At 45.5% G+C, this 57671-nt stretch carries 53 protein-coding genes, 1 tRNA gene and 1 pseudogene (1 of these 55 running past the window's edge); 33 read left to right on the forward strand and 22 right to left on the reverse strand.

Going from position 1 to position 57671, the window contains the following annotated elements; genetic code table 11:
• Window positions 1-9 precede the first annotated feature (9 nt).
• Window positions 10-83, forward strand: a tRNA-Gly gene (locus HP570_RS26060).
• A 172-nt stretch (window positions 84-255) separates the two neighbouring features.
• Complete coding sequence (gene rocF / locus HP570_RS26065; RefSeq protein WP_064203430.1) at window positions 256-1152, forward strand: arginase; 897 nt, start codon at window positions 256-258, stop codon at window positions 1150-1152.
• Window positions 1153-1245: 93 nt separating this feature from the next.
• Here the strand turns inward: rocF and HP570_RS26070 are convergent, their stop codons facing one another.
• Window positions 1246-1404 (reverse strand): aspartyl-phosphate phosphatase Spo0E family protein, encoded by a 159-nt coding sequence (locus HP570_RS26070; protein ID WP_007725277.1) that lies wholly within the window; start codon window positions 1402-1404, stop codon window positions 1246-1248.
• Between the two features lie 170 nt (window positions 1405-1574).
• Between HP570_RS26070 and sigW the strand changes: the two genes are divergently transcribed.
• From sigW to HP570_RS26105, 7 genes are all read left to right on the forward strand, one after another.
• A complete protein-coding gene (gene sigW / locus HP570_RS26075; RefSeq protein ID WP_016742677.1) occupies window positions 1575-2138 on the forward strand; it encodes an RNA polymerase sigma factor SigW in 564 nt (187 codons plus the stop codon).
• Between the two features lie 17 nt (window positions 2139-2155).
• Window positions 2156-2779 carry a zf-HC2 domain-containing protein gene (locus tag HP570_RS26080; RefSeq protein ID WP_016742678.1) on the forward strand — a complete coding sequence of 208 codons (624 nt, stop codon included), beginning with the start codon at window positions 2156-2158 and terminating at the stop codon, window positions 2777-2779.
• Window positions 2780-2884: 105 nt separating this feature from the next.
• Window positions 2885-3709 (forward strand): diadenylate cyclase CdaA, encoded by an 825-nt coding sequence (gene cdaA / locus HP570_RS26085; RefSeq protein ID WP_016742679.1) that lies wholly within the window; start codon window positions 2885-2887, stop codon window positions 3707-3709.
• The gene (locus tag HP570_RS26090; RefSeq protein ID WP_087349885.1) at window positions 3702-4949 is read left to right on the forward strand and encodes a CdaR family protein; all 1248 of its coding nucleotides are present in this window, start codon (window positions 3702-3704) and stop codon (window positions 4947-4949) included. The genes cdaA and HP570_RS26090 overlap by 8 nt, the downstream gene beginning before the upstream one ends.
• A 43-nt stretch (window positions 4950-4992) precedes the next feature.
• Window positions 4993-6339, forward strand: a complete 1347-nt coding sequence (gene glmM, locus HP570_RS26095) for a phosphoglucosamine mutase (RefSeq protein WP_173627630.1) — start codon at window positions 4993-4995, stop codon at window positions 6337-6339.
• Between the two features lie 481 nt (window positions 6340-6820).
• A complete protein-coding gene (glmS, locus tag HP570_RS26100) occupies window positions 6821-8653 on the forward strand; it encodes a glutamine--fructose-6-phosphate transaminase (isomerizing) (RefSeq protein WP_173627631.1) in 1833 nt (610 codons plus the stop codon).
• 659 nt (window positions 8654-9312) lie between these two features.
• Window positions 9313-9501: a hypothetical protein gene (locus tag HP570_RS26105; protein WP_163852832.1), complete on the forward strand. Its 189-nt coding sequence runs from the start codon at window positions 9313-9315 to the stop codon at window positions 9499-9501.
• Window positions 9502-9545: 44 nt separating this feature from the next.
• Here the strand turns inward: HP570_RS26105 and HP570_RS26110 are convergent, their stop codons facing one another.
• Complete coding sequence (locus HP570_RS26110) at window positions 9546-9710, reverse strand: hypothetical protein (RefSeq protein WP_173627632.1); 165 nt, start codon at window positions 9708-9710, stop codon at window positions 9546-9548.
• Between the two features lie 185 nt (window positions 9711-9895).
• Between HP570_RS26110 and HP570_RS26115 the strand changes: the two genes are divergently transcribed.
• The 5 genes from HP570_RS26115 to HP570_RS26135 all read left to right on the forward strand — a co-directional run bounded on the left by HP570_RS26115 (window position 9896) and on the right by HP570_RS26135 (window position 15398).
• On the forward strand, window positions 9896-11338 hold the full coding sequence (locus HP570_RS26115) for an MDR family MFS transporter (protein ID WP_173627633.1): 1443 nt from the start codon (window positions 9896-9898) through the stop codon (window positions 11336-11338).
• Between the two features lie 116 nt (window positions 11339-11454).
• A complete protein-coding gene (locus tag HP570_RS26120; protein ID WP_173627634.1) occupies window positions 11455-12684 on the forward strand; it encodes an FAD-dependent oxidoreductase in 1230 nt (409 codons plus the stop codon).
• The gene (locus HP570_RS26125; protein WP_164824320.1) at window positions 12681-13373 is read left to right on the forward strand and encodes a TetR/AcrR family transcriptional regulator; all 693 of its coding nucleotides are present in this window, start codon (window positions 12681-12683) and stop codon (window positions 13371-13373) included. Before HP570_RS26120 ends, HP570_RS26125 begins: the two co-directional genes overlap by 4 nt.
• 767 nt (window positions 13374-14140) lie before the next feature.
• Window positions 14141-14722: a GNAT family N-acetyltransferase gene (locus HP570_RS26130; protein WP_173627635.1), complete on the forward strand. Its 582-nt coding sequence runs from the start codon at window positions 14141-14143 to the stop codon at window positions 14720-14722.
• A gap of 139 nt (window positions 14723-14861) precedes the next feature.
• Window positions 14862-15398: a DUF1572 family protein gene (locus tag HP570_RS26135; protein WP_173627636.1), complete on the forward strand. Its 537-nt coding sequence runs from the start codon at window positions 14862-14864 to the stop codon at window positions 15396-15398.
• Window positions 15399-15695: 297 nt separating this feature from the next.
• Here HP570_RS26135 and HP570_RS26140 read toward each other — a convergent pair.
• Both HP570_RS26140 and HP570_RS29845 read right to left on the reverse strand, forming a co-directional pair.
• A pseudogene (locus HP570_RS26140) lies at window positions 15696-15833 on the reverse strand (ATP-binding protein); the annotation flags it as partial.
• 339 nt (window positions 15834-16172) lie between these two features.
• The gene (locus HP570_RS29845) at window positions 16173-16298 is read right to left on the reverse strand and encodes a hypothetical protein (RefSeq protein WP_256436281.1); all 126 of its coding nucleotides are present in this window, start codon (window positions 16296-16298) and stop codon (window positions 16173-16175) included.
• Between the two features lie 570 nt (window positions 16299-16868).
• Here HP570_RS29845 and HP570_RS26145 point away from each other — a divergent pair.
• The 3 genes from HP570_RS26145 to HP570_RS26155 all read left to right on the forward strand — a co-directional run bounded on the left by HP570_RS26145 (window position 16869) and on the right by HP570_RS26155 (window position 20342).
• Complete coding sequence (locus HP570_RS26145; RefSeq protein WP_015891304.1) at window positions 16869-17546, forward strand: response regulator transcription factor; 678 nt, start codon at window positions 16869-16871, stop codon at window positions 17544-17546.
• 31 nt (window positions 17547-17577) lie between these two features.
• Window positions 17578-18837 (forward strand): sensor histidine kinase, encoded by a 1260-nt coding sequence (locus HP570_RS26150; protein WP_254495478.1) that lies wholly within the window; start codon window positions 17578-17580, stop codon window positions 18835-18837.
• 653 nt (window positions 18838-19490) lie between these two features.
• Window positions 19491-20342 carry a COG4705 family protein gene (locus tag HP570_RS26155; RefSeq protein WP_173627638.1) on the forward strand — a complete coding sequence of 284 codons (852 nt, stop codon included), beginning with the start codon at window positions 19491-19493 and terminating at the stop codon, window positions 20340-20342.
• A 773-nt stretch (window positions 20343-21115) separates the two neighbouring features.
• On the opposite strand, the gene HP570_RS26160 is transcribed toward HP570_RS26155, so the two are convergent.
• Complete coding sequence (locus HP570_RS26160; protein ID WP_173627639.1) at window positions 21116-22672, reverse strand: COG4705 family protein; 1557 nt, start codon at window positions 22670-22672, stop codon at window positions 21116-21118.
• An 852-nt stretch (window positions 22673-23524) separates the two neighbouring features.
• Entirely contained in the window at window positions 23525-24400 is an 876-nt protein-coding gene (locus HP570_RS26165) for an SDR family NAD(P)-dependent oxidoreductase (protein WP_173627640.1), read from the reverse strand.
• A gap of 148 nt (window positions 24401-24548) precedes the next feature.
• Here HP570_RS26165 and HP570_RS26170 point away from each other — a divergent pair, with 148 nt between their 5' ends.
• The 3 genes from HP570_RS26170 to HP570_RS26180 all read left to right on the forward strand — a co-directional run bounded on the left by HP570_RS26170 (window position 24549) and on the right by HP570_RS26180 (window position 26868).
• A complete protein-coding gene (locus HP570_RS26170) occupies window positions 24549-25019 on the forward strand; it encodes a MarR family winged helix-turn-helix transcriptional regulator (protein WP_173627641.1) in 471 nt (156 codons plus the stop codon).
• A gap of 401 nt (window positions 25020-25420) precedes the next feature.
• Window positions 25421-26239: an alpha/beta fold hydrolase gene (locus HP570_RS26175; protein ID WP_173627642.1), complete on the forward strand. Its 819-nt coding sequence runs from the start codon at window positions 25421-25423 to the stop codon at window positions 26237-26239.
• A gap of 62 nt (window positions 26240-26301) precedes the next feature.
• A complete protein-coding gene (locus tag HP570_RS26180; RefSeq protein WP_173627643.1) occupies window positions 26302-26868 on the forward strand; it encodes a TetR/AcrR family transcriptional regulator in 567 nt (188 codons plus the stop codon).
• A gap of 227 nt (window positions 26869-27095) precedes the next feature.
• Here the strand turns inward: HP570_RS26180 and glpQ are convergent, their stop codons facing one another.
• The 9 genes from glpQ to glpT form a co-directional block, all read right to left on the reverse strand.
• A complete protein-coding gene (gene glpQ / locus HP570_RS26185) occupies window positions 27096-28202 on the reverse strand; it encodes a glycerophosphodiester phosphodiesterase (RefSeq protein WP_173627644.1) in 1107 nt (368 codons plus the stop codon).
• A 246-nt stretch (window positions 28203-28448) separates the two neighbouring features.
• Window positions 28449-28745 carry a putative quinol monooxygenase gene (locus HP570_RS26190; protein WP_142498825.1) on the reverse strand — a complete coding sequence of 99 codons (297 nt, stop codon included), beginning with the start codon at window positions 28743-28745 and terminating at the stop codon, window positions 28449-28451.
• 31 nt (window positions 28746-28776) lie between these two features.
• Entirely contained in the window at window positions 28777-29418 is a 642-nt protein-coding gene (locus tag HP570_RS26195; protein ID WP_173627645.1) for a nitroreductase family protein, read from the reverse strand.
• Window positions 29419-29443: 25 nt separating this feature from the next.
• Complete coding sequence (locus HP570_RS26200) at window positions 29444-29863, reverse strand: MarR family winged helix-turn-helix transcriptional regulator (protein WP_007723602.1); 420 nt, start codon at window positions 29861-29863, stop codon at window positions 29444-29446.
• Between the two features lie 294 nt (window positions 29864-30157).
• A complete protein-coding gene (locus HP570_RS26205) occupies window positions 30158-31372 on the reverse strand; it encodes a Ger(x)C family spore germination protein (protein ID WP_173627646.1) in 1215 nt (404 codons plus the stop codon).
• Window positions 31350-32459, reverse strand: coding sequence for a spore germination protein (locus HP570_RS26210; protein ID WP_173627647.1), 1110 nt, complete (start codon window positions 32457-32459; stop codon window positions 31350-31352). The genes HP570_RS26205 and HP570_RS26210 overlap by 23 nt, the downstream gene beginning before the upstream one ends.
• Before the next feature lie 28 nt (window positions 32460-32487).
• Window positions 32488-33981, reverse strand: a complete 1494-nt coding sequence (locus tag HP570_RS26215; RefSeq protein WP_173627648.1) for a spore germination protein — start codon at window positions 33979-33981, stop codon at window positions 32488-32490.
• A gap of 5 nt (window positions 33982-33986) precedes the next feature.
• Window positions 33987-34112 carry a hypothetical protein gene (locus HP570_RS29850; RefSeq protein WP_012684041.1) on the reverse strand — a complete coding sequence of 42 codons (126 nt, stop codon included), beginning with the start codon at window positions 34110-34112 and terminating at the stop codon, window positions 33987-33989.
• 201 nt (window positions 34113-34313) lie between these two features.
• On the reverse strand, window positions 34314-35678 hold the full coding sequence (gene glpT / locus HP570_RS26220; protein ID WP_173627690.1) for a glycerol-3-phosphate transporter: 1365 nt from the start codon (window positions 35676-35678) through the stop codon (window positions 34314-34316).
• 365 nt (window positions 35679-36043) lie between these two features.
• Between glpT and HP570_RS26225 the strand changes: the two genes are divergently transcribed.
• Entirely contained in the window at window positions 36044-37567 is a 1524-nt protein-coding gene (locus HP570_RS26225) for a chitinase (protein WP_173627649.1), read from the forward strand.
• Window positions 37568-37645: 78 nt separating this feature from the next.
• Here the strand turns inward: HP570_RS26225 and HP570_RS26230 are convergent, their stop codons facing one another.
• Complete coding sequence (locus HP570_RS26230) at window positions 37646-38341, reverse strand: hypothetical protein (RefSeq protein ID WP_012684044.1); 696 nt, start codon at window positions 38339-38341, stop codon at window positions 37646-37648.
• 167 nt (window positions 38342-38508) lie between these two features.
• On the opposite strand from HP570_RS26230, the gene HP570_RS26235 reads away from it, so the two are divergent.
• Window positions 38509-38811 carry an ArsR/SmtB family transcription factor gene (locus HP570_RS26235; RefSeq protein ID WP_064203332.1) on the forward strand — a complete coding sequence of 101 codons (303 nt, stop codon included), beginning with the start codon at window positions 38509-38511 and terminating at the stop codon, window positions 38809-38811.
• Window positions 38812-38906: 95 nt separating this feature from the next.
• Window positions 38907-40112 (forward strand): MFS transporter, encoded by a 1206-nt coding sequence (locus tag HP570_RS26240; protein ID WP_173627650.1) that lies wholly within the window; start codon window positions 38907-38909, stop codon window positions 40110-40112.
• 225 nt (window positions 40113-40337) lie between these two features.
• Here HP570_RS26240 and HP570_RS26245 read toward each other — a convergent pair whose 3' ends face one another.
• Window positions 40338-41129 carry a hypothetical protein gene (locus HP570_RS26245; protein WP_173627651.1) on the reverse strand — a complete coding sequence of 264 codons (792 nt, stop codon included), beginning with the start codon at window positions 41127-41129 and terminating at the stop codon, window positions 40338-40340.
• Between the two features lie 304 nt (window positions 41130-41433).
• Here HP570_RS26245 and HP570_RS26250 point away from each other — a divergent pair, with 304 nt between their 5' ends.
• Window positions 41434-43410, forward strand: coding sequence for a methyl-accepting chemotaxis protein (locus tag HP570_RS26250; protein WP_173627652.1), 1977 nt, complete (start codon window positions 41434-41436; stop codon window positions 43408-43410).
• 72 nt (window positions 43411-43482) lie between these two features.
• Here the strand turns inward: HP570_RS26250 and HP570_RS26255 are convergent, their stop codons facing one another.
• Complete coding sequence (locus HP570_RS26255) at window positions 43483-44064, reverse strand: TetR/AcrR family transcriptional regulator (RefSeq protein ID WP_173627653.1); 582 nt, start codon at window positions 44062-44064, stop codon at window positions 43483-43485.
• Between the two features lie 251 nt (window positions 44065-44315).
• Here HP570_RS26255 and HP570_RS26260 point away from each other — a divergent pair, with 251 nt between their 5' ends.
• The 3 genes from HP570_RS26260 (at window position 44316) to HP570_RS26270 (ending at window position 47648) form a co-directional block, all read left to right on the forward strand.
• Window positions 44316-45524 carry an MFS transporter gene (locus HP570_RS26260; RefSeq protein WP_173627654.1) on the forward strand — a complete coding sequence of 403 codons (1209 nt, stop codon included), beginning with the start codon at window positions 44316-44318 and terminating at the stop codon, window positions 45522-45524.
• A 98-nt stretch (window positions 45525-45622) separates the two neighbouring features.
• Window positions 45623-46693, forward strand: coding sequence for an LLM class flavin-dependent oxidoreductase (locus HP570_RS26265; RefSeq protein ID WP_173627655.1), 1071 nt, complete (start codon window positions 45623-45625; stop codon window positions 46691-46693).
• Window positions 46694-46706: 13 nt separating this feature from the next.
• Window positions 46707-47648 carry an alpha/beta hydrolase gene (locus tag HP570_RS26270; protein WP_173627656.1) on the forward strand — a complete coding sequence of 314 codons (942 nt, stop codon included), beginning with the start codon at window positions 46707-46709 and terminating at the stop codon, window positions 47646-47648.
• Between the two features lie 95 nt (window positions 47649-47743).
• Here the strand turns inward: HP570_RS26270 and HP570_RS26275 are convergent, their stop codons facing one another.
• On the reverse strand, window positions 47744-48088 hold the full coding sequence (locus HP570_RS26275; protein WP_173627657.1) for a carboxymuconolactone decarboxylase family protein: 345 nt from the start codon (window positions 48086-48088) through the stop codon (window positions 47744-47746).
• A 382-nt stretch (window positions 48089-48470) separates the two neighbouring features.
• Here HP570_RS26275 and HP570_RS26280 point away from each other — a divergent pair, with 382 nt between their 5' ends.
• The gene (locus tag HP570_RS26280; RefSeq protein WP_173627658.1) at window positions 48471-49850 is read left to right on the forward strand and encodes an amino acid permease; all 1380 of its coding nucleotides are present in this window, start codon (window positions 48471-48473) and stop codon (window positions 49848-49850) included.
• Between the two features lie 189 nt (window positions 49851-50039).
• On the forward strand, window positions 50040-50564 hold the full coding sequence (locus tag HP570_RS26285; protein WP_016742711.1) for a DUF420 domain-containing protein: 525 nt from the start codon (window positions 50040-50042) through the stop codon (window positions 50562-50564).
• Between the two features lie 89 nt (window positions 50565-50653).
• Here the strand turns inward: HP570_RS26285 and HP570_RS26290 are convergent, their stop codons facing one another.
• The gene (locus HP570_RS26290; protein WP_173627659.1) at window positions 50654-50971 is read right to left on the reverse strand and encodes a hypothetical protein; all 318 of its coding nucleotides are present in this window, start codon (window positions 50969-50971) and stop codon (window positions 50654-50656) included.
• Between the two features lie 142 nt (window positions 50972-51113).
• On the reverse strand, window positions 51114-52040 hold the full coding sequence (mphJ, locus tag HP570_RS26295; protein ID WP_173627660.1) for a macrolide 2'-phosphotransferase MphJ: 927 nt from the start codon (window positions 52038-52040) through the stop codon (window positions 51114-51116).
• Between the two features lie 225 nt (window positions 52041-52265).
• Between mphJ and HP570_RS26300 the strand changes: the two genes are divergently transcribed.
• The 3 genes from HP570_RS26300 to HP570_RS29890 all read left to right on the forward strand — a co-directional run bounded on the left by HP570_RS26300 (window position 52266) and on the right by HP570_RS29890 (window position 56419).
• The gene (locus HP570_RS26300) at window positions 52266-53027 is read left to right on the forward strand and encodes an exodeoxyribonuclease III (RefSeq protein ID WP_173627691.1); all 762 of its coding nucleotides are present in this window, start codon (window positions 52266-52268) and stop codon (window positions 53025-53027) included.
• Window positions 53028-53195: 168 nt separating this feature from the next.
• Complete coding sequence (locus tag HP570_RS26305; RefSeq protein ID WP_173627661.1) at window positions 53196-54515, forward strand: hemolysin family protein; 1320 nt, start codon at window positions 53196-53198, stop codon at window positions 54513-54515.
• Window positions 54516-54763: 248 nt separating this feature from the next.
• Window positions 54764-56419: a hypothetical protein gene (locus HP570_RS29890; protein WP_217364834.1), complete on the forward strand. Its 1656-nt coding sequence runs from the start codon at window positions 54764-54766 to the stop codon at window positions 56417-56419.
• A gap of 99 nt (window positions 56420-56518) precedes the next feature.
• On the opposite strand, the gene HP570_RS26315 is transcribed toward HP570_RS29890, so the two are convergent.
• The gene (locus HP570_RS26315) at window positions 56519-57070 is read right to left on the reverse strand and encodes a dihydrofolate reductase family protein (protein WP_012684062.1); all 552 of its coding nucleotides are present in this window, start codon (window positions 57068-57070) and stop codon (window positions 56519-56521) included.
• A gap of 120 nt (window positions 57071-57190) precedes the next feature.
• On the opposite strand from HP570_RS26315, the gene HP570_RS26320 reads away from it, so the two are divergent.
• A protein-coding gene (locus HP570_RS26320) for a hypothetical protein (protein WP_173627662.1) crosses the window boundary here: on the forward strand, window positions 57191-57671 show its 5' end (the start). Its footprint extends 1121 nt past the window's final position; 481 of the gene's 1602 nt are visible here — the first part of the coding sequence; it begins with the start codon at window positions 57191-57193; its stop codon lies off the right edge, out of view.

Below are 57671 nucleotides of genomic sequence, written 5' to 3' on the forward strand. Positions count from 1 at the left end.
TTTTTATATGCGGGTGTAGTTCAATGGTAGAACTCCAGCCTTCCAAGCTGGTCGCGTGGGTTCGATTCCCATCACCCGCTCCATATGTTTACGAGAAACGAGAAACCGAAATGGTTACTCGTTTTTTTGTGTTTTTGACAAAGCTTGTCCGACAGGTTATTTATGCAAAATCATGTCGAGTTGAGTCATTTTGCTTTCCGGGGCTACAATATAGAGGTAGAGAATGAAATGAACGAAGGAAAGGGTGGCACTTTTATGAACAAAAACATGAGCATTGTTGGTGTACCGATGGATCTAGGTGCAGACCGCCGCGGAGTTGATATGGGGCCTAGCGCAATCCGTTATGCAGGTGTTGTAGCACGCCTGGAAAAGATGGGCTTCAATATTGAAGACCGCGGAGATATTTTTGTAACGCGCCCTCATCACTTCACCGAGACGGAAAACCATAAATACCTGGATGAAGTCGTGGAAGCCAATGAAAAGCTTGCCAATGTTGTAAGCGATATCATGACTGCTGGTCGATTCCCGCTCGTATTGGGTGGAGATCACAGTATTGCCCTTGGAACCATTGCGGGTGTGGCTAAGCACGTAAAAAACCTGGGTGTCATTTGGTTTGACGCTCATGGTGATTTGAATACAGGTGCCACTTCTCCATCGGGAAATATTCACGGTATGCCCTTGGCAGCGAGCTTGGGGTATGGGCACGAGCGTCTGACGAACATTGGGGGATATACACCAAAGGTAAAGGCAGAAAACGTGGTCATCATCGGTGCGCGTGATCTGGATCAAGGTGAGCGTGAATTGATCAAGCGTATCGGGATGAAGGTTTTCACCATGCATGAAATTGATAAGTTGGGTATGGCTCGAGTCATGGATGAAGCAATCGCGCATGTGTCTAAAAACACAGATGGCGTGCATTTGAGCCTCGACTTGGATGGACTTGATCCACATGATGCCCCGGGAGTAGGGACGCCAGTAATAGGTGGTATCTCCTATCGTGAAGGGCATGTCTCATTGGAAATGCTGGCAGATGCAGAAATTCTTTGCTCGGCAGAATTCGTAGAGGTCAACCCGATTCTTGACCGAGAAAACATGACGGCTCGCGTTGCAGTCGCTTTGATGAGTTCCGTTTTTGGTGATAAATTACTATAAAATAAATGAAGAAGATCATGAAAAAAGAGAGGCTTTTGGCCCTCTTTTTTTGTTTTACCGCATCTTTACTTTGATGAGGGAAAGCTGTACATTCTAAGGATGGAGACGCAGTTTATTTAATAGCTGATCCAGTTGTACACTTAGTGTAACTAATTCTGGAGTAATGCAGGCTTGTTTTTTGTATTGATCGTTGAGTTCTTTTCGCAGCATTTCAATCTCGAGGAGAACGTCTTTTTTTGACAATCGTTGCACTCTCCTTTCCACCCGTATGATAAATGAGCTATCATTACTTATATATAGAAGAAAGCAATACGCTTATTCCTCTATTTCCCAACAAAATATCCGCACAAACACAAGATTAAAAATGAAACCATATGCAGTATCATCCGTATATAGGATTACGGTATTGTGGGGAGGATCGCATGGATTTTGTAGAGAAACGGTTGACTCAGCGGGCAAAGCGCGGAGACCGTGAAGCTTTTGCGGAGTTAATCGAGATTTATAAAGACAAGATATTTCAGCTCGCATATCGTATGGTGGGAAACCGTCAGGATGCAGAGGACATCGCGCAAGAAACATTTTTGCGTGTCTATGCCAATTTGCATTCATACGATGACAGCTATAAGTTCTCCACGTGGATCTACAGGATCGCGACCAATCTATGTATCGACCGTGGCCGGAAAAAACGACCTGACTTTTCATTGGATGAAGAAACCGAACCAGGGCAAGGCCTGGACTGGTATTCACGCCTGTCTTCTAACGAGCGAACACCGGAGGACAAAGTCGTAACGCAGGAGCTGCAAGAGACTGTACAAGATGCTTTGTCTCACTTACAGCCCAAATATCGCTCGATTATGATCTTGCGTTATATCGAGGATTTGTCGTTGCAGGAGATCAGCGATATCGTAAAGCTTCCCATAACGACAATCAAGACGCGTATTCACCGAGGAAGGGAAGCATTACGCAGCAAGTTGCGATTGATGTGAGAAAGGAGAAAATCACGATGGAATGCCGGGATATGATTTGCCTCATCCACGAATATCTAGATGGGGACACTGATGAATTAGCCAATCTGCAATTGCAAGCACACATAAAGACTTGTGTGAGTTGTCGTCAGCATATGCATGAGTTGCAGAGAGCCATCGCTTTTGTTCAAAGCGCTTCACATATTCATGTCTCTTCTGATTTTACAGCTCGTGTACTTGCGCAATTGCCTGCGCCGACGAAAGCGAATCTGTTATCAGGATGGCTTCGTAATCATCCGTTTTTGACAGCTGCAGCGGTATTTCTCTTTTTGATGACCGGCAGCGTACTCAACAGTTGGTTTGATCAGGATGACACTCTACAGGTATCCTCTGCTAATTTGGATAAATTAAAAATAGATCGTGAACGCAATGTCGTAGTTGTACCAGCAGGAACCAATATTGATGGAGACTTGGTTGTCCGCAACGGAAACGTAGATGTTCAAGGCCATGTATCAGGAAATGTTGTGGCTATTGAAGGAAAAGTGTTCGTGGCATCTACCGCCCAAGTCGTGGGAAATACCGAATCGATCGAAGCGATCGTAGATTGGATCTGGTATGAGGTGAAAAATATTGGAAATGACTTGCTTCCGATCTTGCCATAAGAGAAAATAGAGAGTACAGCTATCAGAGCACGGCAGTGGAGCCGTGCTTTTTCCGCAGGAGATAGACTGACTTCATTAGATGGAGCGAGATATGGGGGCTTCGTTATGATATCGATATCCATGGATTATGGGGATTTGCTACGGTATGCAACGGATATTTTACTCGTTACATACGTGTTCTATAAAATCATTATGCTTATTCGCGGGACGCGCGCTGTACAATTGCTGAAGGGGATTATGGTCATCGTCATCACATGGTTCCTCAGCAAATACTTCCAGCTCACGGCACTACACGCGCTGATGAATCAAGCATTTACATTCGGGGTTTTGGCCGTTGTCATCATCTTCCAGCCGGAGTTACGTCGAGCACTGGAGCAGCTTGGGCGAGGCAAGCTTTTTTCCCGTTCAAGCAGTACGCAGGATGAAGAGGTAGTTAGCCGCTTGGTTCAAGAGGTGGGCAAATCGGTTACGTACATGGCCAAGCGTCGCATTGGTGCATTGATCGTCATTGAGAGAGAGACGGGTCTGAATGACTACGTGGAAACGGGTATTGGCATTAACGGGCGAGTCAGCTCGGAGCTGCTGATTAATATTTTCATTCCGAATACACCGCTGCATGACGGTGCAGTCATTATGCGAAAAGACATGATTATGGCTGCTGCCTGTTATCTTCCACTGTCTGAAAACAATTCCATCTCCAAAGAGTTGGGGACGCGCCATCGAGCGGCAATAGGGCTAAGTGAGGTTTCCGATGGCATTGCGATCATCGTATCTGAAGAGACTGGACAGGTGTCCTTTGCCGCGCATGGAGCAATGAATCGCAATCTGACGGAGGCGCAACTGGCAGAGATGCTGACAGAACAGCTTCAGCCTCTGTCCAAAGGCAAATCCATGGGAAGTCGTTGGCAATGGAGGCGAAAACATGGATAAATGGTTAAACAGTCACTGGTTTGCACGTGCTGTTGCGTTGCTTTTGGCTATCATGACGTGGATGATTGTCAATCTGGAAGCCGAACAAACGACGACTCCTGAGGCAAGTCAGCCAACTTTTATTGATAGTGTCAATTTGCATGTGAAATACGATACCGATCGTTACCAGGTGGTCAAGCAGCAACGAACGGTAAAGGTCGCCCTGGAAAGTAATAATCCTTTTTATCGACACAATTTCTTCCCAGAGGAATCGTGGGAAGTGTATGTCGATGCGACGAGCCTGGGCAAAGGAACACATCGTGTACCTGTCCAGTACAAGGGATTCCCGGATGAAGTCAAGGTAGGGATCATCCCGAATATCGTGGAAATTACCTTGGAAGAGAAGAAGACCGTTGAGCGTGAAGTTTCTGTGGAGAAATTGGGACAGGTCGCCCCTGGTTACACGGCTGGAGAACCTATTGTAAAGCCGTTTAGAGCACTTGTAAGGGTACCTGAAAGCCAAGTGAATAAGGTAGCAGCAGTTAAGGCATCGGTTGACCTGGAAGGGGCTACTTCCGCAATCAAAACAACGGTTCCGCTCAAAGTCGTGGACAAGTCTGGCAACGTGATTCAAGGTGCCGATGTAGTGCCACTTACGGTAGAAGTGAACATTCCCGTAACGAGTCCGTTTGCCAAAGTGCCAATCAAATTAAACTTGACGAATGAATTGCCGAATGGCTATAGTTTGGCTAGTATGGGTATGAATGTGGAAGAGGTCACAGTCTATGGACCGAAGGAAGTCATTGATGGCATCAAATCCAACACTTATCCAGGGCCGGAAATCGATCTCAGCAACATTACATCAGATCGCGATATAGAGCTAAAGATACCGTTAATGGATAATATTGTGAAGGTAGAGCCGGAGTATTTAACCGTATCGCTGAAAGTCGTTCCATCAACGACCAAGCGTTTGGATAAGATTCCGATTCGCATTAGCGGGCTATCAGAAAGCATGGAAGCAAAGGTACTATCCACCGATGGCCAGGAGATGTCTACAATCGACTTCGACGTAATCGGCGCTCCAGTAGTGCTGAATCAGTTGAGGCATGAAGACTTGCAGGTCGTAGCAGATGTCAGCAATATGCCGGCTGGTGTGTACGAAGTACCATTGAATTATATTTTCAATCAGTCGGAGTATATCAAGACTTCTGCGGGCGCACCGAAAAAGGTCACAATTCAAATCACGAACAAGCAAAGGTAGACATAAGCTGTTGTGTGCACAAGGAAGGAAATGAGGGACAATCATGGGGAAGTATTTCGGAACAGACGGTGTACGCGGTGTAGCAAATACACAACTGACACCCGAACTGGCATTTAAAATCGGACGCGTTGGCGGTTACGTTCTCACCAGACACAAGCAGGAAGGGAAACCAAAAGTGGTGATTGGGCGCGATACGCGCATTTCCGGTCAAATGCTGGAAAACGCGCTTTTGGCTGGACTGTTATCGGTTGGAGCAGAAGTGGTCAGATTGGGTGTTATCTCCACCTCGGGGGTAGCGTATCTCACACGTGCACTTGGTGCAGATGCTGGAGTTATGATCTCCGCCTCTCACAATCCGTTTCCGGATAACGGAATCAAGTTCTTCGGCAGCAACGGTTTTAAACTGTCCGACGAAGTGGAAGCTGAAGTAGAACAGTATTTGGACGCGGCAGAGGATACGATGCCTCGACCAACAGGCGAACAAATCGGGACGGTTCTGGAATTCCTGGAGGGTGGACAAAAGTACCTCTCTCACTTGAAGAGCACCGTATCCGAGCGATTTGACGGTCTGAAGGTAGTTCTGGACTGTGCAAATGGTGCTGTCTCATCATTGGCAGCTCGTCTGTTTGCGGATGTGGACGCTGAAGTCATCACGATTGGTGCGAATCCGAATGGAATCAACATCAATGACCAGTGCGGTTCAACGCATCCTGAACGCTTAGTAGAAGAAGTTTTGAAGCATAAAGCTGACTTGGGTCTATCCTTTGATGGGGACGCGGATCGCTGCATTGCAGTAGATGATAATGGTGAAATCATCGATGGCGACTATATTATGGCGATCTGTGCGCGAGCGCTCAAGGCTAAAGGAAAGCTCAACAACAATACAGTTGTCACGACCGTAATGGCCAACATGGGCTTCTTCAAAGGGATGGAAGAGTGCTCCATCAATACAACGAAGACTGCTGTTGGGGATCGCTATGTAGTAGAAGAGATGCTGCGCGGCGGCTATAATCTCGGTGGCGAACAGTCTGGTCATATCGTCTTCCTGGACTACAATACGACAGGAGACGGTCTGTTAACGGGTCTGCAGCTCTTGAACATCATCAAGGAGTCTGGCAAGCCGTTGTCCGAGCTCAAACAAGTGATGGTCAAGTATCCGCAGCTTTTGATCAATGTCCGTGTAGAGGACAAGTCAAAGCTGAATGGTAATGAAGCTATTGCGCAGGCGATTCGTGAAGTAGAAGAAGATTTGGCTGGCAATGGTCGCGTTCTGGTTCGTCCGTCTGGAACAGAGCCAATCGTACGTGTCATGGCAGAAGGTCCAGATGCTGCACAATTGGAAGGGCTCGTGAATCGGATCGTTGACGTGGTCAAACAACAATTAGTGTAAAAGTAGTGTAAAAAGTTTCAGGGAGCGGTTTCGATGCCGCTCCCTTTTGCATACAACTACAATACGACGACGAAATGTTGTCGCTCTTCACAATCTGTGGTACAGTGTTCATGTGCGCTAGCACCAAGAAAGAAAAACTTGGGAGGGGTTGTGCAAAAAAGAATAAGCACGTAAACCAAATGCATACCATTGGAAAGCGCCAGCACTGAGGCTGCCCGACATGGAGCCCAGTGGACGAGGTGGAGGTTTATCGAAGCATTCGGCGGATACCTCCCGGCAGCAGTATCACTGCCGCAGAGCGCAGGGACAAAACATCAGGGTGATCTGATGGACAAAACCTTGTGTGTGATACGTTTTTTGCCATTGCCGAAATAGATGAAACAGTATGATCATAGAAAAAACATGGAATGGCGGGGGACTCACCCCCGTACCATTGTTCGGGTGGAAGTCCCTCGCCAAATTGGAAGGGGACCATACACTTATGTGCGGAATCGTTGGATATATTGGAAATAAACAAGCGCAAGACATCGTTATCGGAGGACTTCGCAAGCTGGAGTATCGCGGCTATGATTCAGCAGGGGTTGCTGTCGTGAATGAAAACGGCTTGGATTACTCAAAAGCGCAAGGTCGTCTGGCTGTTCTGGAAAGTCGTTTGGAGTCGAAGCCATTGACTGGTTCTATGGGAATCGGGCATACACGTTGGGCGACACACGGAAAACCGTCTGACGAGAACTCCCACCCACATACAGACGAGAAAGCGGCTTTTGCAGTCGTTCACAACGGGATTATCGAAAACTTCCTGCCATTGAAAGAAGAGCTGCTGGCAAAAGGCTACAAGTTTACCTCTGAGACAGATACCGAGGTTATCGCTCACTTGCTCGCTGACATGTACGATGACGATATCGTTTCTACAGCGCGTCGTGCTGTACAACGTATGCGTGGTGCCTATGCATTGGGAATCATGACGGAGCACGAGCCAGATAAGCTGGTAGCGATTCGTTTGGCTAGCCCGTTGGTAGTTGGTGTGGGTCAAGGCGAGAGCTTTATCGGCTCGGATATCCCAGCTATTTTAGAGCATACACGTGACGTGTACATTTTAAACGAAGGCGAAATGGCTGTGTTGACACGCGATGGTGTGGAACTGATGAACGCAGAGACCGGCGAGAAAATCGAGCGGGAACTGTTCCATGTCGAGTGGGATCTGGTACAAGCGGAAAAAGGCGGATATGATTCCTTCATGCTCAAGGAAATGCACGAGCAGCCTCAAGCTGTTCGCGATACCATGGGTGCCCGCATTGACGAGGACAACAAACGAGTGATTTTGCCTGAGCTGAAAATGAGCGATGCGGAACTGGCGACATACGATCGTATCTACATCGTGGCATGCGGTACTTCCATGCACGCGGGTCTCGTCGGTAAGGATGTTATCGAAAAATGGACACGCGTACCTGTAGAGGTAGCAGTCGCTTCCGAGTTCCGTTACCGTGATCCGATCTACACAGACAAGACACTGATGATCGTCATCAGCCAATCCGGTGAGACAGCAGACACGCTGGCTGCTCTGCGTGAGGCGAAAAAAAGCAACGTGAAGGTGTTGGCTATCACCAACGTGGTAGGCAGCTCCGTAGCTCGTGAAGCTGACGAAGTGATCTTTACGTGGGCTGGTCCAGAAGTAGCGGTAGCATCTACGAAAGCATACACCTCCCAAGTCGTTGCCCTGTACTTGTTCAGCCTGTATTTGGCTCAAGTAAAAGGCACCATGGCGGCTGCTGAGGTTGCTGAAGTGGTTGAGCACCTGAGCGAGATCCCTGGCAAAATCGCTTCCATGCTGAATGACGATGATCAAATTCGTCGCTTTGCAGAGGGCACGAAAGAGGTAAGCAGCCTGTTCTTCATCGGCCGTAGCCTCGACTATGCGGTATCGCTGGAAGGCTCTCTGAAGCTGAAAGAAATCTCTTACATTCACTCCGAGGCGTATCCAGCTGGTGAGCTGAAGCACGGTACTCTTGCGCTGATTGAAGATAATGTTCCAGTTGTAGCTTTGGCTACGCAACCAGACATCTACGAAAAAACGGTAAGCAACATCGTGGAAGTAAAAGCTCGCGGCGCTCATGTACTGGGCTTTGCGACTGAAGGCAACCACGACCTGGCGAAGAGTGTGGATGAGGTCATTTACATGCCAGCCACTCTGCCAATGCTCACACCGATTCTGACCGTCATTCCATTGCAATTGCTTGCTTACTACGCTTCTGTCGCTCGCGGCCTCGATGTGGATAAACCACGTAACTTGGCGAAGAGTGTGACGGTTGAGTAAGGGTTGAAGGGTTAATAAGTCGAGTGATTCATTACAATAAAGTATTGTTCTTGAATTATAAATACAAAAAAGTATTGTTTTGTTATATGTTCAGTGACATTATAGTTAGTGTCTGGACATTAATGTAAGTGTTTTGACAATATAGTTGGTGCTTTGACAATAAAGTTAGTTTCTGCTTAAGTGGAAAGCATTTAGACAGTTAGTCACAATGACTAAAAAGCACAGGATACCTCCTGTGCTTTTTTATTTTGGTTTTGACTCTGTGTAGACTGTAAAATAAAGTTGTAGACCGAAAAATAAAGTACTAGACCGAGAAATCAAGCGTTAGACTGGCGGTCAGCTATTCTGGAGATTCGTTTAAGATCAAGTGTGGGGAACCGTATCACAAGTGATGGTAAACACCATCAGACAAGAAATAGTACTCGATAGTAGCTTTATTAGCAGATTAAGGTAATAGTGATAGCATAGGGAGTTTACTTTTTTGGGGAAGAGTCGCAAACTGTAACTCGTAACACACACTTTACAAACTTGACCACACTTAGAAGGCTTATTCCACTTGTTGAAAATGGAGTGAGCTTTTTTGTATGCAGAAAACTACCTAGGAGGATGAAGAACAATGTCAAAATGTGTATCGGCAGTAGAGGAAAAGGTGGGTTTACTTGCCCAGGCGCAAGTGGAATATATTTCTCCACCTCCTCGTCGTGCGCTCCGGCCTGCGTGAAGAACGTCATCAGGTAGTCGTTATCGTACAGTATGGCGACTTTGTACGATTGGAGCCCATCACCTACATCGAGTATTTCTACGTACTCGGGGTGACTTCCAAGCAGTCCTCCGTTTTCATGGTCTAACCCCACGTTGCCAAGATCTCGAATGTTGTCACCGGCTTCATGAACTACGATGTAGCCCTTCCGACCAAACGAAACTCGGTTGCCTCTTCTTCCTTCTGCTCATCTCTAAGTTGTAGTAAATACTCCTCAACCTGAAGGAGAAGTTCCACTGGAAGTGTCACAGCAAGTCGTAAGACTACAAGGTCTTGCTGTGTCTTGATGATTCTCATTCATCTGTCCCTCCTAAAAATGAAAATAACCTCTCGAAAAAGGGGTCATGGTTATGATATATGTATAACCATTACGAACACTGTTCTTGACGAACGGTGTTCGTAATGGTATAACTGAAATGTGCTTATTAGAGCTCAATAAGCATGCTCTGAAATTTATACAGAAAGAAGTGAGAATAATCGATATGGGGTCAGCAAATAAAACAGCAAGTATGCAGTCAGAATTTTCATTGAAAAAAATATTACCGGTGCTGCTTGCAGTGACTTCGGGAATGTTCCTCGTAATCTTGGACAGTACGATTATGAACGTGGCAGTACCGAAATTGGTAAGCGCCTTTGATACCAATCTCAGCACCATTCAATGGGTCATTACGGCCTATACTTTGTCATTATCAGCTATTATTCCGCTCGCAGGTTGGTTCTCGGACCGTTTCTCGTCAAAACGGATGTTTATGACGAGCATCGTGTTATTTGTGCTTGCTTCTGTCTTGTGTGCCCTGGCGCAAACGCCTGAGCAACTGATCATCTTCCGTATCCTTCAAGGACTCGGAGGGGGCATGGTTGCCCCGATTGGGATTGCAACGGTATTCTCCGTTTCGCCTCCCGACAAACGTGGTTCAGTCATGGGGATTCTCGGGATTCCGATGCTACTCGCACCGATTCTCGGTCCTGTTCTGTCTGGTTGGCTTATTGAGTTTATAAATTGGCACTGGATCTTTTTCATCAATGTGCCGGTTGGGTTTATCGCGTTACTAATGGCATGGAGATATCTCCCTACAGCGAAGCCGAAGCACAACAGCAAGCTCGATGTAGTCGGCGCAATCTTAGCTCCGATTTCCTTCGCCTCACTGGTCTTCGCGGTTCACCAAGCTGGTGAGAAGGGCTGGTCGAATGCATGGACGCTTGGTTCACTCATATTCGGTATCGTCATGCTTACAATTTTTATCTGGCATGAATTGCAGCAGAAATATCCTCTGCTGGAGCTTAGGGTGTTCCGCTCTCCGGCATTCGTACATGGAATTCTCGTCGCGTGGCTAAATCAGATTGCTTTGTTCGGCAGCATTCTGTTGTTCCCTCTTTATTTGCAGCAGGTTAAGGGCCTTTCGCCGCTTGAGGCTGGACTGTATGTCATTCCACAGGCAATCTTGTCAACGGTGGGAATCAACCTCGGTGGCAAATTGTTTGACCGTTACGGAGTTCGGCCGGTTGCCATTATGGGCATTCTGTCTCTATCTGGCTCATTGCTCGCATTGACACAAGTTACTGCTAATACCAGTCCGTTGTACATTATGTGTAGCTTTGCCTTTGCAGGACTAGGCCAAGGATTGACGATGATGCAGATCAATACTCATGTGCTCAAATCGGCTCCGAAGGAACTAGTCAGTCGCGTGACACCGATAACAACTTCAGCCCAGCAAATCATGTCATCCTTCGGAGTGACGATTACGATGGCTTTTCTAGCTGAAAAGATTAGAGAACTACCTTCCCAGCATACTCTCAATCAGTTGGGGTATGCTTTCGGTTCCACGTTCTGGATCACTCTGGGGTTTGCGATTGCGGCATTAGTACTCAGTTTATTTTTTGCAAAACGTATAGAAAATAAGACTGCCTCACCTCAATCGAAATAGCGTTAGCTTATCAGCAGAGAGAATTTGTATTCTGCGGCCTTGGACGAAAAGAACGGAGTTCGCAATAAAGATATTTCACTTTGATAAACGACAAATATGCTGAGGAGATGTTTACAATGACAACAACTACTAAAGATCAAAAACGTATCGCTATTATCGGAGGAGGCCCCGGCGGATTAACGCTTGCGCTCATTCTTCAACATCATGGCATTCCGTCCGTCATTTATGAGCGGGAGCTGGAAGACAAGAGTCATGAACGCGGAGGTTCCCTTGACATTCATGAGGAATCCGGTCAACAGGCGCTGAAGGAAGCCGGACTTTATGAGGCTTTTCAAAAAGTAGCTCGTTATGAAGGGGAGGACTTTCGCCTATTCGATAAGACTGGAAAATGTTTTATGGATGAAGTAGCTGATGAGAATGCTCCAGGAGGGCGGCCAGAGATCGACCGTGGCGTACTTTGCGATTTACTCTTAAGCAAGTTGGACCCAGCGATCATCCGCTATGGGTATAAGCTAGACAAGGCCGTTTCACTATCCAATGGCATGACAGAGCTTCATTTCGAGAACGGGTTCGTCGATACCGCGCATCTTGTAGTTGGAGCGGACGGTGCTTTCTCCCGTATTCGTCGGCTGCTTTCGGATACGGATGTCAGTTATTCGGGACTAACCATGTTAGAGCTTAATGTTGAGGACGCTGCTAAACGCTATCCTGATTTGGCTGCATTCAACCGTCGTGGCAAAGTGTTTGCATTGGACGATCACAAAGGTATTTTGGGGCAGTTGAATGGTGATGGGCGCATTAAGGTCTATGCGAGCCTGTGGGTGGATCGGGAGTGGCTCGAAACAAGCGGTATTAGGTCTGAAAATCCTCAGGAAGCGAAAGCAAAACTACTGGAGATCTTCCAAGATTGGGATGAGTCACTCAAAAATTATATCCGCTACGCGGCTGATGCTGTTCTTCCAAGACGGATTTACATGTTACCGGTTGGATTCAAGTGGAAAAGGAATTCCGGTGTTACGCTGATCGGTGACGCGGCCCACGTCATGTCTCCGTTCGCTGGTGAAGGCGTTAATATGGCGATGCAGGACGCAATGGAGCTTGCACTTGCGATCGTACGGAATGAAGATCAAGCAAAAGCGATCGAGGATTATGAGGAGAAGATGTACGCCTATTCTTCGGAGATGGCTCGTGAGTCAAACGATAATCTCGTCCTGTGCTTCTCGGATGATGCAGCCCGGAAGCTTAACGAGCTTATGAATTCGTACCATGAGCAGTATAACGAAGCGAAATCGAGCCTGAAAAGCGGATTTACTATTCGCTTCCGGCATGATATAAGAAAAGTATGATGAAACCTAAACGTAAAATTGTAAGTCGCCGGGCTCGTCCGGCCAAAGAACCGCTCAGTCATGAGTTGATTGTAAAGACCGCCTATGAGTTGTTGAAAGAAGAAGGCACCTCAGGCATGAGCATGCGGAAGGTGGCCAAAGCACTGGACACCGGACCTTCCTCGCTCTATGTTTACGTAAAGAACTTGCAGGAGTTGAGCTCCTATGTGCTGGATTATGGACTTGGGGAGCTCGTGCTGCCAGAGCTAACGGAAGGCAATTGGAAGGAACAGCTTTTCCGGGCTTTGGATGCGTATGTGATGTTGCTAATCGAGCAGCCTGGACTTGCGGAGCTATCACTTCAGGCAATTCCGGTAGGGACCCATGCATTCCGGTTGAATGAATACCTACTTACGGTCCTGCACAAGGGTGGTATTACGTCCACTTCCGCTGCTTGGGGAATGGATCTATTATTGCTGTATGTTTCCTCAGTCGCTTTCGAGAAGGCCGCTAGGTCCAGGCATGGAGAGGAACAGATGAATGCCATCCAACGTTCTTACCAAGCTTCAGATCCGGTTCGTTTCCCGCTCATTCACAGTCTGAAAGAGGAGTTGTTTTCCGGAGACACCGTTTCGAAGGAACGGTTCTATTGGGGGATTGAAGTGATCTTGAACGGTATTGTGCAAGCTAACGGTTTGCAGCGGAGCTAGATCAGTTGTTGGACGGTAACGGCTTACTGGTTTCCCTTCAAGAGCGAATTTTTGAACAAAGCGAGAACAAAGAAAGGGCCATCCCAACGAAGGATGGCCCTTAAAACTTGCCGTTACAGACAGCGCGGAGAACCGTATCACAAGTCAAAGCTGTTATTTAACTAACGGAAGATAGCTCAATAATACAGCGGCAGTCTAAGACTTTATTTTCGAGTCCTAGTCCGCCACTGCTTCTTTTACGGGGGGCAGTCTAAAACTTATTTTACAGGGACTGCCGATTTTGCTACTCAAAATTGAGTGCGACAATCTGTGATGCACCGTGGTTGCCGTAGTCAGACTAACGGGTGGGCTCTAGGCACCATGTGATTCATTACAATAAAGTATTGTTCTAAGCAATAAACTATTGCTCCAAGATAACTTCTAACAATAAAGTTATGTTTTAAACGAAATAAAGTTGGCAGTAAAAATATAAGTTTAGTTAATAATTAATGTTGTCACTTCTTATATCTAAGTTTATCACCTGATTATAAGTAAAAGTGACAAATGACATCTGAAACCTGTTATGACAAATGGTTGTCATAACAGGTTTTTTTTGAACTTTCTAATGTTCAAAGAAAATAATGTTTTAGACTGAGAAAATATAGTATTAGACTGACTATCGGACATTACGCTAACGGGCAGTTTAGCGGAGCGAATGTGAAGGCTTTTCAAAACAACCAAAGAATTATTAATTGAACATAAGTAGCCGCAAAGGAAGGGAAATAACCATGACATTTACTGAACTGAAAGGCAATAGAATATCGTTAGTTCCACTTGAACTACAACATGCAAACTCGTTGTTTCAATGCTCAAGGGACGACCGCGTTTGGGAGTATCTCCCCAAAAAGATTCATACAATAGCAGATATGCAACATTTCATCTCTACGGCAATTTTAGGCAGGCAACGTGGAGAAGAGTTCCCATTTGCTGTATTCGATAAACAACTTGGCAAAATAGTTGGAATGACGAGATATTTACGAATCTCATCAAATGACAAAAGTCTTAATATCGGGTGGACGTGGTATTCCCCCGAGGTTTGGAGAACGGCTGTAAACACGGAATGTAAATACCTATTATTAAAGTATGCATTTGAACAATGGAATGCTGTTCGCGTTGAAATAATAACGACCCCAAATAATAACCGCTCTCAAAAAGCTATTGAACGGTTGGGGGCAAAAAGGGAAGGGATTTTAAGAAAGAAATATAATGGATTAGATCATGTCGTTTTCAGTATTATTGATGAGGATTGGCATGAAGTTAAGAACCGCCTTGAGGCTTTTTTGTGCGTTGACTCTGAACGGCTGAACTAACGGGTACGAGAGCTCAACAATTAAACGAAAAGGCAGCCGATTGAAACCGGCTGCCTTTTCCACGCTAACGGGCAGGATAGTTTGGAAGCCTGAACCATGTTAGAATGTCGGTGACATTAAATTGCAGAGGAGTAAAGCTATGCTGGAGCTAGTAAAGAACGTGCTCGAAGACATGGATAAACAGCTTACCCGTATTATGAAGAGCTTGGATCACCTCGATAATGATTTGATTTGGAAAAAGCTGAAGGTTTCGACAAACAGTATCGGAAATCTTTGCTTACATTTAGCAGGAAATGAATATCAAAATTTTGTAAGTGCAATCGGTAACAAACCGTTTAGTAGTGAACGCTCTCGACATGAATTTGACCCCGAAGGGAGTATTACTAGAGATGAATTGAAGATTCTTCTATTAAAAACACGATCCGAATCAACAAGTACATTATCGATCCTATCTGAGAAGGATTTAAATAGAGAAGTCATAATTCGGTATACTCTAGAGGATTGGAACAAGATGCATCGAGTTAACGCGTCGGAAGGCGAAACTTATGATGTAAGAGTCATTAGAATTCTGCTTATTCAGGTTGCTACTCACTATGGTTATCATGCGGGACAAATTGTACTCCTCTCCAAATTACTGAAAGATATTAAAGAAAACATAACCGGTCAGTACCATTAGTCATTAAACTAACGGGATCGATAGCGTAATAAAACAGCGGCGAGTCTAAGACTTTTTTTCAGGTCTTAGGTCGCTGCTGTTTTATTATTCGGGTTCAGTCTAAAACTAATTTTTCTGAGTCTGGAGATTTTTTTATTCAAGAACTACATAGAGTCAACAACTCCAGTCTATTACATTATTTTCAACGAACATCTAAATAATTGTTAGTACTCAATGTTTTAGACTGATGTGTTTTGTAAGTAGAAAATGCTCAGTTTTGCAGCCAAAATTGCCTAAGCACTTGCCAGCTGTTTGAAACTAAACAGGAATCCTATCCATTGCTTGCTTGAAGCGGAAACTCTCACCCGTAAATGAGAGAATATGAGCGTGGTGCACCAGACGATCAACGAGCACCGAAGTGAGCTTCGTGTCTCCAAACACCGATGTCCATTGGCTTGTAGACGATCTTTTCGCTCTGTCAGATCCTTCACGGTCACATACGCCTGCAAGATCTCTGGCAACATACGGAGAAACTGCGAGTGAGTCACGCTGCGGGGTTTTCTCAGCCATCCAGCGCACACTTGCGACCACGGAATCTCAACAGTTCGTCCCGTATAAGGTCTTGCTACTTCCCGAATCTGCTGATGTTGGCTGTTTAGAATAACAAGCCGATCCCAAAATGTTTGGATCAGTACCTCGCTGCCGGGCGCTGCCATCCCCAGCAACAAGAACCATCATTTCACCCACTCGAATCTCTCCGTACTTGTTCACCGCTGCAGCACTCAAACGAAAAGCCTATTGATCAGCATATTTTTTGGCAGTCCGCCAGTGAACACTCACGCGTTCTGCAATCTCTTTTACCGAGCATCCTGCTACTTCGCGTAAAAACTTGATATAGTGTTGTTGAGGCATTTTCAGCATCCTTTCTATTCTCCCTTCGCTAAGTTGTCGCAAACCTAACGGGAGGAGGAAGTAGTGATGCTGACAAGTGCCTTTTTTGTGTCTGTCATGAGCATTTTTACGCTGCAATATTAGGCATTTCTATTGTGCAATAAACAGAAAGGATGCCTTGTACATGTTTCCTTACATCCAAGAATTTCATCACTTTCCTATCCCGCTTATCGGTAGGGAAGTTTTAGAAATATCATACGAAGACATTGAAAAGGGCATAGGAAGGATTTTATGAAACTAGTAGGATAACAAATATCTGGGGTAGCGCCAATGCCCATCAAATACACTTAACTGACTCCCTCAGTTAGAATCTCAATCATGCAGTTTATGAAGGGGGTACAACGGAATCGTGGACAAGCTCTTTTTTTAATTCACTTTTAATTTTTCACATGTATAGTTTTATTGTGGATCGATCCGCGATAAATCCTTTTGCATTCTCCTAGCATTTCGATAGGCTAAAAAAGGTGGAGAGTGCTCAAGATATGTATAGTGACCTTTTTCTACTAGGTCATTCCTTGCATGCGAAATGGAGGTTCAAATATGAGAGTTTTACTTGCGGAAGATCAGCTTCTTCTTGGCAAAATCATCGCCCATATGCTGAAGGAAAAGGGCGGACATGACGTCAAGTGGGTAACGAATGGCCAAGAAGCCTATAACCTGATCATCGACTCCTATTACGATGTGCTTGTCTTGGATTGGATGATGCCGCAAAAAGACGGAGTCACCTTATGTAAAGAATTGCGCGAACAAGGGTATTCAGGTGCGATTCTAATGCTAACCGCAAAGGATACGCTGGAGGAACGAATCGAAGGACTCGATGCGGGGGCCGACGATTATTTAGTCAAGCCGTTTGAGTCGGATGAGTTGCTTGCCCGTTTGCGTGCGCTGTCACGCCGGAATTTTGCCCCGATCCAGGAGGACATCATCGAGGTGAACGGAATCAGGATGAATCGGTCCAAGCAATCCATCACACGCGATGGCGAGGAAATCCAATTGACAGGAAAGGAATTTGCTTTACTCGATCTATTGGTGCGCAATCAGGGAACGGTGCTGACCCGTGACTTGATCCTCGATCGTATTTGGGGGGGCGAAATGGAAGTTGCAAGTAATTCGGTTGATGTCTACATTACGTTGCTGCGAAAAAAAATTGATGCACCCAGTCAAAAACCGCTGATCCGAAGTATCAGGGGGGTAGGGTACGTCATTGAAAAATCATAACAGAGAACTTTTTCGAGGCACAAGAAAACGGTTGACTATCATCAATAGCGGGATGCTGATGGTCTTCCTTTTGCTGTTTATAATCGGTACGTTTAGTTTGCTCTTTTCTATATTTTATAACGAACAAAAACTGGAACTAAAAGCGCTTACTCAGCAAGAAGTAGAGGAATCCCAAACGGTTGCACCGGGTGAGACGAAACCTGATAATGCTAATTCAGCCAATCAAGGAATGTATTTCAATTATTTCTTGAAAGAAAACGGAGTACTGCTGGTGGTGGACGAATTTGCGCCTGACATGCGGGAAGCGATCATCGGATATGCAAAAAGGTGGAAACCGAATATCGTTGAAATCAAATACAAGACAATCGTAAACCAGACAAAGTCCGAGTTGCACCTTTTGATAGCTGCTCAAAATGTTTATCACGATGGCCAATTGATAGGCACAGTTTACTATGGAAAAGACGTTTCGTATTTGTGGAGCATGTTCCAGGGGCTTTTGGTCGTGTTGCTCGGGATGTCCGTGCTCTTTTTAGGGGTGGCTATCGTCACTGGCCAGTTTTTGACGAGTCGTGCCATGAAGCCGATTTTGCGATCCTACGAATTGCAGCGAGATTTTTTGGCGGATGCGTCCCATGAGCTAAGAACGCCGATTAGCATTTTGAATTCTGGACTCGAGCTAATTGGGATGGAGGATGGCGACAAGCTTTCCGCATTCTCGCATGAGCTCTTGCGAGACTTGCAAAAAGAAGCGAAGAGCGCGGCAAAAATGGTGGGCGATCTGTTGCTGCTCGCACGTACCGATTCCGGGGTGCAGGAAATTTCGATGGAAACCTTTGATTTTTCTGTAATGGCAGGACAAGTAATCCGTTCGATTCAAGGGTTCGCCGAATCACAGCAAGTCCGACTGAATTTGCACGGGCAGGACTCGATCATGCTGCATGCAGATCAGGAAAGGATCAAGCAGCTGCTATATATTTTGCTGGACAATGCGGTGAAATACACTCCGGAACAAGGAGAAATCACGCTCACCGTCAAGACAACGATGGTCGACTACAAGCCCAAGTTATGCATCATGGTGAAAGATACAGGGATCGGGATTGAGTCCGCCGATCTTTCGCAAATTTTTCACCGGTTTTATCGTGCAGATAAAAATCGGTCCCGACAATCAGGGGGGACAGGGTTGGGCCTTGCGATCGCCAAATGGATTATCGATGCTCACCGGGGGACCATACACGTCGAAAGCGTGCCTGGCGTTGGTAGCACCTTCACAGTTATTCTACCGATAAAGTAAGAAACTGTGGGAGATGCTTCTACGTCTCTTTTACGGTATTTTTCATGTGGCTTTCAAAATCCGGTGGTTTCCTGGAAGAAAAAAGTCATCTGCTACGAAAGGAACTTAGCATGAAACGAACACGTCGCCTGCGGACATGTGCTGGTGGTGTTGACGTTTCTGTTGCGAAATTCCCGAAGAATACAAAAGTAAAGAAGACGCCCTCGCAGTGAGAATATGTGGGCGTCTTCTTTACTTTTGAAATCATCATCAGTGTATTTTCCCGTAATGCTTGAGAAGGTTCTTCACGATCTTTGAAGAGCATAACGATTGAAAGACCCTACAGCTAGATTTTTGTTTTTGCTAACGTAGGGGAACGCTTTAATTGGATGAGACGGTTGGCGAAACTATCGATCTCGTGCACGCAGATACCAAAAAGCTGCTCTCGCCATGTGTAATGATTTTTGAGTTGCATCTGCGGCGGGAGGCAATTACCGGATTTCCCGACTATAAGACTCTGTGAATGTAGAGATAAACAAGGGATGGGGATTTTCATTTGTTTTTAATTGAAAGATAGTAGTATGTCTACATGACCGTTTAAAGAGAGGTGATCACAAAGGAATTGAGATGGTAATCGTCATATTCACTTTTTCATAGATAGGAGATTAAATAGAATGACAACTGCTAAAAACGTGTTACATTCATCAATTAGTAAGATTCCTCAATTAACACTTCTGTTCTGGATTATGAAGATTGCTGCGACAACCTTGGGAGAAACGGGTAGTGATTTAGTTACGGTTCCTGGAGCAGAAGATAACTATTTGATTCCGTTTCTCTTTTTCATTGGTGTTTTTGTAGTCTTTTTAACCATACAATTGTTAGTCAAGAAATATGTTGCACCCGTTTATTGGACTGTAATAACATCCACAAGCTTAGCGGGCACGGCATTTTCCGATTATATGGATCGCTCATTAGGGTTAGGATATATGAAGGGTTCTTTACTACTAATCAGTTTGCTGATTATTATTTTTCTTTTTTGGTATTTCACAGAGCCAACACTAAATGTTAAGAGTATTGCAACCAAACGAGTTGAAGTGCTTTATTGGATTGCCATTTTAATTTCGAACACGTTAGGTACGGCAGCTGGAGATTTTTTATCGCACCAGGCTGAAGGAGTCGGTAAGTTGGCTGGCGGAGGAAGCTTCCTTGAGCAAGGGTTGGGGCTCACCATTGCTCAAGGTGCGATGATAACAGGAGGGCTAATTTTAGTCGTCGTACTCGCGTATTTTCTAACTAAAATTAGTCGAGTTCTTTTATTCTGGTTAGCATTTGTATTGACACGTCCTTTTGGAGCAACATTTGGAGATTACTTGATTAAACCCCATGAAAAAGGTGGGCTTGGATTAGAGAATGGGACAGAAATTGCATCTGCCATTTTATTGGCCATTCTTGTAATCTGCATTCTTGTTGAGTACGCAACACGTAAAAATATATCTTCGAATATTTCGCCATCTGTTGAACATTAAATGTCGGCGTTTTATTCAGTGAACGGCACATTGTTCCATCCTCTTCATCCCCAATAGTCGATAGTGAAACTCAATCGACCAAAAATTACATCGCTTCCTACACCGCCACGAACTATAACGAAACAAGGAAAGGCACCCCAACGGGTGCCTTTCCTGTAATCTAAGAAGATATTTTTGGTCGCCTAAAAATTCAAACAAATATTCTGTGGGTACAATAGCTTTTTCGTATTTTAAGTCAGCAAGTGATTTCAGAAGAGTGTGTGAAGGCTCAAGTCGTAGGAATAGATGTATCTAAAGGATCAAGCATCGTTCTGGCTTTTGTTAAGAAAGAATGAATCTATCGCACGGGAAGTTGAAGGGCATTTCGAACGAGGGGAACGGTTTCTACGACTGGGAGAATTACTTAAGAGTTGAAGGTCCTTTCGGGAACGGACTGATCGTCGTTCTGAAAGCAATCGGTCATTACCAACGAGTGGAGGCCTCAGAATAAATCATTTTTACGAAAAGAAAAGAGGGTAAGTCCTACAAGCAAAAATGATCGTTTGCCGTAACAACGTTCTTCGTCACATGTATGCTATCCTTAGACTACCGCTGGAGTTATTGAACGAACTGATTCTCTTGATATGCCTTCTTTACCCTTTCAATTTGAGCAAGGTGGTCGCGGACATGTTCGACGTCGCATTCTAGTGAACCGCCACTGATCGTGAGTCTGAGTAAATATCGAAGTAGACAATTAATAACGGTCGACTGAAAACAGTCGACCGTTTACATACTTATTTATTTTCGCCGTTTACGATGCTAAGAGAATCGGTAAGTGCTGACGCACACTTGCGGGCATCCGGATTTTCTGAACGTACGGCTGCCAATGCAGCATCAATGGTTTCATCGATTTTGGTCCACGCAGGGTTATCAATTTTTCTCAGCGTAGGCTCCGCTACATCCCATTGATGTTCTAGATCATCGGCTCCTTTTTTCGCTGAAGCAAAGTCGTTTGCGTTAACATAGGTAAGCATCCTGTTTTCTATTGTAACAAAATTGGTTAATTTTCCAGCTAATGCTGCTTGTTTCGTATCGGTTTGCGGTTTTCTAGCTGCTGTCGTTTGTGGAGAATCGGTTTGTGAGGATGATTGATTTGCTTCGTTTAAGACACGTACCGAATCAGAAAGCACAGATTGGCACTGGATGGCATCAGGGGTTCCTGAACGTACAGCTGCCAATGCAATGTCAATTGTTTCATCAATCTTGGTCCATGTCGTTCCATCGATTTTTCTCAACACAGGCTCCGCTACATCCCATTGGTGTTCCAGATCGTCGGCTCCTTTATTCGCTAAAGCAAAGTCATTCGCATTTACGTTGGCAAGCAAATCATTTTCAATTTTAATAAATTCGGTTAATTGTCCGGTTAGTGTCGCTGGTGCAGAAGCAGCTTGCGATGCGATATGATTGCTTAACTCGACATAACCGCCTATACCAACAGCTAAGAAAATACAGAGTGCGGCTATGGTTTGCATCAACGCATTTTTCTTAATTCCATTTGTTTGTTCCGTATCTACTGCTTCCGTTTTTGCTAAACGATCAAATTTTGTCACTGCAAGAAAAACGATGATCGCTAAAATCGCTATAAGGAAAATGACACTTGTGACGGTTGTCCCCAAACCTAACCCGCCATTATTTTTTGCTTGAGATAGATAATCTCCAATTGATGCTCCGAGTGGACGAGTAAGAATATAAACAATCCAAAACGCTAATACTCCATCAAGGCTCAAAAAGCTCCAAGCCAAAAGTACACAAACGATGATCAAAATGACGGTTATTCCAGTGTATAGATAACCGAGACCGAGTTGCTCGGAAAACAAATCGCCGATAGCTGTACCAAGCGCAAAGGTGAAAAGAATGGTAAGCCAATAGAAAACCTCTCGTTTCCTCGTGTAAATCGAGTGAATGGAGAGTGTTTTTTCACTCCGATACCAAAAAAGAAACGTTAACCCTAGCAGTACGGAGAATACTGCTGTACTGGTCTCAAGAGGTACTCCAACATTGTCTGTCAAATTATCAGTAACCAACGTCCCAAATACGCTGATCAGCACAACCGTTACCCAATAAATGCCTGGAATATATTTCGTTGCTCGGAATTGTAGAAATAAAACAATGAAAAACGTGATTCCCATAGTAGCGGTAGTAAACATTAAACCAAATCCGAGATTAAAATTGAGGAAATCGGCAAATGTTTCACCGACAGTCGTACATAGGACCTTAATAATCCAGAAGAAAATCGTGACCTCAGGTACCTTGCTCTGTAAAATTTTCAATTTGTTTTGGTTGAGTGCCATATAGATGTTCCTTTCCAGGCAGTGATTTTTCACTGCTTATTTTCATTCACTGCGTTGTGAGAGCAAATTAACTGTAATACAGGAGAATTAAAAGAAGATTAAAAAGCTATCACACCAACAAGCTCAATGAGTGTAGGCTGTTCCGATGCAATCAAGGTCAAGCTTCTGAATCACGGAACTTTAGTATTCGGATGCAGAGAGGAAGTAAGGGATATTATGTTAGACACTAATGAATGGGGAGTATTGTGTGTTCGTACTTCACTACAAAGCAGGAATATATGGGTGCGATTACTCGATTAAAGCAATCAAAAAGGGATATTAGCACATTCTCAAGTTGTTTGCTCGCATGTAACTCCAGCAGCTTTCGAATAGGCTATTCGCAGTTTAGAGCTCACAAGCGAGGAGATAAGCGTAAGTCCATCTATCCGATGGCCAATCTTTCTTATACCAAGTTGGTTAATAACGGTAGGCTATTCAGTTTACGATTATCTGCAGTAATCCAATCAGTAAATGTAATCGATAACCGGTTAAGGGCTGCTTTTGTATCAGAAAAAATTGATAGCAATAGAGTAAAAACAAACCTCAACCCTCACCATTATGTGAGCGGAGAGGTTTGTTTCAGTTTTTACGAAATTAGAGTATTCACTTGAAAGAGTAAGTGGACATCCTAATCAAGTGGGGTGTATGGAAAAAAGTGAAGAAAATGCCTTTTTTGATTAATGGTATGCTCTAAATGAACATGTTAAATAACCTTCCAAAGCAATGATGGGAAGGTCTCACTAATGTATCATATTGAGAATTGAGCGATATCTTAGCGCTGCATGAGATAAGCTGTCATGGGGAAATCGCTTTTTAGGAAACAAACCCCTTTTGCGCCAGCAAATCTTCTGTAGCCTGCCACAATTTGTGCTGCATTGCAGCATCTCCCCCGGGATGTACCGGTTCAATTGGTTTTCCGGTCCCAACATTAAAGTACCCGCCTGTCATTTTTTGATATTCCGGCTCTACAATCAATCGTGTAATAATATCGGCTCCTCTTCGCGGATCTCCAAGACGAAGGGCTTTCAACAATCGTTCTAATGCGGATGCAAACCAAAGCTCTCGTCCTAGTCCGGTAACATTAAATCCTGGATTTAGCGCATTTACGCTGATTCCCGTACCTGCCCACCTTCTTGCCAATTCAGCAGTGAACATAATATTGAACAATTTGGTTTTTCCATAAATGGCGGATGAACCGCGAGCGGTAAAGGGAGTTGTATCTGTTAAATCTTCGGGGAGCTTTAAAACGCCGTGACGGCGTGAAGCTTCAGAGGCAACATTGACAACTTTAGCCTTCCCTGCGTTTTGTAGAGACGGTTTTATCGTATGTGACAACAGCCACTGCGATAAATAATTGACAGCAATCATTTCAGGAAGCCCCTCGGGAGTAATACGGGGCTCGAAGGCATGAATTCCCGCATTGTTCAACAGCACATCAATTTTAGGGTAAGCGGCTGCTATTTCACTGCCAACCCGTTTAACATCCTTTAATAGCGATAAATCTCCATAAAAAAAGTCAACCTTCGCTGATGATGTAATTGCTTCAATCTGTTTTCTAGTAGCTTCAGAACGTTCTTTACTCCTTGCAGTCAAGACAAGGTCAAAACCGCGTCTTGCCAATTCAATCGAGACAAGCTGTCCAAGACCGCTGGTGGCACCTGTTATAACAACCGTTGCTTTTTTAGTCATCATCATGTCTCCTTCATGTGATACAATTTTTTTGAATAAAAATAGGCGAGTTAGGGTGTTTAATTGACATATGTCCACCATATTGAGTTGATTGATATATGTCAATTAAAATTGAATGATTATATGATCGAAAGAAAGGTGAGTGAGGATGAACAATACTCCATCCAAAGATGAATCGAGGGAGAAACTGGAGATTGAGTTGGGCGAGCAGCTGAACGCACTCATCAGCGCTTCACATGCCCTAAATGTCAGATCTGCAGCGAAATTCGATTCCTCCTTACAGCCTGCAGCTTTCCATATTGTTCGCTGGCTGTACTCCTATGGCCCAACTAATGCTGCCACTTTAGCGGAATCAACTGCGATGGACCGAAGCTCGGTCAGTCGCCTTGTCAAACAGCTCCAGGCTCTGGGGTATGTGAGCAGAGAAGCTTCCCCAAATGATGGTCGTGAAATTGTGCTATCTCTTACCGAGCATGGACAACAAAAAATAATAGAAGCGCTTAAGGAGAAAGAGTCTGTTTTTTTTGAACGAATCTCGGACTGGAAAGATGAGGAGCTTCATAATTTCACCCAAATGCTTAAGCGCTTTAATGGATATGATCGTCGGATGAGAACGTAATCTTAGCAGTAGCCCTTTTGGAAGAACCCTCAAACAGAGGTGCCAAATTCCAATATGCAAATCCTAGGGTTTCATGGGTATGAATAGACGCACAGTAACAACAGCGGTAGTCTAAGCCTTTATTTTCAGGTCTTAAGTCGCCGCTGTTTCATTCTCCAACAAACAATGACAGTGACTTTAAACGGCTTTCCTCCCGCTTGACTCCAAGGAGTAAGAGAGAGTATAATCATCGCTATAAAGGAACGATCGTTCCGAAAAGAGAGAAACAGGCTTGTTTCTGAAATAATTTAGGCAGCAACCATCGAGTTTCAGGGACTCGATTTTTAAAAACTCTTTTCGGAACGATCATTCCAGAATGCGTTAAAAGTCTTAAAATCGGATAATATAGGAGGATCATTATTATGACTCAAAGATTAACAACAGCTTCCGGACATTATGTACCTGTGGGAGGCAACGTAAACTTATATGTGGAGGATGTCGGCAAAGGGAAGCCGGTTGTGTTCATACATGGCCTTCCTGTCGGGCAAGCCATGTATGAATACCAAAGAAACGTTCTTCCGTTCAAAGGCATTCGTTACATCGGTATTGATTTGAGAGGTTTCGGGAAATCTGACCGTCCGTTCAACGGCTATTCGTACAATCAGTTTGCGGATGACATTCGCCAGGTGTTTGAGCAGCTGGAGATTGAAAATGCGACACTGGTCGGCTTTTCGATGGGTGGGGCAGTTGCGGTGAGATATATGGCAAGACATCACGGTTATGGCGTTTCCAAGCTGCTGTTAGCCTCCGCCGCTACGCCTCTCTTCACGCAAAGACCGGATTATCCTTATGGCTTGCCGGTTGAGGTTGTAGAGTCTCTTGTAGAAGCTGCACAGCAGGATCGTCCACAGCTAATTGAAGGGTTCAACAGCTCTTTGTTCCATCAAAAGCCGAGCCAGGCTTTTGTCGACTGGTACAATCGGATGTCGCTTGAAACTGACCCCATGGCTCTTGCAATGTCGCTCAAGTGCCTTGCTTATGAAGATTCGCGGGAAGAATTGGCCCAAATTCATGTGCCCGTTCGTATTTTCCAAGGCAAGCATGATACAATGTCTTTTGAGCCTCAGATTAACGGGCTTCCAGATGCGAAAATCATCGTGTTTGAAGAAAGCGGCCATGGACTCGTGTTTGAAGAGAAGGACAAGTTTAACGTCGAGATCCTGAAGTTTGTAGAAGCTTAAGTGAAACTGGACTTTCACGCACCTTCCTAGCCGCTTAAGGTTGTTTTGGGAAGAGGTGGGGTATGAGCAGAAATAAAAGTTTTGAAATTCCAAAAGTATTGGATCTGGCAATCGACGTGTTTTGGGATAAAGGGTACGAGGGTTGTTCTATGCAGGATTTGGTTGAGCAGCTTGGACTTAGCCGAAGCAGCATTTATGAGACGTTTGGAAGTAAAGAGGACTTGTACCTTCAGGCGCTGGAGCGTTACGACCGGCAATCCAAACAGCATCTGGCGGCTATCTTGTATGAAGAAAGGCCGGCGAAAGAACTTCTACTGCGCTATTTTCACGAGGTCATCGAATATACGCGCCGCAGAAGCTGCTTTATGGTGAATGCCTCGTTAGAGCTGGCAGCTTCCCACCCGGAGGTATTTAAGCGGGTCCAAGTCAATATGGCTGAGAACGAGGAAGCCTTTTATCAACTGTTGGAACGTGCGGTGCAGACCGGTGAGTTGAAGGGAACCTGGGATTTGAAAGCATTGGCCCAATACCTGGTTAATGTTATGCACGGGATTACGGTGACCACGGTAACCGCGGAACGTGAAATGCTGGACAACATTGTGCGGAGTTCGCTTTACTTTCTACCGTAAGGCGTAAACAGGATAAAGAGCTGTACGACTGGAGCTGGGCTTCGGCGTGCAGCTTTTTTGGTTTATATAGTTTAGCTCGACCTTCTCCCGAGTGGTCCATAGTATCTCTGCTATGTCCCAAAAAGAATCCCACAATTAGTAACGCCGGTAATCCTTAGCGTACAAGATACCGGCGTTTTAGTGTTACTGATGTGTTTTCATGTTTCCAAGTTACTTTGCTGTCTGTGTCAGCTACGCTGGTTTTTGGACATTTTGCTTTGGTACTCCGCTTTTCGTAAAAAATCAACGGCACGGTCAGGGAAGTCTGTAAACACCCCGTCAACTCCTGCTGTGAAGTAGAACTGATCGAGCAGCTCCTCGAAGCTTGCTGCATAGGCAGGGATTTGTCCTTTATCCGCTCGGAAGGTGTATGGATGCACTTCCAGGTCAGCTTCATGAGCCTCTTTGACAAGATTGGTAATGATCAGGTGGTCTCTCGTCGACTCTTCTTTGATGATCATCGGTTTCCATGGCCCTACGCCGTCTGCGTATTTCGCAATCTCTTTCATTGCCCCTTTTTCAAACATCCAATCGTAGTTGTAGGGAACGGCCTTACCGTTTTCATAGATCATGGTTTCGTTCCAGCCCGTTTCCGCCATGAGCTGTACAAGCTTCACGTTCATATTCAATTGTGGATAGAGTTCCGTGCGAATCCGTTTTGCTTCATTGGGGTCGAAAGTCTGTATGTACGCTTTGTCATTCTTGGACACATAGCCGTACTTTTTCAACACCTGCAGCACTGCTAGGCTGATGTCCTTTCCTTCGTGTCTGTGGAACCAAGGAGCCTTGATCTCCGTATAAATCCCTACGTTACGACCCGTGCTTTTGTTCATACCCTGGATCAGTTCAATCTCTTCTTCCAGAGTGTGAACACTGAAGTTGGATTTCCAGAGTGGGAAGCGGTCCGGATAATCTTGTACCTGTTTGCCGTTTTCCACTGTGAAGACCTCTGTTGTCTTCAGTTTCTTGATCTCGTCAAGAGTGAAATCAATAACGTAGTACCTGCCGTCTTTTCGTTTTCGATCAGGGTAGACCTCCGCTACATTGGTTACGCTGTCCAGATAATGGTCGTGCATGATGAGCAGTTTGTTGTCCTTTGTCATGACCACGTCTTGTTCGATGTAGTCGACTCCCATCGCGTAAGCCATCGCTTTTGCGGGCAGCGTATGTTCCGGCAAGTATGCGCTCGCTCCGCGGTGGGCGATGACAATCTTATCCGCTTCGGCAAAGGATACGCTTCCAAAGCTTGTTGTAATAGCGAGAGCGGCTGCCAGGGATGTAACTAGTTTCTTCATGTCGTTCCTCCTCCATTTGGATGAAAAAAAGATCCACAAATTCCATTGGTAGGTTAAACCATACCAAATGAAATATTGTGAATCTCCTGATCTCCATCACAAAATATTATATTGTTTACTAATGTAAGGGATAAAGAAAGCGCTGTCAATAAATTGTTGGCGGCAGAGTCTTTCCTCCCTACAAAAAAACAGCGAGGCTGATCGCAGGACCAACTTCACTGTTTTTTCGTACATTAGAATGACAACTTACAACTTCACAGGCTCTCCTGCGAATACTTCCAATTCCATAGCTGCTGCAAAAAAGGAGGGAGCCTCCTTCACAAAAGCCTGAAAATGAGCGCTTGCATTGTGGGCTGCTACTGCGGCAGCGTCCTTCCACTTTTCTACCACGGTGTAGTGATATTCTTGCTCTGTGCTTTTCATAAGGGTGTATCCTACATTTCCTTCTTCCGCTTGGCTTGCAGCAACCAGGGCTTTGGCGGCTTGAAGGAAGGCTTCTTCCTGTGCGGGTATCACTTGCAGATGGGCATGTATAATAAGCATGGTTTTCTCCCTTTCTTCCAACGAATTCGAATTATTTCCAGGTTGTCACTGTCTCAACAGGGAGACGGTAAGAGGGGTATCCTTCCTTGGCTGCTTTCCCGATACTGATCAGCATGATCGGTTGATAGCGATCCTTGTCCAAATCCAGCGCTTCTGCTATTTGATCCTTTTCATAGCCGCCGATCGGGTTCGTGTCATAGCCGAATGAACGGCCAACCAGCATCAATTGCATGGATACGAGCCCGGCATCGATAAAATTGACATCGCGCAGGTCAGAAGCTGGTAGATTGGCGTAGTAAGGCTTTACGGCTTTCAGCTGCATGTCCTTCACGTCCTGCGGCATGTATCCGAGCTCGACAGCTTTTCCAAATATCTCGTCCATATATTCCGCATTATTCATGTCGACGAATACGGCAATGACGGCGGAAGAGGTGAGTACCTGCGTTTTGTTGAAGCGTGCTAGCTCTGCAAGCTTTTCTTTCCCTTCTTGACTTTCGATCACCACAAAGCGCCAAGGTTGCATGTTGACTGAAGATGGAGCACGTGTGGCTCCCGCTAAAATTTCAATCATTTCCTCGCGACTGATTTTTATTTCAGGATCATAAAGTTTGACAGAACGACGACCAAACGTGATCTCACGAAAATCATTTGTTCTTTGTATGGTGTTTTTCATGTAAAAAGACTCCTTTCTGGAACAATCAAATGTTGTTTTGCATGCGTTTGAGAAAATCAGTTAAGACCTGCGTTTCATCCTCGCTGAAGCCTTCCAGAATCTGCTGGATAAAATTTCGTTTCTCGCTTTTGTACCCTTCAATCCGATGATGGCCTTCTTCGGATAGACGAACGAAGGTTTCGCGGTTATCATTTGGATTTTTGTGTCGAGTTACCATACCATCGGCTTCCAGTTGCTTCAGGTGGCGTGTAATGGCAGCACTGTCGATATTGATGTGCTTTTGTAGCTGGGACTGATTGATTTCGTTGCATTCGCAAAGGATTTGCAAGATCGCGAGACGAGTAGAGCTGATTCCGGTACAGCGTTCGAACTTGGGACTTATTTTATTGGTTAATCCGATGAGCAGATTCAGTATTTGCTCCTCTTCAAATTCCTTGCGTGTCATGAAAAATGCCTCCCGGGGGCAATATGAATAGAAACTCAGTCATATATCCACAAGCAAATGACAACATACGGTCAGTTGAGCATGATAGCTTGATGATATTTGACGCATCAATGATTGATACGTCAATTAATATAACATCTTATTTCAGCGTTTGCAACATATGGTCTGCAAAAGTCGCTGGACGGTATGGTCATAGCAGAAGTTAAGTGATTCATACGAAGAGGGAATGGAGTAAGGGGAGAGGGGGTATCTTACTCCAATCGCAATTAATGGATAACAGAACGAAAGGAAGCTTCACTTGCTAGGCCCTGATGCGCCGAAATCAGTAGTGGTAAGCTTTACGAAGTAAGTGATGGGTACGGTGCTGAATGTTTGGTCCCAATCTTTTTTTACTTTCTCCCACGTTTTTGGATACTCGATTCGCAAACGTTCTCCGAATCCGGCAACATCCGCATGGAAATGGTTTTGCATTTTTGCTGTGACACTCTTGACCAGTTTCCGTACTTCCAATTCAGCCGCTTTTTCCACCCTTTTCAGGAATTCATTTTCAAAAGGATTTGCGTTCAACACCCAATTTTCAGACAAGCGTCCCTTTGAATTGATATGCACATCAAAGGAAATCTTGCTTCCGTCAACATGGGGAGTGATTTTGCTCTCCATGGTTTCAATCTCATAGATGATGAGTTGACCTGTCTCCTTGTCAAGGCTTCTCACTAGCCCTCCTTTACCTTTTCCGGTTATCCACGTTATGCCCTCCAAATCCATTTCGTTTAAAAATCCCGCCCATTTTTTTGTCTTTCCATTGATCACGGCTGCCCCCTCAAACTTCACTTCCTTGTTAGAAGCGGCAACATTTTGCAAGAGAAAGCTTGATTCGGAATTCAACTTGGCCGTTAATTTGGCGAGTGGCACAGGAGGTAAAATTTTGGCTGTTCGGTTTCGGTTATCTACGATTCCAAGCAAATTCAGTGCTGGCAATTCTCCCGGTTTTTTGGTTTCCAAGACATCGCGGGCATTCCCGTTACTAACCAATACCAAGCAGCTTGGACGTATTTCATTATCTCGCAGAAATAGATCCAGTAAAGATTCCAAACGATGTGTGTGTAACAGAGCCTCGCTAATCACAATGACTTTTAAGTGTGGGCTGAACAAGGGGGTATCATGACTCAATGAAAATTCACGGATGATTGGAAGGATAGATTCACCAGTTTGGGACGCATTCAAATATGCTTTTTGTTGTGGTCCTGCCGAACTGCTTTCTTTGCTTGTTGCTTTTGGGTTAATAAATTGATAGGTCATGGTGATTGTGTCAACGTGAGGAGGGCTCTTTCCCTGCTTTTCCAGCTTTTTTTCAACATTTGATTTGTTGCTGGCATCCAATGCCAAACCGATGCCCATACCCATCTTGTCGATATCGTTGCTGCTCCAGCATCCGGTCAGTAAGAAGAGCAGGAAAACAGATAACGATGTCAAGAGGAGGAGCCACTCACGATGATGACTTTGCTTCATGCTTACCCACCTTCCAGCCAGAAATAATAAGAAGGAGAAGGGGCATTACACCAAATAAGCAAAAGGCTGCATCGCCCACAAAATCTCCAAGTGCAAATACACTATTGATTTCTTTTGGAGTCATCGTAATGATGTAGATAACAGGCAGCAATCCGAATAGAAACGGCTCCATATTTTTCTTGAAGAGCTGGGCAAGGCCTAGAGCGGCTGAGTAGTAAGCCAACGTGAAAGTAGAAAAGATTTGCATAATCCATAATACGAGCAGCAACGATTCAAACCGTTCAAAGAGTAAACCGGTAATTTCAAAGCTTCGTATGAGATCAATGGTCGGCCATGTCCTTGTGACGACTCCATCGATTGAAAACGCCCCAATGACCATCACGACTGTCATCAGGTAAAAGATCAACGAGGCGCTAATTCCCACCACAACGGCTTTCACGCCTTTGTTTGGCTGTCTCATGTATACCACCAGAATCATCATTATTTCAGAACCGGTATAGGCGAGCGCAGTTGGTTTAATCCCATCGAACACCGGTTTCCACCCCAGCCCCAATACGGGACGAAGATGATCGATTTCAAAAATTTTTATGCTCATCAAGGAAACCACCAAAAAAAAGAGGACAGTAATTGGCAAGATAATCTCAAGCATACGGGCGAGACAATTGATGCCGCCTATGACAAGATAAAGAGCAACCCACAAAAATACCATAACAATGGCCCACATTGGGGTTTTCTCCAGCAAGTAAAAGGTTGTTACTTCAGCCATAGATCGGACTTGAAGAGATGAGGTCAAACAAAAATAACAGATGATCAGAAGGCTGAGCATCCTTCCAACCCATTCCCCTGCAATTTCCTGGCTGTATTCAAAAAACGTTTTCTCAGGGAACCGCTGGCTTAATTTTACAATGATTATCCCAGCGAGCATCGCGAGTAAACCGCCAATGAGGACACTTATCCAAACATCCGGTGTCTTTGCTTTTTCCACTGAGATTCTAGGCAGGGTAAGGATTCCCGCTCCCAATATAAAGTTGATGATGATCACTGCTGTTTGCGAGGTGGTGATCTGATCATTTCGGGTGGGTAACATTTTGGGCTTCACCTACTATACTGAGTGGCTATCCTTTGCGAGTCGGCTCTTTCGTATGCAGCATTTTTGGACGGCGTTTCATCATCATGAGTGGCATGCGCACCATAAAATCTTTCCAATCCCTTAACCGATAGGGAACAGCAGGAGTAACATAAGGTACACCAAAACTTTTTAGTTTTACCAAATGACTCGTAAGCAAGAGAAAAAACAAAATCACCCCGTACAATCCAAACATGGCTGCGGAGAACATGACCAAAAACCGAATGAGACGTAAGGAAATACCTAGGTTGTATGACGGAATGGCAAAGGAGGAAATAGCAGTGACAGCTACGACGATTACCATAATTGGGCTGACAATACCTGCTTGCACTGCAGCTTGACCAATAATCAGTCCACCGACAATCCCGATGGCAGGGCCGATTGGTTTCGGCAATCGAAGACCGGCTTCTCTCATAATCTCGATAGAAACTTCCATGATCAGTGCCTCCAACAGAGCGGGAAATGGAACTCCTTGTCGAGTGCTGATGATGGAAATAGCCAATTCGGTAGGAATTAACCCTTGATGAAAAGAGATAAAGGAAATATAGAGGGCCGGTATAAGTAAGGAAGAAAAGGCAGTGAAAAAGCGCAACAAGCGAATGAATGTGCTTGGAATCCAGCGCTCATAATAGTCTTCAGGCGATTGCAGGAGCATGCTGAACGTCACTGGAACGATTAAGGCAAAAGGAGTACCATCCAGCAAGATGGCCACTCGTCCTTCCATTAATGCACTGATGACGCGGTCAGGCCGTTCTGTGCTCTGCGCCTGCGGGAATGGGCTGAGATAATCATCTTCAATAAGTTGCTCCACATAGCCGGATTCCGGCACATGGTCAATTTTAATTTTCGTAATTCGATTTTTTACTTCTTCAACCAACGCGGGATTCGCAATCTCTTTCATATAGGCGATAATCAGCTCTTTTTTTGCACGCTCTCCCACCTGAAATTTTAGGAAGAGAAGATCTCCATTTTCACCGTGTCTGCGCAAGAGGGCGGTATTTTCGCTTAACGTTTCCGTGAAGCCTACTCTAGGGCCTCTAACCAAAGATTCTGAGACAGGTTCATCTATATTTCTTGTTTTTACTTTTACGGTATTAAGAAGGAGAGCATTTGCGGTCCCTTCAATCAACAGTGCCGTAAAGCCAGTCAATACTTTTGTCCTCAGATCGTATACATCCCGGCATTCCAGTATTTCATGGATGGAAAGCACATGATTGATGAAAAAATCTTTGGATACAGAAACGTCCCCCGAAGAATTCTCCTGTACCATCACTGCCACAGAATCATTCATGAGCGTTTTCAGAATAGTATTATCGATGAGATCGCGATCGGATAACCCATCTACAAAAATAATGGCAGCACGACTGGCAGTCTGTCCGAAAGAAAATTCGCGGATATGCACATCTGCGTTTTGGGCGATTTCCTGACGGATAAGATTCAAATTCGATAGGTAATCGTCTGTAAATGAAGCGATACTTTCCATCTATATCACTCTTCCTCCGTTGTACGAATCCAATGAAATAATCTTGAAATCGCATAAGGAACAAGAAAAACGACTGCGGCTTGAATAAAAACTGGCCAGGCAGGAAGATTTGAAACAATTGTTTTCCACATGGTTTTCCTCCTTTGCAGCTTCATTACAGTCGTAAAAAGAACTTGTCCTATTTTGTTCTAGCATGACAATTCTTATTCCAATCAGCTGGAAAATGTGGTATTCAATGTTCAGGTTAGGCCATGTTAAAACCACGCAGGTTATTCATTCCATAAAAAAGAAGGATAAAAATCACAACGATTTTCATCCTTCTTTTTGCTATTTTAATGATTTTTAACGACTTCCTGCCCACGTACATTCCACGTAAAGGCAAAAACAAGAGCAGCCAATACGCACGAAGCTGTCAGCAACATAAATCCTGCATCCCAGCCGGAGGCATCAACGATAACCCCCATCAATGCGTTCGCTGTGACTGTACCGCCCAGGTAACCAAACAGACCAGTAAGTCCTGCAGCGGTTCCGGCAGCCTTTTTCGGAACAAAATCAAGGGCTTGCAAACCAATCAGCATGACTGGACCGTAAATCAGGAAACCGATAGCGATCAGGCAAATCATATCGACTACGGAATTTCCAGGTGGGTTGAACCAGTAGACCAGAACAGCGATCAATACGCCGAGCATAAAGACAAACCCTGCGGGTCCACGGCGGCCCTTGAACAATTTATCGGACAGCCAGCCGCACAGGAGCGTTCCCGGGATACCTGCCCATTCGTACAGGAAGTAAGCAACGCTTGACTTGTTCATATCAAAGCCTTTTTCCTCACTCAAATAGGTCGGCGCCCAGTCCAGAACGCCGTAACGGACGAAGTAGACGAAGATGTTAGCAATCGCGATTGCCCAAACCCATTTGTTGTTCAACACATATTTGAAAAGGATTTCTTTTGTGGAGAATTCTGTTTCAAACGTTTTCTTCTCTTTATTTGGATAGTCATTGCGATATTCTTCAATAGGCGGCAGACCGACTGACTGCGGAGTATCGCGAATTAAGAAATACGTAATGAATCCAAAGACAATGGCAACCAGAGCAGGCAGGATAAATACGCCTTCATACCCGGAAGCGGCACTACCCGAAAACGTGGTGAACATGGCTGCACCTGCAACTGCGATAGGGGCCATCAAGCCTCCGCCAACGTTATGGGCTACATTCCAAATGGCTGTTTTGTTTCCTCTTTCACTTACACTAAACCAGTGTACGAGCACACGCCCGGATGGAGGCCAGCCCATTCCCTGGAACCAACCGTTCAGGAACAACATCACAAACATGATCGTGACGGATGAGGTGAAGTAAGGAACAACACCCATCAGTAAACTAATAAGTGCAGAAAGAATCAAACCGGCAGGCAAGAACATTCGCGGGTTGCTTCGGTCTGAAAAAATAGCCATTACAAACTTGCTGATCCCGTAGGAAATCGAAATGGCGGATAACGCAAAACCGAGCTCTGATTTTGTAAATCCTTCTTCAATCAAATAAGGCATGGCGAGCGAAAAGTTTTTGCGGATGAGATAGTACGCCGCATAACCGATGAAGATTCCGAGAAACACTTGAAGTCTGAGCTTTTTATACTCAGAATCAATTTGTTCGTCAGGCAATCTGTCAATCGGCGGTGCAGGCTTAAACAGTTTGAGCATCATATTCCTCCCCCTTGATGATTTCTAACAAAGACGGAGATGCACGTAAAAAAACCCATACTTTAATGGCGCTTTCAAAAATGAAAGTGCCAAAAAGTATGAGTCTCCGAATCTCCATCATAGTTAACTTGTCGTAAGTGTATTCTATTATTCTGTGAAAACGTTGTCAACGATGTTATTCTGGAGCATTAGAAAATTTTCCGCAAAAACGTAGTCGCCCTCTGTGAAAAGCCTCGATAGAGATTTTCTTATGTATATGTTATTCAAAAAAATACATTTTTTCCAAATATAAGTATATCTTTATATTAGCTCATTTGTATGAGGCATCTTTTTTGCACAAGTAAAAATGAAGGAGGCTTTGTTTGATGTATTTTTTGATGAGAAAAGCAGGAGTTTTGGTAGTACTATCGCTTCTCTTAATTTTTTCGCTATTCCCGCAGTCTTCTCACGCCATGACACCGTGGACTCCCAACACCGTATACAAGGTAGGAGACATGGTTACGTATCAAGGGCAAGATTACAAATGTACATTTGCTCATACATCTCTTGTCGGGTGGGAACCGCCTAACGTACCGACACTGTGGCAGCTGCAAGGTCCCTCTGCTCCCGATACCATTCCACCTACGTCTCCCACAAATCTTAGTGAAGTAGGGAAAACGAGTAGTTCAGTTAGCTTGTCTTGGTCAGCTTCTACGGATGATAGAGCTGTTAAGGAGTATCTCGTCTACAACGGAGATACACTCGCTGGTATATCGAGTACACCATCCTATACCGTGACAGGGCTTCTAGCAAATACGACATATTCATTCACGATCCAGGCAAAAGATGCCGCAGGCAATGTATCCCCACCCAGCGCCTCGATAACGGTAACCACTTTATCTACATCCCCGAATGAACCGGTGTCCAAACGAGTTTTGATCGGCTACTGGCATAATTTTGACAATGGTTCAACAGTACTCAAGCTAAGAGATGTCTCAGATAAATACGATGTAATCAATGTTGCGTTCGCTGAACCAGTCGGTGGCGATCATGCGACAATGGGATTCGTGCCGTTCAATGCATCCGTTGAGGAATTTAAGTCGGATATCGCCTTGTTACAGTCAAAGGGGAAGAAGGTACTCATCTCGATTGGCGGAGCGAATGGTACAGTCGAGCTGACGACGGAAGCTGCCAAACAAAGTTTTATTACCTCGATGACCTCTATTATTCAAACGTACGGGTTTGATGGTATGGATATTGATCTGGAAGGAAGCTCCTTGTCGCTAAATGCGGGGGACACTGATTTTAGAAATCCGACAACGCCCAAAATTATAAACTTGATCGCAGCGACTCAGACGATCACGAATACATTTGGCCCATCTTTCATTTTGACAATGGCGCCAGAAACGGCTTATGTCCAAGGAGGTTACGCTGCCTATGGTGGGCCGTGGGGCGCTTACCTGCCTGTGATTCATGCCCTTCGCGACCGGATGAATTATATCCACGTTCAGCACTATAATTCTGGAGCGCTGGAAGCATTGGATGGTCGTACGTATCAACAAGGAACGGCTGATTTTCAAGTAGCGATGGCAGAAATGCTATTGAAAGGATTCCCTATCGGGCGGAATCCAAACAACATGTTTCCAGCCTTGAGGGAAAACCAAGTCGCGATCGGGCTGCCTTCTGCTCCAAGTGCTGCCGGGGGAGGCTATACGTCTCCTGCCGATATCCAGAAAGCCCTTCACTATTTGGTAAAGGGTACGTCTTTTGGGGGAACCTACAAACTCCAAAATCCAGCTGGTTATCCGCAGTTCCAAGGAGTTATGACCTGGTCTATCAACTGGGATGCTAGAAATAACTATTCGTTTGCCAATCATGTTCGCACTTCGCTTGATTCGTTGAGCCAGTAATGACGGAATCTTTGAAAAAACCCACCCGCTCTCACGGGTGGGTGTCATTGCTATTAGGCAAGTTTAATCTGAGCACGACTATCCTTTATAAGTAAGGATATAAAAGTCTGATGTAGCGGTTGTAATGACCCAACCTGGTGGTATTGGGGTAGTTTTTGCGGTCTGTACTGTCGTTCCATAGCTTGCCCCTCCTACGTACATCCATACAAAGAAATCGGAAGTGGCTTGGGTGATCACCCAATTTTCCGGAATTCGAGTGATCTTTGCGGTCTGTACTCTCTGCCCAAAACTTGCCCCTCCTACATACATCAGTTGATAGAAATCCGATGTTGCCAGAGTGATCACCCAGTTTTCTGGAACTTGGGTTATTTTTGCGGTCTGAACTTTATATCCGAAACTAGCACCTCCCACATACTTCCATACAAAGAAATCGCTTGTTGCAACAGTGATCACCCAGTCCTTTGGAATGGGGGTCGTTCTAACAGTTTGTACTGTTTGACCCAAACTTGCTCCACCTACATATTGGATGACGTAGTAGTCACTCATTACTGTTGTAATGACCCAATCTGGGGGAATCGGAGTCGATTTTGAAATCTGCTTTGTAGCTCCAAAACTAACACTAGTTATTCCTGATACTTTACGAGAGTCGGTAGATTTATTTCGAAGTAGCGTTTCCTGAGAAGGTGTTGTGAGTTCAGCAGCCTGGGTAGGAATGGATAGAGACATTGTTGCTACTAATAGACCCAAAGCAGAAACCATACTTTTTTTGAGCATGAACAAAACACTCCCTTGTGGAAAAAAATGTATGTATGAATTCGCTTTTGTCTCAATGAATTCCTTCAACCATCATGGCGGGATTTGGTGTCACAAGGTCGAACATCGCTTCTCTCATTCGAATCAGAGTTGTTGACACATCGACAATTCCCGATATAATAATGCGTATGGATCCAATTGAAATTTTTAAAGCGCTGTCCAACGAGTCTAGACTCCAAATTCTACATTGGTTAAAAGAGCCTGAAAAACATTTTATACCTCATGAAGGAGTGGATATGAGAAAGATCGGGGTATGCGTCAGTCAAATCACTGAGAAATTGAATATGACTCAGTCAACTGCGTCCCAATATTTGTCCATTCTCCAACGCGCTGGGCTAATCAAGACGGAGCGTATTGGGAAATATACGTACTATACCAGGGACGAGGAAAAAATACGTGAAATAGGTGCTTTTTTTAGCAGTCAAATATGATCGAATAAGACTGAATGCTTCATGGAGTATTCAGTTTTATTCCGAGTTTTATATCGACATATCTTAATATGTCTAAATTTCGAGGGGTGCTATTCATGTCGAATACGTGGAAGGTTTACTTTTTGTCATTGGTCAGTTTTTTAGTGGGTACTTCAGAGTATGTAATCTCCGGCATTCTGGATAAGATCTCGGATACGATGGGTATCTCCATTACAGCGGCAGGGCAGCTGGTTACTATATTTTCATTTGTTTATGCCATTTTAACTCCTGTGATGATGGCCATAACGGCGAAAATGGATAGGCGGAGGCTTCTTGTTAGTGCACTAGGAATTTTCGTAGTTGCCAATATACTGTCGTTCGCTCTTCAGGGGTTTGAATTCTTTATTATGGCCCGTGTGATCATGGCTATAGGTGCTGGAATGGTGGTTGTGACTGCATTAGATATCGCGGCCAAGATCTCTCCTGAAGGCAAGCAGGCAAGTTCGATCGCAACTGTCATTATGGGATTTACCGCATCTTTAATTATCGGTGTTCCCCTTGGACGAGTAGCGGCAGCCGCATTTGAATGGCAATCTGTATTCGGGTTTATTGCAATTGCAGGTCTTTTGGCGATGGTTGTCCTGTCCCGCACGATCCCACAAGTAAAAGGAGATGTACCCGTACCTCTTTCGAAGCAATTAGCACTGTTGAAAAACCCGAAAGTCGGGCTTGGTTTATCGGTTACGTTCTTTTGGCTGGGTGGGTATTCCATTGCCTATACTTATATATCTCCTTATCTTCTCGAAGCCGCTGATATAAGTGAAAATTTGTTGAGTAGCGCTTTATTGGCGTTCGGTTTAGCTAGTCTGATCGGTTCCAAATTCGGTGGTTACAGTACGGACAAATGGGGAGTATCTCCTACATTACTTGGTGGAATGCTTCTGCATGTTGCAGCTCTCATTTTGCTCTCCATTACCGTATCTATCTCACATGAACCGTTTACGGTGATCGCGATCTTGGTATTATGGTCCTTCGCCGCTTGGTCTTCGGGACCAACGCAACAGTTTAATTTAGTTCGGATTGCACCGAATAATTCAGGGGTAATGCTTGGTCTAAACCAATCTATGATGCAGCTCGCGATGGCGGCAGGGGCTGGAATTGGAGGCATCGCTGTTGATCAAGTATCCTTATCGTCAATTACGTGGCTAGGTATGAGTGGCGTGGCGATCGCTATTGTTGCTGCACTGATTTTACAAGTGATGTTAAAAGAAAAAGTTAGACATAGACCAGGTGCATACGAAACACGCTCCAGCAATCACTGATCGCCAGTCCCGAAAGACACAGGCTCGAAGGAACAATTCCGACGGTGACGCGATGTTAGCAGAAGGCCATCCTTTGAGGGTGGCCTTTGTGCCATTTTAAACAACTGTTTAACAGCCGGTTGGATAGCCATTCGCCCGGGTTTCCCGGTATTTTCCTCTGAAAACAAACTGAAAAAACCTCCAGAGCTATCAATGTGTAGCAGCAGGAGGTTTCTCGCTTACAAGTTATGCAATCCAATCGATGGTAGATCCAGACACTTGTTGGTTTTCCATTCGCTTTTGCAGATAAGGGTTTTTCTTTTGCTCATCTGCTTGCTTGTCGTTAGAAGAATGCTCTGCCTGATTTGCATCTTGAGATTTCTCAAGCCTTTTGTCGATCTCGTCAGCCATCTTCAGCAGTTTGCCGTCCAAGCCTTCTGCCTTCCGCTTCAGTTCTTCTGACTTCGTAAAATCTCCGTCCTTTGACGCGGGTTCCCACGCCTTCGCCTCTAATTCCAAGGTAATCTGAGCCCGTTTTACACTGTGCATATTCTTGAGATGGTGGGTTGCCGTTAAAACAGCATGGAGGGTAGAGGAGGATTGTAGGGATTCATCTTGTTTGGGGGCGATATCGGAAGCTTTCTGTTCCTTGCTCTGCTCTTCATCCGTGCCTCTCGCCTTGCGTTGTTCTTCCAACTGAATTAGTTTCATCTGCGTATCGATTTCCTCGATCTGTTTGTCCATCTCATCCAGTCGTTCTTTCATGACTTTTGGGTCTGTCAGTTTTTCAACCGCATCCGTATAGTAGTTGTTCCGTCTCTCTAGCATCGCTTGCTTTTGTTCCATGAGGTTTTGCAGCATCTTATTCTTATTGGGAGAGTTGTTCCCATTGCTTAGCTGTAGGCCTTGCTGGCTAATCGTTAGATGATCCTGCTTTTTGTTACTGTCGTGCCCCAGTTCTTTCGTCTGTGGGTGAATTCCCGGGCTTCTATACTGGACAGACGAGCTTATGGCGTATCTAGGTGTAACAGACAACATAAATGATGATACCTCCTTTCATGAATCGAGTCGTTGGCCAAAACGGCAGCCAATCCAGAATGCGGATCACTGGTTTTTGGTTATTATTTGTATCGGAAAGAAGTTTTCCAAATTTTACTTGTTTGATGCCCTGAAGTTTCAAATAAGTACTAACAGGGAAAATATACTTTGCAGAAATGTTCATGTAGAAAAGATGGGCATAGGTATGAATCTGGCCTGATAGGAACGCGCCTTCTAACGACCGGTGAGGCGTTGTTTGAGTTGCAACTCGTTATTCTACTTCACTAGAGAGGAGTCATCATAGATGATAAAGAAAATGATTACTGGTTATAAAGCATCGCTATCTAAGCAGATCCTGTTTTTGCTCGTCTTGCTTATTGTTGTTCCCTCTGTCGTTCTGAGCCTGACCTTGACACAACTGGCGCGCAACCAGTTAGAGCACGAATTGTTGTCCCAAGTCGAATCGGTTACCACGATGATTACACAAGTGCTCAATAATTCGTACGAGGATTATTCTGCTACGATCGATAGCTTTGCGGATGTTCAAGTTCCGCCGGGGCAAAGTGCGGATACGTATATCTATGATCGCATTCGCAACATAGAGAAAGACATCGATAATGTTTTGGCTGCGTTCATGTACTACGACAATCGATATTACAATTCGGCGAAAAAGGAAATTGATCCGACTACCCGTGAATGGTACAAGAAAGCGATGCAGCATAAAGGGCAGGTCGTTGTGACGCCACCTTATATCGACGCGATAAGCGGAGGTTACGTGATTACGTTTGCCAAGACGCTCTCCGATGGTAAAGGGGTAGCGGGAATCGACGTTTCTATCGATCACTTAAACGAGCTGGTAAAGACGTACAAGATCGGAGAAAAGGGATATGTCAGCTTGTTCGATCAGAACAATGTGACAATGTCGCATCCACGATTCCCGCAGGGCAAGCCGCTTGAAGACAATCGCTTCCAAGTGATGCGTGATGGAGCGGAGGGTTCTTTCGAAGTGGATGATGACGAGCTTCGTGAATATTATCATTTCAACAAGCAAAATTCGCTCGGATTGAACGTCGTTTCCGTGATAGATTGGAATGAAATCAATCAAAAAACGGGGCCACTGTTGCGGACCTCATTTTTGTTCATCGTACTGTTGCTTGCCCTCATTGCCCTGTTCGTTTGGATATTCATGAAACGCACGGTGCGACCCATTCTGCAATTGAAGCAACTGACCGACTTAATCGCGCAGGGGGATTTGACGGTCCGGTCTATCGAGAGTGGAAGAACGGATGAGATTGGGCAGCTGCAATCCAACTTCAATACGATGTCGCAATCGTTGTCCGATGTCCTGCGTCAAATTACCGATCATTCCGAGCAAATCTCTGCTTCCTCCCACCATCTGTCTGCGAATTCGGAGGAGAACGTGCAAACGATTGAACAAGTCGCTACCTCCATGCAAGAAATAGCGGCCATGTCTTCCGATATGAATCAGAGTATAGATACCGTGAAGCAATCGGCAACGCAAGCGCAACAGGAGCTGGATGATGCCATCCGCATCCTGCGTGAGAGCACGGAAATGTCGCAGCTCATTACAGGTCTGGCTAATACCGGAGAGGAGTCCCTTGGAGCGGCAAGACAACAGGTGAATATGATCGTGGAACATTCTGCCCGTTCTAAGCAGGAGATGGAGGAATTAAAACAGGTTGCTGAAGAAATTAGTGGGGTGACGAATTTCATCCAGGATATCGCCTCTCAGACGAATTTGCTTGCGTTGAATGCTGCTATTGAAGCGGCGCGCGCCGGGCAAGAAGGTCGCGGGTTCGCTGTCGTCGCTGATGAGGTACGCAAGCTGGCTGATCAGACAGGCTCTGCTGCTGAGAGGATCGACAGTTTGATCGGCGAGGTTCAGAATCGCGTCCTTCACATGGTTAGACGGACGGAGGAAGGTGTGGATTCTGCTACAGCGGGAAGTGATTTGACACAATCTGTTGAGCAGCGTTTTACGGAGATGTATGAGGCCATTAACCGCATTGACGCGCACCTCGCGCAAGTAGCCCGCGTCAGCGAACGGTTAATGCAATCAAATACGGCGATGCTTGTAGCCTTTGGTGAATCGAGCGCCATGAGCCAAGCCACTGCACAAGAGGTCGACCAAGTCGCAGCAGCCAGTGAAGAACAGAATGCTTCGATGGAGGAAGTGGCGGCATCGGCAGTGCATCTTGCCAACATTGCGGAAGAGTTGCAGTTATTGGTGCAGCGTTTTAAATTGGAGCGTACACAGTAGTTGTAGTGATAGATTGAAAGACCAAAGACCAACAGATGTTGGTCTTTTTTTGTCCAAGCAAGGTTCTGATACTTACCTAAGTAACGTAAGAGTAACCTCTATCGAATTATCAACAAATGATTGATTGGGACGAGATTTCAAGATTACGGTCAGTCCAATTAGCGATACAATAAGCGCTTGGGCGGTAGCTTTCGCGTCTATACTCGAATCAAGTTCACCTGATTGGATACCTCGCTCAATCGTTTCTTGAAAAATGACAGAGAGGTACATTTGGTGTTCCCTTGTCAAAATCTCAAATTTCTCATCATGAGGGGCTAGCTCGACCATAGTATTAATGCAAAAGCATCCTCGGCTGAGACCTTCCGTATATTCCTCGTCGGCCACCTCTTTAAAAAAATGGCGAAATGCCTCTTTTACGGATGGAGTGGTTTGAAGCTTCGTTCGTATCTCCGAAGCACGAGACATCGTGTATCTGCGTAGTGCGGCTTCGAACAATTCTTTTTTGTCTCCAAAGGTTGAGTAAATACTGGGGCGCTGGATGCCCATTCGGGAAGTTAAATCACTTAATGAGGTAGCTTCATACCCCTTCTCCCAAAAAAGCTGCATAGCTGCATCAAGTACTTTTTCTTCGTCAAATTCGCGTGTTCTTGCCATAAAGAGTTCCTTTCATTACTTATGTATTCGAATCTATGTAACGGCCAATAAACCTTTTTGTACTGAATGGTATTTTATATTTTATTGATTTTTATCTGCTTTGTCAATTTCAGGTTGGTTTATTCGAACTTAAAAAGAATGGTGTTGACAGAAAAAGAAATGTTGGGATATATTTACTGGGCACAATAACGTACTGATCGGTATGTTATTGTGGATTAAACCAAAAATGAAAGGAGGTAAGGTGAAGTCAGATGGAGGAAGTTATTGAAAAAGTAACGGCCAATTCGCCCATGCCTCGCTATGTAACACTATTATTTGCCGTTGCTTGCGGGATGTCAGTTGCGAATATTTACTTCGCGCAGCCACTACTTGATCATTTGTCGAGTGAGTTCAGAATTGACTATTCCATCATTGGGATTCTGATCACCCTTACTCAAATCTTTTATGCGGTAGGACTGTTGTTGCTTGTCCCGCTTGGCGATTTATTGAACCAGCGCCGCTTAATTATCGGTCAGATGTTTTTATCTGTGGTAGCACTGGTTATCGTAGGGACTGCTTCCACCAGCACGGTACTATTCGCAGGTATAGCAGCGGTCGGATTGCTTGCCGTTGTGACGCAGACGATTGTTGCATTCGCGGCGACCATGGCTGCTCCTGCTGAGCGAGGACGAGTGGTTGGAGTAGTTACAAGTGGAATCGTCATTGGCATTCTTCTAGCGCGAACCATTGCGGGAGTTTTAACAGATCTTGCGGGGTGGCGTTCCGTATACTTGGTCTCTGCTGCATTTCTATTGTTACTGGTTTGCGTGTTATTTCGGGTATTGCCAAATAGGGAACGGGAGGTAAAGCCGCTATCCTATCTCCAGTTGCTTGGATCGGTACTGATGTTGTTCGCCCGAGAACGGCTCTTACGTATTCGCTCTGTTCTGGCGATGCTGATTTTTGCTGCGTTTAGCATTTTGTGGACGCCATTGGTACTGCCTCTGAGTGCGCCGCCATTATCTTTGTCGCATACAGCAATCGGGGTGTTTGGTCTCGCGGGAGTTGCCGGAGCGCTAGCGGCAGCAAGGGCAGGGAAGCTTGCAGATCGGGGTTACGGACAGAGAACGACGGGCTTTGCTTTGAGCCTATTGCTACTATCGTGGCTGTTAATCAGCTATATAGAACAGTCGTTATTTGCCTTGGCGATCGGTATCGTTTTGCTTGATTTGGCGGTACAGGCGGTGCATGTTACGAATCAAAGCATGATCCTCACCTTGGGGGCAGAGGCGCGGAGTCGGCTCACGGCGGGGTATATGGTTTTCTATTCGATCGGCTCCTCTGCTGGCTCCATTGCCTCGACCTATACATATGCGCATTTTGGTTGGGAGGGAGTATGCTTGCTCGGAGCCTCCGTTAGTGGGTTGGCTCTGGTGTATTGGGCAGTGACCAGACGCGTTTCGGATATCTCAGGGAAATAGAGCTACTGAAATACTTCAAAATGAAGATATATTAAATGAAACTATTCTGCTTCCAGAGCTGTTGACTGATACAAGTTTTGCAAAAGGAGAGATGGTCTGTGGAGATTGGTATTACTTCGTTTGTGGAAACGACGCCGGATGTTCAGACTGGTGAAGTGATGAGCCACGCACAGCGATTGCGTGAGGTTGTCGAGGAAATCGTTCTCGCTGATCGGGTTGGGCTTGATGTATTTGGCATAGGTGAACATCATCGCAAGGATTATGCTGCTTCTTCTCCAGCCATGGTGCTGGCTGCGGCTGCACCACTGACAAAAAGGATTCGGCTGACCAGTGCAGTGACAGTGCTTTCTTCGGATGATCCAGTGCGTGTTTTTCAAGATTTTGCTACACTCGATGGCATTTCGAATGGACGGGCAGAGATTATGGCGGGACGCGGTTCCTTTATCGAATCTTTCCCCCTGTTCGGCTATGACTTGAATGACTATGATGAGCTGTTTGAAGAACATTTGGAACTGCTCCTGAAAATACAGGCGTCCGAAAAGGTAACCTGGAGGGGCGGTCATCGGCCAGCTATTCAGAATTTGGGCGTGTATCCACGGCCCGTTCAGAATCCTTTACCCATATGGATTGGCAGCGGAGGCAATCAGGAATCTGTTGTTCGTGCGGGTCTGCTGGGATTGCCACTGATGCTGGCGATCATTGGTGGAAGTCCGCGACAGTTTGCACCACTTGTGCAGCTTTATAAGAAGGTGGCTATGCACGCTGGCCATGACGTATCGCGATTAACGGTTGGGTCCCATTCACTCGGATTTGTTGCAGAGGAAACGGAACTGGCGGCAGATACATTCTTTCCTTCTACCCAAGCAGGAATGAATAAAATCGGAAGGGAGCGGGGCTGGGCGTATTATAACCGTGCTAGCTTCGATGCCGCACGCAGCTTGGAGGGGGCATTGTATGTGGGTGATCCGGAGACGGTTGCTCAAAAGATCATCCACCTTCGCAAACAGGTAGGCATGACGCGCTTTATGATGTATGTGCCGATATCTACGATGCCGCATGAACAAGTAATGAGAGCCATTGAGCTGCTAGGGACGGAGGTAGCGCCTCGGGTGCGAGAGGAAATAATCAAGTGGGAAGCAGAGACAGAGCAAGAATCAACATTTGCTTAATGGAGGGATTCAAGTGGACTTTCATCGTCGAGTACTGCCAGAATTAAGGCAAACAATAGCACAATTCCCGGGTTTTCAACTGGAAGAAAATTTGGAGTCGAGCAGGTCCATGCTAAAAAATCCGCCTATTGTGAAGTCGGAGCATGTACGTACCACAAGTCGAATGATTCCGGGCGCAGCAGGAGAGATGCTAGCGAAAATATACGAGCCCGTCCAGCGAACAGGAAGTAAGCTTCCGGCTATGCTGTGGATTCACGGAGGAGGCTATGTGATGGGGCACCCCGATATGGATGACGCTCTATGCGAACGCTTTGTACAAGCGGCTAATTGTATTGTCGTATCGGTTGATTATCGTCTGGCCCCCGAGCACCCTTATCCTGCTGCTCTCTATGACTGTTACGCTGGTTTAACGTGGATGACAGACGAAGCTGAGTCACTCGGGATCGATTTGAATCGGGTTGCGATTGCTGGTGCAAGCGGGGGAGGAGGGCTGACCGCAGCACTTGCTTTAATGGCTCGCGACAAAGGGGGACCAGCCCTTATCTTCCAGATGCCGTTGTATCCAATGATCGATAACCGTAATCATACAGCGTCGAGCTATGAAATCGAGGCTGAGAATGCAACCTGGAACCGGACGAATAATTTGGCTGCGTGGCGCATGTACCTGGGCGAAGGTACCGACGACAGTCAGGTATCCGCATATGCGGTGCCGTCGAGAGCAGAAAGCTTGGTGGGGCTACCGCCGACGTATACGTGCGTAGGACAGCTTGATCTGTTCCGAGATGAGACGATCGAATATGTGACGCGCCTTGCACAAGCGGGCGTAGACGTAGAATTTCATCTGTATCCCGGATGCTATCACTGCTTTGAAGTGTTTGTCCCCGAAGCGGAAGTGAGCCAGAGAGCCAGCCAAAGCTATATTGATGCGATGGCAAGAGCGCTTCATCCTAAATAATCGAGGAGGCAAAAAGCACAACAATCGTTCGAGGGAGATCTCGGCGATTGTTGTGCTTTTGTAAACGCAGTGGTACAGGAATTTTCGGCATCTTCTCATTGAATCGTTCCCTGTTTTTCCTCCATCACATTATTGATTAATATGACGCCATGCGAAAGGGTAGTTCCGCCGCCGAATGCTCCGGCTACTGCTACTGTTTCAGCAATTTCTTTTTGGGAAACTCCGTCGTTGAGAGCTGCTTCCAAATGATAGACAATGCAGTGCTCATTTCCAGAGTAAAGGGAGATAGCCAGTGCCTGCAAGTGCTTATGCTTGGATGACAATTCACCGGACGAAAAGCATTGGCTGGTGAATTCATTATATGCTCGCAAGGCCTCTGGCATCAGCTGTCCAAAAGCTTGCAGCCCTTCTCGATACTGTTCGGCCAAATAGTGCTCCATGGTTCCATTTCCTCCTATTTTGAAATCGCCGATAGTATTTCTTTGCTGGGGAATTTTCATACTGCTTCCTTATATAAGTAGAATCACATTCGAAATTAATTGATTTGTCACGTATTTTTCTCCTGGTTGAATGCAATTATATTTGATTATCAAGTATTTTCCTTGTAAATATAATTGTAGATATTATAAAAACATATTAAAATATATGAAGTAATCTACCAATATAGTGTAAGGCAAGAGAGGTGAATAATCTTACTAACTAGTAGGAATGCTTGATAAGAAGTGAAGAGATATGTAAGGGGCCGTTTTTCAATCAATAAAACGAGAATGACTAGAAGCTATCCGAAATACCGCCAACAGCAGAGAGGAAGAGGAAGCTTACGTGGGAAACAAGGAACTGAAGAGAGGCTTGGAAGCCCGTCATATTCAGATGATTGCTTTGGGCGGTACGATTGGTGTTGGGCTATTTATGGGGTCTGCCAGCACGATCAAATGGACAGGACCATCCGTCATGCTAGCTTATGCAATTGTAGGAATTTTTATTTTTTTCATCATGCGTGCAATGGGTGAAATGCTGTATTTGGAACCAAGTACTGGTTCATTCGCAACCTTTGGGCATAAGTATATTCATCCGATAGCAGGTTATATAACGGCTTGGAGTAACTGGTTCCAGTGGGTCGTTGTCGGGATGGCAGAGATCATTGCTGTCGGGACGTATATGAAGTACTGGTTCCCAGATTTGCCGGCTTGGGTACCTGGTATTATTGCCATGGTGATACTCGGTGTAGCGAACCTAGTTTCTGTGAAGTCATTTGGTGAATTTGAGTTTTGGTTCGCCATGATCAAGATTGTAACGATCGTTTTGATGATTTTTGCAGGGATTGGTTTGATTTTCTTTGGTATTGGAAATGGTGGAAACGCAATTGGCTTATCGAATCTGTGGGAAAATGGCGGATTCTTTACGGGCGGTTGGACAGGCTTTTTCTTTGCCCTTTCCTTGGTGATTGGGGCGTATCAAGGTGTCGAGCTCATCGGGATTACAGCAGGGGAAGCAAAAGACCCGAAAAAAACATTAAGAAGTGCGATTCAAAATATCATTTGGCGCATTTTGATTTTCTATATTGGTGCGATTTTTGTTATTGTAACCGTTTACCCTTGGGATCAATTGCAGGCAATCGGTAGTCCGTTCGTTGCTACCTTTGCGAAAATCGGTATTACCGCAGCGGCAGGTATCATTAACTTTGTTGTGATCACTGCTGCCATGTCTGGCTGTAATAGCGGGATTTATAGTGCAGGGCGTATGCTGTATACCTTAGGTGTAAATGGCCAAGCGCCGAAAGTTTTTACCAAACTATCTTCGAATGGTGTGCCGCTGTTAGGTACGATTGGTGTTCTGATCGGCCTCGGTATTGGGGTTATCTTAAGCTATATCGCCCCAGAAAATCTCTTCGTGTATGTGTACAGTGCGAGTGTGCTACCTGGTATGGTTCCGTGGTTTGTCATTTTGATCAGTCAAATCAGATTCCGAAAAGCAAAGGGTGCTGAAATGGACAACCATCCATTCAAAATGCCTTTTGCCCCAGTGTCCAACTATTTGACCATTGCTTTTCTCATCATGGTACTCATCGGGATGTGGATCAATGATGAGACACGCGTCTCCCTGATTGCCGGAATTGTCTTCTTGGCGATTGTGGTCATTAGCTTCTTTACACTCGGAATAAACAAGGCAGTACCGCTGGACGAGCAATCAAACAAGAAATAACGAAAGGGGGCCAACATTTGTTGGTCCTCTTTTTTGTTCATCAAATCGCCTTTGTACGGCATACCTACTTCGTTTATCATTAGGATGACTGGACTGGTTAACCGTTTGCGGAAGCCAATGTCCGGGCTCGTCAATGGGTAGACTAAAGCGGGATACTCATTCATGATCTGAGAAAAAAGGAGCATAAGAATGAAACAACGCAACTATACACCGATTATCGTTATTCTCACCATAGCGATTAACACGCTTGTCGCCATCTTGTACTTCATGCCGAAAAACAATGATTTCAGCCATCTCGACCTGACGTTTCTGCCGTTTTTTAATGCGGTCATGAACAGTTTTACCTTTATATTTTTGATTGCCGCGCTTGTTTCCATCGTGAAGTTCAAAAACATAAAGATGCACCGGGGATATATTTTTGCAGCCTTCTCTACAACAGCTCTCTTCTTGGTTTCGTATGTGATCTACCACGGAATGGCACCTAGCACTTCCTATGGGGGAGAGGGAATTCTGCGTCCGATTTATTACTTCATCTTGATTACACATATTCTGTTGTCGGCAATCATCGTTCCATTTGCGCTGATTACGACTGCACGTGGACTCAACATGAAGGTGGAAAAGCATAAAAAAATCGCCCGCTGGACGATGCCGATGTGGCTGTATGTCAGTGCGACGGGTGTCATTGTTTACCTCATGATTTCTCCATACTATTAAGCAAAAAAAGAGCATTAGCTGCCGAAGCTAACGCTCTTTTTTTATGGTCGAAGCCTTGTTACGGTTCCACTCTTAAATAGCAAGCAGGGCTACCAATCCCAGTGGCTTTGTTTGATTCCGAGATTTACGGCGAGTACGGAAGCAATCGGTTGCTTGATGGGGGCAAGTGAATTTGCCGTGCAGCTCGATTCTGGCTGATAATTTAATTCCTGCGCTTTTCGAATATCGGCTTCGGCTAGATTGTTCGTCTTGTTGGCTTGCTCATAACAGGGCGGTGAAATATACCTCTTGTTCGTGTGCTCCAATATGACCCGTGTATCAGGTGGGGGTTCTGCCTCAACAGGAATGGAAAGCACGCCTGCAACTACGACTACAGCACCAATGCCAATAAGAAGTCCGCGTTTCATCCTATTCACTCCATCTATTTAGTAAAGGATTGTCCAAATGAGCCGATTTATTGTAACACCTTACTTCCAAGTGGGAAATGGCTCCATGTAGCTATTTACATAAAAAACCACCGCCTCCAATATGGGACGGTGGTTGGTTTATCTAGGAAGTGATCTCTATGCCGTTTTCGTCGACACCCAGAGCTTGTCGTGCCATGATCTTGAACTCTTCCAGCCCTGATTTCAATGCGAAGGTGGCAAGAGTGACGGGATACGCAGCTGTCATTTCGACGATATGCTCATGCATACGTGACCATACACGGCCTCCTGCTTTCTCATACCGTTGGATGAAATGGGCCAAGCCAGTATCCCCGAACAACAGGTAAACGACCGTGAAATCAATAGCAGGGTCAGAGACTTCTGCCTCCGTCCAATCCAGGAGCCCTGTTACCTTGCCTTTTTCAGCAACCAGGATATGCCCCGGATGGAGGTCACCATGCACAAGTGCAGAGTGAGCAGGCCAGAATGTTTCATCTGCAAGCCATTTTTGCCATCGATCCCATAGCGCCCCAGAAACGCCAAAGACGCGTTTGATTTCATTCATCTTTTCTCGAAGGCTTGCTCGTGCTTGGCTAGACTGCTTGACGCGGATACCAGCATCTCGAGCGAGATCATGATGAATACCGTGTAATTCCACCAATGCTTCTGCCCACGTTTGGATGCACAGTTCAGGTAGGGATTCGGGATTCAAATACCAGTCATAATTTTTGGTTTCCATATTGATCGTCGCCATCGGTGTGCCACCCAGAATCGGATAAGCGATGAATTCAGAGGTGTGAACCTGCCAATCCGGTACTTCGACACGCAGATGTTTTGCAACGAGATCTAGCACCCTTTTCTCATAACGGGCTGTCTCCACAACATCGTCCCGGCGCGGTTGGCGCAATACCCATGGAACACCATCTATCGTACTCGCAAAAATCGCAAGAAAATCCAAGCCGGATTCATTTACTTTCACGGTAGTGAGGTCTACTAGGATTCCGTTATTTTTCGCGAGTGCAAGCATGTGCTCTACATTGTTTTTTGACATAACAAAAACACCTCATTCATGAATAGTTAAAATCAATCAAACAAAAATAAACCCATACCATTCCGTTTTTCAAAATGGTTGAGCCTACATGGGGGCTTGTCGATTTTAACGAAGTCTCATGAATGCGATGCCTATTGCAATGTCCATCATCGTAACCTCCTATAATTGAAAACAAAGATAGTGTACCATGGAATCTAACGAATAGCGACGAGGAGATTAGCGATGATGAAATTGATTTCTTGGAATGTAAATGGACTTCGCGCATGCGTGAACAAGGGTTTTTACGAGTACTTTAAGGAAGCGAATGCCGATATATTTTGCTTGCAGGAAACGAAGCTGCAAGAAGGTCAAATCGAGATGGAGATCGGTGAGGCGTATCATCAATATTGGAACTACGCAGAGAAAAAGGGTTATTCCGGAACGGCTGTTTTTACAAAAATGGAACCATTATCCGTCCGTTACGGCTTGGAAGAAGATCATGAGCCTGAGGGACGAGTCATTACGTTGGAGTTCCAAGATTTCTACTTGGTCACCGTATACACCCCGAATGCGAAGCGTGATTTGTCGAGATTGGATTATCGGCTGGAATGGGAGGATCGGTTTCGGAGGTACTTATTGCAGCTGGATGGGAAGAAGCCCGTGGTGGTTTGTGGGGATCTGAATGTCGCGCATCAAGAGATTGATTTGAAAAATGCGAAGTCCAATCGCGGTAATTCCGGGTTTACTCCTGAAGAGCGTGAGAAGATGACGAGCTTGCTGGCAGCCGGGTTTGTGGATACCTATCGATATTTTTATCCGGATCAAACAGATGCCTATACGTGGTGGTCTTTCATGCCGAAAGTGAGAGAGCGGAATATCGGGTGGCGTATTGATTATTTTCTCGCGTCTGAGAGATTGGCTCCGTCGTTGCTCGGGGCGGCAATTGACTCACAGGTGATGGGAAGCGATCATTGTCCGGTCGTGTTGGAGCTGGGGACCATCAAGTGAGTATGTTATACCAGTAGTTAGTAATTGTGAGGGTGAGAGACCTGAAATAGCAAAACTGCCTATAATCAAACAATGAAGACGAAATTCGATATAAGCGAACGTTGATATGAAAGGGAGGAGTTTCGTACAATGAAAACCTAAGACTTCTAATGAAGAGGGGATAGGCTATTGCTAACCATGAATTTGTTACTAATTGCTTTTCTGATTTTTGCTACTGCTTTTTTTGTGGCAACTGAATTCGCGATTGTAAAGCTTCGCCCAAGCCGTGTAGACCAACTGGTCATGGAAGGGAGAAAGAATGCTCTTGCTGTTCAGAAAGTAGTTAGTAACCTGGATGGATATTTGTCAGCGTGTCAGTTGGGAATCACGTTGACAGCCATTGGCTTGGGGGTTTTGGGGAAACCGACGATTGAGAGTATCATTAGCCCATTTCTTACGCCGTATTTACCCGAACAAGTCGTTGCAGTTCTGTCGTTTGTGATTGCTTACTCACTCGTTACGTTTCTCCATGTGGTGGTCGGGGAACTGGCACCGAAAACAGTGGCGATCCAAAAGGCAGAAGCGGTTAGCTTACTTTGTGCGAAACCCATTATTTGGTTCTATAAATTGATGTACCCTGCGATCTGGGTGCTGAATGGCTCGGCTGCTCTACTTGTGCGTTCATTTGGTATGAAACCGACCAAGGAGCACGAAGAAAGTCACTCAGAAGAAGAGCTGCGAATCATTCTGACGGAAAGCTATGAGAGCGGAAAAATTAATCAGTCTGAGTATGGATACGTTAGCAATATCTTTGCTTTTGACGAGATGCTGGCTCGGGAGATTATGGTCCCGCGAACAGATATGAGCTGCTTGCACAAGGAATATACCCTTGAGCAAAACCTGCGAATCATGAAAGAAGAGCAATATACCCGTTTCCCGGTTATATCGCAAAACAAAGATCATATTATCGGGATGATTAACACGAAAGAGTTCTTTCTAAATTATGCCGATGATCCAAACTTGGATTTTTCCAAGCTCATCCGACCGTTTTTGATGGTTTCAGAGGCGACTCCTGTAAAAGACCTTTTGAAAAAAATGCAAAAACAAAGAACACATATCGCTATCCTGATTGACGAGTATGGCGGTACCTCCGGAATGGTGACGATCGAAGATATTTTGGAGGAGATTGTAGGGGAGATCCGTGATGAGTTCGACGCGGAGGAAAAAGCCGAGATCGAAATCGTGGAAAAGAATAGCCATGTGATCGTGGACGGAAAGGTACTTCTCTCCGAGGTTAACGACTTGCTTAACGCGAATATTAATGAAGAAGAACTCGATACCATCGGGGGCTGGCTATACAGTCAAAATCCGACGCTCAAAGAAGGTATCCAATGGCAATACGATGATCTCGTCTTTACAATCAGAAAGAAAGACAAGCATCGCATACGGAAAATTGAAAAACAAAAAGCAGCAGAAGTTCCAGCTCGAGAGCTGCAGGATGTAACGTAATGAAAAGATGGGGAATTCCATGAAGGGGAATTCTCCATCTTTTTTCTTTTGTCTGGAGTGGTAAGAGATACGACATACAACGAATGAGCATAACATGAATAGTTTATAAAATCGCAAACTAGGCGATTACAAATGGATAAGGTGCAAACGACATGGTCTGAAAAAGGATGATGATCCTTACGATAAAAATTTTTCGGAAGGAGAGAGCGAAAATTAACAATAAGCGGGCTAACGCATTCAATAAGAAGATGTTGCCACTGATATTCCCTCCCCAGGGATGTCCGGCAATTTTCCCAGGACCGACGTTAGACCCACCTGATCCTCCAGGAGTGACGGGAGCCACAGGTACGACAGGACCAACGGGTGCGACTGGTGCGACTGGGGCCACAGGGCCAACGGGAGTGACAGGGGCCACAGGGCCAACGGGAGTGACAGGGGCAACTGGAGCAGCTGGCGGAGACACTGGGGCTACAGGAGCGACGGGTCAAACAGGTGAAACGGGGGTAGCTGGATCTACAGGAGCCACAGGCCAAACAGGCGAAACGGGGATAGCTGGAGCTACAGGAGCGACGGGTCAAACAGGTGAAACGGGGGTAGCTGGAGCCACAGGAGCCACGGGTCAAACAGGTGAAACGGGGATAGCTGGGGTTACAGGAGCCACAGGCCAAACAGGTGAAACGGGGGTAGCTGGAGCTACAGGAGCCACGGGTCAAACGGGGGTAGCTGGAGCTACAGGAGCCACGGGTCAAACAGGTGAAACAGGGGTAGCTGGAGCTACAGGAGCCACAGGCCAAACGGGGGTAGCTGGGGTTACAGGAGCCACAGGCCAAACAGGCGAAGCGGGTGTAACTGGAGTTACAGGAGCCACGGGTCAAACAGGCGAAACGGGTGTAACTGGAGTTACAGGAGCTACGGGTCAAACAGGTGAAACGGGTGTAACTGGAGTTACAGGAGCCACGGGTCAAACAGGCGAAGCGGGTGTAACTGGAGTTACAGGAGCCACGGGTCAAACAGGCGAAGCGGGGATAGCTGGGGCTTCAGGAGTTACGGGTCAAGCAGGAGCTACGGGAGTAACTGGAGCTACAGGAGCCACGGGTCAAACAGGTGAAACGGGGATAGCTGGGGTTACAGGAGCTACGGGAACAGCAGGGGCAACAGGAGCCACAGGCGCAACGGGAGCTACCGGAACAGCAGGGACAACAGGAGCCACAGGCGCAACGGGGGCTACCGGAACAGCAGGGACAGCAGGAGCCACCGGCCCAACGGGAGCTACCGGAACAGCAGGAGCCACGGGTCCAACGGGAGCTACCGGAACAGCAGGAGCCACGGGTCCAACGGGGGCTACCGGAACAGCAGGTACAGCAGGAGCCACGGGCGCAACGGGAGCTACCGGAACAGCAGGAACAGCAGGAGCTACCGGTCCAACGGGAGCTACCGGAACAGCAGGAACAGCAGGAGCTACCGGCCCAACGGGGGCTACTGGAGCAACCGGAGCCACCGGCGCAACAGGTTCTCTCCAACAATTCCATGTATCCCAGAACACTCCAAATACTGTAGGAAGTTCGGCCATCCCGTTGACTACTGTTGCAACAACGCTTAAAACGATCACAATGACAGGAGTAGCAGCTGGCAACACGGTTTGGTTAACGGGGGTCGTCGGCTGGGAATCTACCGCGGGGACTACGAGCGTCCAACTGCAAATTTTACGTGGAACTACTATAATCTTTAGCATTAATCATCATTCAGCTGGAAATAACACATTTGAAGCAACGAGTATAAACCACGTTGATTTAACGCCTGGAACGGGGAACGTCACGTATTCATTAGTCGCACTAACGAATGACGGGACTGCCAATGCTATCGGTGCTATCACTTTAACGGGAGCTTTGCTAGCTACCACATAGCACTGATAACGGAGGTACCGAAGAATATTAGCTTGTTAATTTCAAAAAAGAAACGGGGCCGATTGATGCGGTCCCGTTTCTCTTATTCATTTTGCGAAATTATAGATAAACAATGTTGTAAGTAGGCTTCGTAACGCCGTTCGCGTACTGTTTCATGTCCACTAACTCGAGTTTGAGACGTGGCTTCGCACTTCCAAATAGCGGGACACCTTCACCGACCATCACCGGATTCACTTTCAGCACTAATTGATCAATCAGTTGATGTGCCAGTAACGCTCCTGCCAATTCACCGCCCCCACATAGCCATAGCTTGCCGTTTTCTTGCTGTTTGAGATTCTTGATAAATTCGATGGCATCGCCTTTGACCAGCTCGACTTCTGCATTGGATTCAAACTGCATGGAGTTTGAGAAAATATAATGCTTGATTCCCTTATAGCCTGGTTCGCCTGGCTTGGCACCAAATTTGAACCCAAACTCGTAGGTCTTGGCGCCCATCAGCACAGCGTCATATTCCTGAATTTCAGATAAAAAGTCGGGTACATGTTCTCCCTCAAATAAAAAGAGTGTGCTGTCGATATTTCCGTCCATCATGGCTTGATCGGCAATGAAATTGTCTAACGATACGGCAACATGATAAATTAATGAGGCCATTTGGAAATCCCTCCTTTTTTCTCCACTTCATTTTATGTGAAACGATTTAGGGCTTGCACACATTTTATTTGAGCACTTATTTGATACAGTCTGATTCATTAGATAAAGAGGAGGAGCGACATGAAGCAATTGACGCCGAAAGAACAAGGGCTTCTTGAGGAATTGTATAGATCGGACGAAAGAAAAGGAGAAATTCTCCACTCCTTGGGCAAGATGGGCAGCATGATCACTCTGACCTTTCTATTACCATTTGCCTTGGAAAAAGGAGAAGAAGTACGAAAAGCAGCGCTTGCGGCTGTCCATCAAATAACCTCGCGCCTGCGTAAACAAGATTTCATTGGCTTGGATCAATACATACGGAGATTGACCCCCTATTCAAATGGAAATCAGTTGGCAGCGTGGTATGAATTGTTGCCGGAGGATATCCGGAACTTTTCGATAAACGATGAGGCAGACTTTAGCTTCATCGGAATTTGCAGCTTTCATCGAAATGGATATGTAAGGGAAGCAGCCATTGAAGTGTTGTTAAAACAGGTTACGGGTGCGGAGATTCCCTTTTTGTTAATCCGCTTGAATGATTGGCAGCCCAAAATTCGTTATC

Source organism: Brevibacillus sp. RS1.1 (assembly GCF_013284365.1).
GTDB lineage: Bacteria > Bacillota > Bacilli > Brevibacillales > Brevibacillaceae > Brevibacillus > Brevibacillus brevis_D.

Bases quoted from the DNA above. Each gene is read 5' to 3' on its own strand.
- rocF (WP_064203430.1), top strand. From the start codon at position 256: ATGAACAAAAACATGAGCATTGTTGGTGTACCGATGGATCTAGGTGCA.
- sigW (WP_016742677.1), top strand. From the start codon at position 1,575: ATGGATTTTGTAGAGAAACGGTTGACTCAGCGGGCAAAGCGCGGAGAC.
- HP570_RS26080 (WP_016742678.1), top strand. From the start codon at position 2,156: ATGGAATGCCGGGATATGATTTGCCTCATCCACGAATATCTAGATGGG.
- cdaA (WP_016742679.1), top strand. From the start codon at position 2,885: ATGATATCGATATCCATGGATTATGGGGATTTGCTACGGTATGCAACG.
- HP570_RS26090 (WP_087349885.1), top strand. From the start codon at position 3,702: ATGGATAAATGGTTAAACAGTCACTGGTTTGCACGTGCTGTTGCGTTG.
- glmM (WP_173627630.1), top strand. From the start codon at position 4,993: ATGGGGAAGTATTTCGGAACAGACGGTGTACGCGGTGTAGCAAATACA.
- glmS (WP_173627631.1), top strand. From the start codon at position 6,821: ATGTGCGGAATCGTTGGATATATTGGAAATAAACAAGCGCAAGACATC.
- HP570_RS26110 (WP_173627632.1), bottom strand. From the start codon at position 9,710: ATGAGAATCATCAAGACACAGCAAGACCTTGTAGTCTTACGACTTGCT.
- HP570_RS26115 (WP_173627633.1), top strand. From the start codon at position 9,896: ATGGGGTCAGCAAATAAAACAGCAAGTATGCAGTCAGAATTTTCATTG.
- HP570_RS26120 (WP_173627634.1), top strand. From the start codon at position 11,455: ATGACAACAACTACTAAAGATCAAAAACGTATCGCTATTATCGGAGGA.
- HP570_RS26125 (WP_164824320.1), top strand. From the start codon at position 12,681: ATGATGAAACCTAAACGTAAAATTGTAAGTCGCCGGGCTCGTCCGGCC.
- HP570_RS26130 (WP_173627635.1), top strand. From the start codon at position 14,141: ATGACATTTACTGAACTGAAAGGCAATAGAATATCGTTAGTTCCACTT.
- HP570_RS26135 (WP_173627636.1), top strand. From the start codon at position 14,862: ATGCTGGAGCTAGTAAAGAACGTGCTCGAAGACATGGATAAACAGCTT.
- HP570_RS29845 (WP_256436281.1), bottom strand. From the start codon at position 16,298: ATGCTGAAAATGCCTCAACAACACTATATCAAGTTTTTACGCGAAGTA.
- HP570_RS26145 (WP_015891304.1), top strand. From the start codon at position 16,869: ATGAGAGTTTTACTTGCGGAAGATCAGCTTCTTCTTGGCAAAATCATC.
- HP570_RS26155 (WP_173627638.1), top strand. From the start codon at position 19,491: ATGACAACTGCTAAAAACGTGTTACATTCATCAATTAGTAAGATTCCT.
- HP570_RS26160 (WP_173627639.1), bottom strand. From the start codon at position 22,672: ATGGCACTCAACCAAAACAAATTGAAAATTTTACAGAGCAAGGTACCT.
- HP570_RS26165 (WP_173627640.1), bottom strand. From the start codon at position 24,400: ATGACTAAAAAAGCAACGGTTGTTATAACAGGTGCCACCAGCGGTCTT.
- HP570_RS26170 (WP_173627641.1), top strand. From the start codon at position 24,549: ATGAACAATACTCCATCCAAAGATGAATCGAGGGAGAAACTGGAGATT.
- HP570_RS26175 (WP_173627642.1), top strand. From the start codon at position 25,421: ATGACTCAAAGATTAACAACAGCTTCCGGACATTATGTACCTGTGGGA.
- HP570_RS26180 (WP_173627643.1), top strand. From the start codon at position 26,302: ATGAGCAGAAATAAAAGTTTTGAAATTCCAAAAGTATTGGATCTGGCA.
- glpQ (WP_173627644.1), bottom strand. From the start codon at position 28,202: ATGAAGAAACTAGTTACATCCCTGGCAGCCGCTCTCGCTATTACAACA.
- HP570_RS26190 (WP_142498825.1), bottom strand. From the start codon at position 28,745: ATGCTTATTATACATGCCCATCTGCAAGTGATACCCGCACAGGAAGAA.
- HP570_RS26195 (WP_173627645.1), bottom strand. From the start codon at position 29,418: ATGAAAAACACCATACAAAGAACAAATGATTTTCGTGAGATCACGTTT.
- HP570_RS26200 (WP_007723602.1), bottom strand. From the start codon at position 29,863: ATGACACGCAAGGAATTTGAAGAGGAGCAAATACTGAATCTGCTCATC.
- HP570_RS26205 (WP_173627646.1), bottom strand. From the start codon at position 31,372: ATGAAGCAAAGTCATCATCGTGAGTGGCTCCTCCTCTTGACATCGTTA.
- HP570_RS26210 (WP_173627647.1), bottom strand. From the start codon at position 32,459: ATGTTACCCACCCGAAATGATCAGATCACCACCTCGCAAACAGCAGTG.
- HP570_RS26215 (WP_173627648.1), bottom strand. From the start codon at position 33,981: ATGGAAAGTATCGCTTCATTTACAGACGATTACCTATCGAATTTGAAT.
- HP570_RS29850 (WP_012684041.1), bottom strand. From the start codon at position 34,112: ATGTGGAAAACAATTGTTTCAAATCTTCCTGCCTGGCCAGTTTTTATT.
- glpT (WP_173627690.1), bottom strand. From the start codon at position 35,678: ATGCTCAAACTGTTTAAGCCTGCACCGCCGATTGACAGATTGCCTGAC.
- HP570_RS26225 (WP_173627649.1), top strand. From the start codon at position 36,044: ATGTATTTTTTGATGAGAAAAGCAGGAGTTTTGGTAGTACTATCGCTT.
- HP570_RS26230 (WP_012684044.1), bottom strand. From the start codon at position 38,341: ATGCTCAAAAAAAGTATGGTTTCTGCTTTGGGTCTATTAGTAGCAACA.
- HP570_RS26235 (WP_064203332.1), top strand. From the start codon at position 38,509: ATGGATCCAATTGAAATTTTTAAAGCGCTGTCCAACGAGTCTAGACTC.
- HP570_RS26240 (WP_173627650.1), top strand. From the start codon at position 38,907: ATGTCGAATACGTGGAAGGTTTACTTTTTGTCATTGGTCAGTTTTTTA.
- HP570_RS26245 (WP_173627651.1), bottom strand. From the start codon at position 41,129: ATGTTGTCTGTTACACCTAGATACGCCATAAGCTCGTCTGTCCAGTAT.
- HP570_RS26250 (WP_173627652.1), top strand. From the start codon at position 41,434: ATGATAAAGAAAATGATTACTGGTTATAAAGCATCGCTATCTAAGCAG.
- HP570_RS26255 (WP_173627653.1), bottom strand. From the start codon at position 44,064: ATGGCAAGAACACGCGAATTTGACGAAGAAAAAGTACTTGATGCAGCT.
- HP570_RS26260 (WP_173627654.1), top strand. From the start codon at position 44,316: ATGGAGGAAGTTATTGAAAAAGTAACGGCCAATTCGCCCATGCCTCGC.
- HP570_RS26275 (WP_173627657.1), bottom strand. From the start codon at position 48,088: ATGGAGCACTATTTGGCCGAACAGTATCGAGAAGGGCTGCAAGCTTTT.
- HP570_RS26285 (WP_016742711.1), top strand. From the start codon at position 50,040: ATGAAACAACGCAACTATACACCGATTATCGTTATTCTCACCATAGCG.
- HP570_RS26290 (WP_173627659.1), bottom strand. From the start codon at position 50,971: ATGAAACGCGGACTTCTTATTGGCATTGGTGCTGTAGTCGTAGTTGCA.
- mphJ (WP_173627660.1), bottom strand. From the start codon at position 52,040: ATGTCAAAAAACAATGTAGAGCACATGCTTGCACTCGCGAAAAATAAC.
- HP570_RS26300 (WP_173627691.1), top strand. From the start codon at position 52,266: ATGAAATTGATTTCTTGGAATGTAAATGGACTTCGCGCATGCGTGAAC.
- HP570_RS29890 (WP_217364834.1), top strand. From the start codon at position 54,764: ATGTTGCCACTGATATTCCCTCCCCAGGGATGTCCGGCAATTTTCCCA.
- HP570_RS26315 (WP_012684062.1), bottom strand. From the start codon at position 57,070: ATGGCCTCATTAATTTATCATGTTGCCGTATCGTTAGACAATTTCATT.